This window comes from Gluconacetobacter sp. (assembly GCF_047721585.1).
GTDB lineage: Bacteria > Pseudomonadota > Alphaproteobacteria > Acetobacterales > Acetobacteraceae > Gluconacetobacter > Gluconacetobacter dulcium.
In genome coordinates, this window is record NZ_JBDNXE010000021.1 from 1 (window position 1) to 40,767 (window position 40,767).

Annotated in this window: 41 protein-coding genes and 1 tRNA gene; 12 read left to right on the top strand and 30 right to left on the bottom strand. The window is 66.8% G+C overall.

The window, feature by feature from the left end; translation table 11 throughout:
• Positions 1-359 precede the first annotated feature (359 nt).
• The 3 genes from ABF821_RS06085 (at position 360) to ABF821_RS06095 (ending at position 4,342) form a co-directional block, all read left to right on the top strand.
• Complete coding sequence (locus ABF821_RS06085; RefSeq protein ID WP_415529399.1) at positions 360-2,786, top strand: ABC transporter permease; 2,427 nt, start codon at positions 360-362, stop codon at positions 2,784-2,786.
• A 55-nt stretch (positions 2,787-2,841) separates the two neighbouring features.
• Positions 2,842-3,666, top strand: a complete 825-nt coding sequence (locus ABF821_RS06090) for a phosphoribosyltransferase (protein ID WP_415529400.1) — start codon at positions 2,842-2,844, stop codon at positions 3,664-3,666.
• 139 nt (positions 3,667-3,805) lie between these two features.
• A complete protein-coding gene (locus ABF821_RS06095) occupies positions 3,806-4,342 on the top strand; it encodes an Hsp20/alpha crystallin family protein (RefSeq protein WP_415529401.1) in 537 nt (178 codons plus the stop codon).
• Positions 4,343-4,416: 74 nt separating this feature from the next.
• Here the strand turns inward: ABF821_RS06095 and ABF821_RS06100 are convergent, their stop codons facing one another.
• Positions 4,417-5,526, bottom strand: a complete 1,110-nt coding sequence (locus ABF821_RS06100) for a site-2 protease family protein (protein ID WP_415529402.1) — start codon at positions 5,524-5,526, stop codon at positions 4,417-4,419.
• 155 nt (positions 5,527-5,681) lie between these two features.
• On the opposite strand from ABF821_RS06100, the gene ABF821_RS06105 reads away from it, so the two are divergent.
• On the top strand, positions 5,682-6,176 hold the full coding sequence (locus tag ABF821_RS06105; protein ID WP_415529403.1) for a host attachment protein: 495 nt from the start codon (positions 5,682-5,684) through the stop codon (positions 6,174-6,176).
• A 30-nt stretch (positions 6,177-6,206) separates the two neighbouring features.
• Here ABF821_RS06105 and ABF821_RS06110 read toward each other — a convergent pair whose 3' ends face one another.
• Positions 6,207-7,688 (bottom strand): coniferyl aldehyde dehydrogenase, encoded by a 1,482-nt coding sequence (locus tag ABF821_RS06110; RefSeq protein WP_415529404.1) that lies wholly within the window; start codon positions 7,686-7,688, stop codon positions 6,207-6,209.
• 103 nt (positions 7,689-7,791) lie between these two features.
• On the opposite strand from ABF821_RS06110, the gene ABF821_RS06115 reads away from it, so the two are divergent.
• The gene (locus ABF821_RS06115; protein ID WP_415529405.1) at positions 7,792-8,394 is read left to right on the top strand and encodes a TetR/AcrR family transcriptional regulator; all 603 of its coding nucleotides are present in this window, start codon (positions 7,792-7,794) and stop codon (positions 8,392-8,394) included.
• Between the two features lie 52 nt (positions 8,395-8,446).
• On the top strand, positions 8,447-9,577 hold the full coding sequence (locus ABF821_RS06120) for an aspartyl protease family protein (protein WP_415529406.1): 1,131 nt from the start codon (positions 8,447-8,449) through the stop codon (positions 9,575-9,577).
• 119 nt (positions 9,578-9,696) lie between these two features.
• Here ABF821_RS06120 and fusA read toward each other — a convergent pair whose 3' ends face one another.
• The 4 genes from fusA to ABF821_RS06140 all read right to left on the bottom strand — a co-directional run bounded on the left by fusA (position 9,697) and on the right by ABF821_RS06140 (position 14,683).
• Positions 9,697-11,784, bottom strand: coding sequence for an elongation factor G (gene fusA / locus ABF821_RS06125; protein ID WP_182974126.1), 2,088 nt, complete (start codon positions 11,782-11,784; stop codon positions 9,697-9,699).
• A gap of 200 nt (positions 11,785-11,984) precedes the next feature.
• Positions 11,985-12,287: a 50S ribosomal protein L28 gene (rpmB, locus tag ABF821_RS06130; protein ID WP_182974127.1), complete on the bottom strand. Its 303-nt coding sequence runs from the start codon at positions 12,285-12,287 to the stop codon at positions 11,985-11,987.
• A 151-nt stretch (positions 12,288-12,438) separates the two neighbouring features.
• Positions 12,439-12,720 carry a hypothetical protein gene (locus tag ABF821_RS06135; RefSeq protein WP_182974128.1) on the bottom strand — a complete coding sequence of 94 codons (282 nt, stop codon included), beginning with the start codon at positions 12,718-12,720 and terminating at the stop codon, positions 12,439-12,441.
• Positions 12,721-12,805: 85 nt separating this feature from the next.
• On the bottom strand, positions 12,806-14,683 hold the full coding sequence (locus ABF821_RS06140; RefSeq protein ID WP_415529407.1) for an ABCB family ABC transporter ATP-binding protein/permease: 1,878 nt from the start codon (positions 14,681-14,683) through the stop codon (positions 12,806-12,808).
• 127 nt (positions 14,684-14,810) lie between these two features.
• On the opposite strand from ABF821_RS06140, the gene ABF821_RS06145 reads away from it, so the two are divergent.
• From ABF821_RS06145 to ABF821_RS06160, 4 genes are all read left to right on the top strand, one after another.
• Entirely contained in the window at positions 14,811-15,662 is an 852-nt protein-coding gene (locus ABF821_RS06145; protein ID WP_415529408.1) for an NUDIX domain-containing protein, read from the top strand.
• Positions 15,662-16,099 (top strand): DUF3574 domain-containing protein, encoded by a 438-nt coding sequence (locus ABF821_RS06150; protein WP_415529409.1) that lies wholly within the window; start codon positions 15,662-15,664, stop codon positions 16,097-16,099. The genes ABF821_RS06145 and ABF821_RS06150 overlap by 1 nt, the downstream gene beginning before the upstream one ends.
• Positions 16,100-16,227: 128 nt before the next feature.
• On the top strand, positions 16,228-18,306 hold the full coding sequence (locus ABF821_RS06155) for a S9 family peptidase (RefSeq protein WP_415529410.1): 2,079 nt from the start codon (positions 16,228-16,230) through the stop codon (positions 18,304-18,306).
• A 20-nt stretch (positions 18,307-18,326) separates the two neighbouring features.
• Positions 18,327-19,496: an AI-2E family transporter gene (locus ABF821_RS06160; protein ID WP_415529421.1), complete on the top strand. Its 1,170-nt coding sequence runs from the start codon at positions 18,327-18,329 to the stop codon at positions 19,494-19,496.
• 86 nt (positions 19,497-19,582) lie between these two features.
• On the opposite strand, the gene ABF821_RS06165 is transcribed toward ABF821_RS06160, so the two are convergent.
• The 7 genes from ABF821_RS06165 to ABF821_RS06195 form a co-directional block, all read right to left on the bottom strand.
• Positions 19,583-19,656, bottom strand: a tRNA-Pro gene (locus ABF821_RS06165).
• An 83-nt stretch (positions 19,657-19,739) separates the two neighbouring features.
• Entirely contained in the window at positions 19,740-20,528 is a 789-nt protein-coding gene (locus ABF821_RS06170) for a MerR family transcriptional regulator (protein ID WP_415529411.1), read from the bottom strand.
• Positions 20,525-20,842 carry an integration host factor subunit alpha gene (locus ABF821_RS06175; RefSeq protein ID WP_114729380.1) on the bottom strand — a complete coding sequence of 106 codons (318 nt, stop codon included), beginning with the start codon at positions 20,840-20,842 and terminating at the stop codon, positions 20,525-20,527. The genes ABF821_RS06170 and ABF821_RS06175 overlap by 4 nt, the downstream gene beginning before the upstream one ends.
• A 133-nt stretch (positions 20,843-20,975) precedes the next feature.
• On the bottom strand, positions 20,976-21,944 hold the full coding sequence (locus ABF821_RS06180) for a beta-ketoacyl-ACP synthase III (RefSeq protein WP_182974133.1): 969 nt from the start codon (positions 21,942-21,944) through the stop codon (positions 20,976-20,978).
• A 59-nt stretch (positions 21,945-22,003) separates the two neighbouring features.
• Positions 22,004-23,101 carry a phosphate acyltransferase PlsX gene (gene plsX / locus ABF821_RS06185; RefSeq protein WP_182974134.1) on the bottom strand — a complete coding sequence of 366 codons (1,098 nt, stop codon included), beginning with the start codon at positions 23,099-23,101 and terminating at the stop codon, positions 22,004-22,006.
• Positions 23,102-23,222: 121 nt separating this feature from the next.
• On the bottom strand, positions 23,223-23,426 hold the full coding sequence (gene rpmF / locus ABF821_RS06190; RefSeq protein ID WP_012554867.1) for a 50S ribosomal protein L32: 204 nt from the start codon (positions 23,424-23,426) through the stop codon (positions 23,223-23,225).
• A gap of 139 nt (positions 23,427-23,565) precedes the next feature.
• Positions 23,566-24,117, bottom strand: a complete 552-nt coding sequence (locus ABF821_RS06195) for a YceD family protein (protein WP_183009916.1) — start codon at positions 24,115-24,117, stop codon at positions 23,566-23,568.
• Between the two features lie 149 nt (positions 24,118-24,266).
• Between ABF821_RS06195 and ABF821_RS06200 the strand changes: the two genes are divergently transcribed.
• The gene (locus tag ABF821_RS06200; RefSeq protein ID WP_182974136.1) at positions 24,267-24,830 is read left to right on the top strand and encodes an outer membrane protein assembly factor BamE; all 564 of its coding nucleotides are present in this window, start codon (positions 24,267-24,269) and stop codon (positions 24,828-24,830) included.
• A gap of 69 nt (positions 24,831-24,899) precedes the next feature.
• Here the strand turns inward: ABF821_RS06200 and ABF821_RS06205 are convergent, their stop codons facing one another.
• The 5 genes from ABF821_RS06205 to def all read right to left on the bottom strand — a co-directional run bounded on the left by ABF821_RS06205 (position 24,900) and on the right by def (position 28,864).
• A complete protein-coding gene (locus ABF821_RS06205; protein ID WP_415529412.1) occupies positions 24,900-26,294 on the bottom strand; it encodes an ATP-binding protein in 1,395 nt (464 codons plus the stop codon).
• A 24-nt stretch (positions 26,295-26,318) separates the two neighbouring features.
• Positions 26,319-27,053 (bottom strand): response regulator, encoded by a 735-nt coding sequence (locus ABF821_RS06210; protein WP_182974156.1) that lies wholly within the window; start codon positions 27,051-27,053, stop codon positions 26,319-26,321.
• Positions 27,054-27,138: 85 nt separating this feature from the next.
• Positions 27,139-27,606, bottom strand: a complete 468-nt coding sequence (locus ABF821_RS06215) for a MarR family winged helix-turn-helix transcriptional regulator (protein ID WP_182974157.1) — start codon at positions 27,604-27,606, stop codon at positions 27,139-27,141.
• 68 nt (positions 27,607-27,674) lie between these two features.
• Positions 27,675-28,337, bottom strand: coding sequence for a rpsU-divergently transcribed protein (locus ABF821_RS06220; RefSeq protein WP_415529413.1), 663 nt, complete (start codon positions 28,335-28,337; stop codon positions 27,675-27,677).
• Positions 28,334-28,864, bottom strand: a complete 531-nt coding sequence (def, locus tag ABF821_RS06225; RefSeq protein WP_182974138.1) for a peptide deformylase — start codon at positions 28,862-28,864, stop codon at positions 28,334-28,336. Before def ends, ABF821_RS06220 begins: the two co-directional genes overlap by 4 nt.
• 254 nt (positions 28,865-29,118) lie before the next feature.
• Between def and rpsU the strand changes: the two genes are divergently transcribed.
• Positions 29,119-29,322: a 30S ribosomal protein S21 gene (rpsU, locus tag ABF821_RS06230; RefSeq protein WP_010506446.1), complete on the top strand. Its 204-nt coding sequence runs from the start codon at positions 29,119-29,121 to the stop codon at positions 29,320-29,322.
• Between the two features lie 102 nt (positions 29,323-29,424).
• Here the strand turns inward: rpsU and ABF821_RS06235 are convergent, their stop codons facing one another.
• The 12 genes from ABF821_RS06235 to phoU form a co-directional block, all read right to left on the bottom strand.
• On the bottom strand, positions 29,425-29,802 hold the full coding sequence (locus ABF821_RS06235; protein WP_182974139.1) for a hypothetical protein: 378 nt from the start codon (positions 29,800-29,802) through the stop codon (positions 29,425-29,427).
• 321 nt (positions 29,803-30,123) lie between these two features.
• A complete protein-coding gene (locus tag ABF821_RS06240) occupies positions 30,124-32,241 on the bottom strand; it encodes a prolyl oligopeptidase family serine peptidase (protein ID WP_415529414.1) in 2,118 nt (705 codons plus the stop codon).
• A gap of 75 nt (positions 32,242-32,316) precedes the next feature.
• Entirely contained in the window at positions 32,317-33,429 is a 1,113-nt protein-coding gene (gene leuB, locus ABF821_RS06245) for a 3-isopropylmalate dehydrogenase (protein WP_415529415.1), read from the bottom strand.
• A gap of 52 nt (positions 33,430-33,481) precedes the next feature.
• On the bottom strand, positions 33,482-34,105 hold the full coding sequence (gene leuD, locus ABF821_RS06250) for a 3-isopropylmalate dehydratase small subunit (RefSeq protein WP_415529416.1): 624 nt from the start codon (positions 34,103-34,105) through the stop codon (positions 33,482-33,484).
• A gap of 3 nt (positions 34,106-34,108) precedes the next feature.
• On the bottom strand, positions 34,109-35,512 hold the full coding sequence (leuC, locus tag ABF821_RS06255; RefSeq protein ID WP_415529417.1) for a 3-isopropylmalate dehydratase large subunit: 1,404 nt from the start codon (positions 35,510-35,512) through the stop codon (positions 34,109-34,111).
• A 149-nt stretch (positions 35,513-35,661) separates the two neighbouring features.
• The gene (gene rplS / locus ABF821_RS06260) at positions 35,662-36,042 is read right to left on the bottom strand and encodes a 50S ribosomal protein L19 (RefSeq protein WP_114729415.1); all 381 of its coding nucleotides are present in this window, start codon (positions 36,040-36,042) and stop codon (positions 35,662-35,664) included.
• Positions 36,043-36,071: 29 nt separating this feature from the next.
• Entirely contained in the window at positions 36,072-36,818 is a 747-nt protein-coding gene (trmD, locus tag ABF821_RS06265; protein ID WP_415529418.1) for a tRNA (guanosine(37)-N1)-methyltransferase TrmD, read from the bottom strand.
• A complete protein-coding gene (rimM, locus tag ABF821_RS06270; protein ID WP_415529419.1) occupies positions 36,815-37,378 on the bottom strand; it encodes a ribosome maturation factor RimM in 564 nt (187 codons plus the stop codon). Before rimM ends, trmD begins: the two co-directional genes overlap by 4 nt.
• 37 nt (positions 37,379-37,415) lie before the next feature.
• A complete protein-coding gene (gene rpsP / locus ABF821_RS06275) occupies positions 37,416-37,766 on the bottom strand; it encodes a 30S ribosomal protein S16 (RefSeq protein WP_114729421.1) in 351 nt (116 codons plus the stop codon).
• 68 nt (positions 37,767-37,834) lie between these two features.
• A complete protein-coding gene (gene ffh / locus ABF821_RS06280) occupies positions 37,835-39,220 on the bottom strand; it encodes a signal recognition particle protein (RefSeq protein WP_114729443.1) in 1,386 nt (461 codons plus the stop codon).
• Between the two features lie 164 nt (positions 39,221-39,384).
• On the bottom strand, positions 39,385-39,927 hold the full coding sequence (locus ABF821_RS06285; protein WP_415529420.1) for a Spy/CpxP family protein refolding chaperone: 543 nt from the start codon (positions 39,925-39,927) through the stop codon (positions 39,385-39,387).
• 128 nt (positions 39,928-40,055) lie between these two features.
• Positions 40,056-40,754: a phosphate signaling complex protein PhoU gene (gene phoU / locus ABF821_RS06290; protein WP_182974146.1), complete on the bottom strand. Its 699-nt coding sequence runs from the start codon at positions 40,752-40,754 to the stop codon at positions 40,056-40,058.
• Positions 40,755-40,767: the final 13 nt, after the last annotated feature.

Sequence of the window (40,767 nt, forward strand, 5' to 3'; positions counted from 1 at the left end):
CGGCTAAAGCCCTCACTTAACAACATTTTGATGCAGCCGGGCTTCCGCCTCCCGACCGGGAGGCGGAAGTTTCGATTGGCTGACGACAAGCCTTACTTCATAATCCTGTCTCTTGATCCGGGCGTGCGAAACGCACCTTCCCGAAATCGGGCCGACGATCCCACGCGCCTCTTCCACATCTCGTGGCCCTGTCGCCCCGCAGGCTCGGGCTTGGCGCCCATGGCGGTATCTCCCACTGTCCGGATACGGACACCCCGCACGGATAGAACCCAAAAATTTCGTTTTATTCCAAATAAATGCGTGAAATTTCGTTTCATGTCAGACTGTCTGCCCGGACAGTCTGGTATCGGAGCGACAGCATGATCTCCCCTCTTCTGCGTGGGCTTGCGCGGCATCGGCTCTACACGGCGATCAATCTTGCCAGTCTCTCGCTCGGCATTGCGATCTTCCTGACGATGGCGCTGATCGTGCGCTACGAGGCGGACTATGATGCCGACCTGCCCGAAACCAGCAGCCTCTACCGGCTCGACCAGACCTGGACGCTCCCCGGTCGCGCGCCCGAAGAAATCGCCGGTGCCAGCTTTGTCGCGGTACCGTTTCTGCGTCAGGATTTTCCGGCCATCACCGAAACCCTGCGACTGGTGCCCCAGTCGCAACCGGTACATGCGGGCGCGCGGGTCGAACAGGAGGACACCAGTTTCGTCGATCCCGATTTCTTCTCCTTCTTCAGGCTGCGTGCACTCAACGGCGATCGCCGTTCCGCGTTGGCAGAGCCCGCCAACATCGCCATTCCCGCAAGTCTCGCTCTCAAATATTTCGGAACCATCCATGCGGTCGGCCGCACGATGCGCATCGCACAGGATGCCAGACCGTTTGTCGTCACGCTCGTCTTTGCCGACCCGCCCCGGAATGCGACCTATCATTTCGGAATCATCATGCGGCTTCCGTCAGAGGCCGCGGGCTGGCAGGCCGTCACGCACTGGGGTTCGACATGGGGGCCGCTGTTCGTCCGCATACCCGATGCTGGCGCCCTGCCATCGATTCGCGCGGGGTTGCGCCATTACATGGCGCGCCATCCGGGCGCGAACAGCGTGCAGACCATTCGCGACGATATGGGGGATGGCGGACTGGTGCCGGTCCCCTTCCGCCAGATCCATTTCCGCGATGCCACGATCGGCACGGGTACGATCAGCCGCGCCCTGGTCACGATCCTCGGCGTCGTCGGCCTGGTAGCCCTGGGCACGGCCGGCATCAACCATATCAACCTCACGACCGCCTGCGCGTCCCTGCGGGCGCGCGAAGTCGCGGTCCGCAAAGTCCTGGGCGCGACCCGGGCGTCGCTGGTCCGGCACTTCATGGCGGAAGCGATGATCCTGACGGCGGTCGCGACCTTCTGCGGACTGGCGCTGTGCGAGATGGCGCTCCACGTCATCGGCACGCTCAGCGGCTGGCAACTCACGCTCGATCCCGTCTTCTGCGGAACGCTGTGTCTCGCCGTCGTGCCGGCATTGGGCGCTGGCGCCGGTTTCTATCCGGCCATGATCCTCTCGGCCTACGCACCGGCCCCCGTCCTGGCGGCAAGCCGCATGCCCGCCGGAGGACGCATGGGCGCCCGGCTGCATGCGCTCCTCGTGACACTGCAATTCGGTTTCGCGATCGGGCTCGCCATATGCACGCGGGTCATGACCGATCAGGCGCGTTTCGTCCGCATGATGGCCCGTGGCATCGCGACCGAGGGCCTGATCGTCGTCACCTCCGCCGCCGATGACAGTCTGGTCGATCGCCAGGACGTCTTGCGCCGTGCCCTGGCCACGGTCCCCGGCGTCACGGGTGTCGAGCGCTCCGATATCTATCCGCATTTCGTGACCAACGGCGATACGTTCAGCCTCGATACGACACCGGAAAACGGTGCCACCCTCAACTGGGGTTTCGCCACACCCGGCTATGCCGATCTCTACGGGCTGACAGTGCTGGCCGGCAGATGGTTCGACCCGCAGCGAGGCGAAGATCTGCGCGAAACGCACCGTTTGCAGCCCACCGTCCGCAGCGTCGTCCTCAGCCGCGCGGCGGTAGAGCAACTGGGAATCGGCAGCCCGCAGGCAGCGATCGGCCGACTGGTGCGCGAGGAAGACGCGGCACCGGCCCTGCGTGTAATCGGCGTGATCGACAACCTGCGGCTCAACGGCCCGCACGAACATGTCCATCCCCTGCTGTTCTACGGACTGCGGCCCGGCGATCGGGCCAGAACGGCGGTCGCCATGCATGTGCGCTTCTCCGGCGTCTCCGCCCCGGACATGATCGCGCGCCTCCATGCCGCATGGATCGCCGCCGTGCCCGACGTGCCCTTCGCAGCCGAGACGGTCTCGGACATCCTGGCGCAGGACAGCCGGAGCGACCGCGCGCACGGCCTTCTCTTCGGTATGGGGGCCGGCGTCGCGGTTGGTATCGCCGCGCTCGGCCTCTATGGGCTTTCTCTCTTCACGGTCTCGCGCCGGCGGCACGAAATCGGAATCCGCAAGGTGCTCGGCGCGCATAGCGGAAACATACTGCTCCTGCTGGTGGACCATTTCCTGCGCCCGGTGCTGCTGGCAAACCTGATCGCATGGCCGATCGCCTGGATAGTGATGCGGACATGGCTGAGCAGCTTCGATCAGCGCATCGCCCTGACGCCCTGGCCGTTCGTGACGGCGACGGCCGGCGCGGTCCTGATCGGATACGCGACGGTCGTTGCCCAGACTCTCCAGGCGGCCCGCCAGCCTCCGGCACGTGCCTTGCAAAACGGTTGAGGGCGCGCCGCGACCCATTCTCGCCATTTCGTGAAAGCCGCCCCTGCTGCATGAGGTGATCACGTATCCCACCTCCACTGGCGTGGCGCAGGTCCGCACCCGCAGGACGCACGGGCATCGACCCGTCACCGCCCTGCATGAAGAGGCGGAACCCCTGCGGGAGGGTGCCATGCCAACGGATCACGCCATCCTCTTCAGGAACAGGCAGGAGGCCGGCCAGGCGCTGGGCACGGCTCTTTTATCTCTGGCCTCCGTCCATCCGCTGGTTCTGGCGCTGCCGCGCGGCGGCGTGCCGGTGGCGTTCGAGGTCGCGCGGATGCTCGGTGCGGAAATGGACCTGCTGTTCGTCCGCAAGATCGGCAGCCCCGGTCAGGAGGAATATGGCTTCGGTGCAATCGTGGACGGAGCCGACCCGCAGATCGTGCTGGATGACGCCTATGTGCGGGACGCGGGAATAAGTACCGAAACGATCGGAACCATCGTGGATCGCCAGCGCGCCGAAATCGACCGGCAACGTCGGCTGTATGCGCCGGACCGGCAGCCCGTTCCGGTAACCGGGCGCGTCGTGATCGTGGTCGATGACGGGATCGCGACCGGCGGCACGATGCGGGCGGCCCTTCGCGCCGTGCGGAAAAATCATCCGGCGCGTCTGGTCCTGGCCGTACCCGTGGCCCCAGCCGACAGTATCGCAACGCTGCGTACCGAGTGCGATCGCATCGTCTGCCTGTCACAGCCGCAACCTTTTTTTGCCGTCGGTGCCTGTTACCGGGACTTTCCGCAGGTAGAGGACGCCGACGTGATCCGGCTGCTTGCGCAGGCCCGCGACCTGCGTCCCGGGCACATGACGGGCGGGGCCGGCAGCGATTCCATCCCCCTCTGATTTCCATCAGATCCAATCATGATTTTTTTAAGAAACGCCCCTTGAGCATCCCGCATCCGGGACCAGTTCAGTCATAAGCCCGGCCCCATTGGGGGCCGGGCCACCTGGGAACAGGAAAACCGCGAACAGGAAAACGACCATGGCAAACATCGAAAAAACCAGGGAAAAAACGGAGACGACGACGAATGCCCCTGCGGCGCGTTCACCGTCCAGTTCGACGCTGGATACGCTGCGGTGGGAATTCGATCGCCTCTTCGACGATTTCCGTTCAGCCGTATGGCGGCGTCCCGTTGGCCGCGTGCCGGGCCTCGACCGTCTCTGGCCGCGCGACGACACGTTCGATGTCGTTCCCGCGATCTCCATGGTGGAGAAGGACAACGCCTATGACGTCGTCGCCGAACTTCCGGGAATAGATGAAAAAGACATCGAGATTAAGGTCTCCGGAGGGGTGCTGAGCATTCGTGGCGAGAAATGCGAGCGGCGCGAGGACGAACGGAAGAACTATCATTACTCGGAACGTCGCTTCGGCTCGTTCATGAGATCGCTGCCGATCCCCGACGGGGTCGATGCGACGAAGATTGATGCCACGTTCGATAACGGGCTGCTGACGATCACCCTGCCCAAGACCCCGGAAGCCCAGAAGAGCGAAACGATCATTCCCGTCAAACATGCCTGACAGGACAGGCCATGATGCACGGCCCGGTCTCCCGGCGACGGGGCGGCCGGGCCGGCGCGCTATCGTAAGGCGCGCTATCGTGACAGGGGCAGGGCCGATGGCGGCCGGTTCCTGTCACGCAGCACATGGATCGTCATGACTTCGCCGATATTCGCCCGGGAAATCAGGCCGACGAACCGTCCCTGTCCATCCTTCACGCCAATCGCCGGCACCTGGCTTTCCTCCAGCAGGCGCAATGCGTCGTCCGCCGTCTGGTAGGGGTGCAGGCAGGCAATATCGGGGATCATGATATCCCCGACCGCCGCGTCGGCCTTGCCTTCATGCATCGTCCGCAGGATGGCCGCATGCGTCAGCAGGCCACACAGCTTGCCCTGCCCGTCGACGACCGGAAATTCCTGCTGGGGCGTATGGATCATCCTCAGTGCCGCTTCGTCGATCCGGCTGTCGGGTGACAGGGTTTCCAGATGCGTGGTCATGACATCCGCCACGATCATGCCGTGCGCCAATTGCCGGAACAGCGCCCCCTGCGCTTCGGTCGCGGCCCCCAGATAGACGAACAGCGCGATGAACAGCAGCAGCGGATTGCCCAGCAGCCCGAGAAGTCCGAACAGAAAGGCAATCCCCTGCCCGACCGATGCGGCAAGCTGGGTCGCCCGCGCATGATCCATCCGATAGGTGAGCAAGGCGCGCAGGACCCGCCCGCCATCCATGGGAAAAGCCGGGATCAGATTGAACACGGCCAGGAACAGGTTGATGCTCGACAACCGGGACAGCATGCCGACGCCCTGGCCCTGGAGGTCGGCGGCGGAAAGATGGGGCGCGGTCTGCGTGACGGCATAAAGGATGGCCGCGATGACCAGATTCACCGCCGGCCCCGCGAGCGCGATCACCAGTTCCTGGGTCGGCTGTTCGGGAATGCGCGCCATGCGGGCGACACCGCCGATCGGCAGAAGCGTGATGTCCCGCGTCGCCACGCCGTAATGCCGCGCGGCGATCACATGACCGAATTCATGCAGCACGACGCAGGCGAACACGGCCGTGATCAGCAGAACGCCGTCGATCGCCGCCCGCATGCCGGACCGCATGGCATAAGCCGCGCCGATCCATGCCAGAAAAAGCAGGAAGGTGACGTGCAGGCGGACCGTCGTGCCGCCGAACCTGCCGATCGGGATGGACCAGGTCATGCCGTGCCCTCGATAAACGATCGTCTGCCGCGCGAGCACGCTTAACATCGGTGCGCGGCATAAGTTCGCCTGACACCCGCCGGCCGCGCGGCAGCCTGCGTCCCTGCCCGATCACAGAGTCCGGAGGAGGATTGTTTCCCGACCCGCCCGCCAGCATGTCCGAGGGAAAACGCCCGAGATCCACTTTCCATAAGGATCGGAAAAATGGCAGACCGGAACGGTATCCTGATCGTCGTGGCGGATGGCGAGCATGCGCGGTTCGTACAACCGGCCGAAGACCATGCACTGCACACCGTCGCCTCCTTCGACGCGATATCCGCGCATCAGCGCATCAGCGCACCTCCGACCTGGGAGACGACGCACCGGGTGCAAGCTACCATACCGGCTCGACCGCCCATCATGCGCTCAATCCGCGCCATGACCGCCACCGGCTGGAAAAGGCGTCATTTTCGAAATTCGTTGCCGGACAGATAAACGAACGCAACCATGCCTATGCGCGGCTCCTGGTCATCGCGCCCGCGCACAGCAATGCGGAAATCGTCAGCCACCTCGGGCCGGAGGCCGGACGCAAACTCATCGGAACCATCGGGAAAGATCTGACCGGCCTGCCGGATCATCGCCTGAAGGAGCATATCGAATACGTCATCTGACCCGTCTCCTATTCCCCGCGCTCCGCCGCCTCAGCGGAGAAGGAAACGGATGACGATATCGGTCAGCCGGCTGAAGGGCGGGCGCAGAATCGTCGTGGCGTTGCACCGCCCCTGCCGGTAGATCGCCCGCGCATGCGTCATGGCCAGGAAGCCCGTCCGCCCATGATACGCGCCGATCCCGCTGGCCCCCACACCGCCGAACGGCAGATCCTCCTGCGCATAATGCAGCAATGTCCCGTTGACCGTGACGCCGCCGGACACCGTGCGGTCCAGCACGCGCGCCTGCATCGCCGGCTGGGTGCCGAAATAATACAGGGCCAGCGGCCGAGGGCGGGCGTTGATGAAGGCGATCACCTCGTCCAGGGTGCGATAGGTCAGCACCGGCAGCACGGGGCCGAAGATCTCCTCCTGCATCACCGCCATTTCCGGCGTCACGTCCAGCAGCAGGACGGGCGGCATCACCAGACTGTCCCCGTGACCGTTCCCGAGACCGTCCCCGTGACTGTCCTCCTGCCCGTCCTCGTCGGGGCGCGGCCCGTCGCTCCCCAGCGTGACGATACGCGCGCCCCGTTCGTCGGCGTCGCGCACCAGATGCCGGAGACGCTCGTAATGGTGCCTGTTCAGCACCGCCGTATAATCGGGCGAGGCACCGAACCCGGCGGGATAGAGGTTTTCCATTGCCTTGCCGCAGGCGGCGACAAAGGCTTCCCTGTCTTTTTCCTGCACCAGCACGTAATCCGGCGCGATGCAGGTCTGGCCCGCGTTGATCAACTTGCCGAATGCGATATGCGCCGCCGCCCGCGCCGCCGCAAAGCCGGGTTCGATAACGACCGGCGACTTGCCGCCCAACTCCAGCGTGACCGGCGTCAGGTTATGTCCCGCCGCCACCGCGACCTTGCGCCCCACTGCCGTGCTGCCGGTAAACAGCAGGTGGTCGAACGGCAGGGCGGTGAACAGCGCGCCGACATCCGCATCGCCCGTCACCACCGCCACCTGTTCCGGCGGAAATATGGCTTCCACAATCCGGCCGATCACCGCCGCCGTGGCCGGCGTCATCTCCGATGGCTTGATCATGGCCCGATTGCCGGCGGCAATGGCGGTCGCGAGCGGGAGCAGCGCCAGCGAGAACGGATAGTTCCACGGCGCGACAATACCCACGACACCGACCGGCTGGCGCATGATCCAGGCACGCCCGAACAGGAAATAGGGCGAAACCCGGTGCCGCTCCGGCTTCATCCAGCGCCGCAGCCGCCGGGACATCATGTCGATCGCCCGAACCAGCGGCAACAGTTCCGCAATCGTCGTCTCGCGCGCCGACCTGCGCCCGAAATCCGTGTCCAGGGCGTGAACGATTTCGCCGCGCCGCCGCACGACCGCATCTTTCAGGCGGCGCAGATCCTCCCGGCGCTGTCGCAGGTCCGGTGGACCATCGCGCAGGAATGCCGCACGCTGATGCTCCAGCATCCGCGACAGGGCGGCCTGGCGGGCATCGGACGACGCATTGACGGCCATCGCGGCCTCCATATTTTACGGAAGATCATGTCCTTTCCCCAGATACGCCCGGCCTCCGCCGCACGTCAATCAAATGTTTCTCCTGTCTACATAGGGCTCGCGCATGCGTGAAACCGATGGCCGCCCCTATCACCATGGCGACCTGCACCGGGTATTGGTCGAAACCGCGCTGGCCATGCTGGCCACCGACCAGCACTGGACCTTCACCCTGCGCGAGGTCGCGCGACAGGCCGGCGTCAGCCACGGCGCCCCCTACAAGCATTTCCGCGACAAGGGCGCCCTGTTGAGCCAACTGGCGAAAATCGGCTTCGAACGGCTGGCAGCCGTCATGGAAAACGCCCTCTCGCCGCCCGATCGTCCGTTCCGGACACGCTTTCTGGCGGCGGGCGAAGCCTGCATCGCCTTCGCGCAGGAGCAGCCGGGCCTTTATCGGCTGATGTTCAGCATGGACGCGGACAAGGCAGCGGACCCGGAGGTGCATGACGCGGCCATGACCTCCTTCGGTATCCTGCTGCGTTTTCTGGAGGACGGGCAACGCACCGGCGTGTTTCGCGACTCTCCGCTGACGGCACAGGCAACCGCATGCTGGGCGCAGGTCCATGGCCTGGCCATGCTGATGCTCGACGGGCAACTGACCGAACAGAAAGTCGGCCCCACCCCGATACCGGCGGCGCTGGATATCTTGCTGGCGGGCCTGTCTTCCTGAACAATGGCGCCATCCTGAAAAGATGCACGACCCGCCAGGAAGGCCGTTCCGCATGCACCGCCGTCGCTTCTGCTCATCCCTGGGGGCGACGTTGGCCGTCACCGCCTCCCCCACCCTTGCCTCCGCCGATGACGGACCGCTGGTCGGGCCGATCCAACTGGCCGGCAGCCGGGTGGTCATGCCGGTCAGCATCGGCAACGCAGGCACCTTCCTGTTCGCCATCGACACCGGTGGCGCCTTCAGCCTGATTCGCGAAGATCTGGCACGGCAACTGTCCCTCCCGGACGGCGGCACGCTCAATGTCGGGGTCGGAGGGGTAACCGGCTTCCGCAATACGTTCGTTATCAGCGACGCCTCCTTCGCCGGAATCATACGCCAGCGGAATATCCTGCTGGTCGGCGTCGGGCCGCATGTGCTGGGCGAGCAGATCGCGGGGGCACTGGCCTCCGGCATCCTCGCAACGGTGTTCAGCGAACTGGATTTCGACGCCCTGCAATGGCGGGTCTGGCCGACTGGCCGTCCGAAGCTGGAAGGCTTCACCATGCTGGATTCCGCCATCACCCGCCCGGAAGGCGACCGATGGTCGCCTTTCATGACCGCCTCGGGCGTCGTCAACGGCACGCGCCTGCGCTTTCTGCTCGATACCGGCGGATTGTCGCTGGTACGACTGAACCATCATACAGCCCGCACGCTCGGCCTGTGGTCGGACGACCGCCCGTTCGCGCCAGCGCGAAACGGCGCGCGGATCATCAGGCTGGAGAAGATGGAATTCGCGGGATACACCTTCGAGGGGCTGCTGGCCCTGCTGCTGCCCGACAATCAGGTGGTCGACATTTCCGAAGGCCTGATCGGCCTGCCCCTGCTGCGGTGCTTCAATCTGGCCTGCGATCCGGTGCAACGCGTCCTCTGGACCCGCCGCAACAGTCTGTCGCCTGGCCCCTTCACCTACGCGCTCTCCGGCCTCGCCGTCACCCAGGCGGGGGATGCGGCGCGCGTCACGGGCGTCGGCAAGGGGAGCCCCGGAGAGCAGGCCGGCATCCACCCCGGCGATACCATCCTGAGCCCGCCACCGCAGGCGCTCCAGCAGGCGCTGAACGGCCCGCCGGGCGCGACGATCTCACTGACGATCGGCCGCGACTCCGGACAATCCTCCGCAACGCTCACGCTCCGCGCCTATCTCTGAAAGCCTGACCGACCATACGCGCCGGCGGCGATCCGGCGCGCGCATTCAGGTCAGGCCCCGGAGACAAAAAAAACCGGCCCTTTCGGGCCGGCTTTCCTGTTCGTGCGATCCGGTCGGGATCAGGCCGACTTGGCCACGATCTCGTCCGCCACGTTGCGCGGCACCGGGTCGTAGTGATGGAACTGCATCGTGAAGGACGCACGGCCCTTCGTGATCGAACGCAGGTGCGAAATGTAGCCGAACATTTCCTTCAGCGGCACCAGCGCACGCACCATGACGGTCGAGCCCGAGCTTTCCTGGTTCTGGATCATGCCGCGACGACGGTTCAGGTCGCCCACCACATCGCCGACATGGTCGTTCGGCGTCGTGACTTCCACATCCATGATCGGCTCCAGGATCACCGGGCCGGCGCGCTTCATGCCTTCGCGGAAGCAGGCCTTGGCGGCAATTTCGAACGCCAGCGCCGAGGAGTCGACGTCATGGTACTTGCCGTCCAGCAGCGTGAACTTGAAGTCCACGGTCGGGAAGCCCGCCAGCACGCCCGTCGTGGACTGCATGCGGATGCCCTTTTCGACCGCCGGAATATATTCCTTCGGCACGGTGCCGCCGACGACCTTGTTCTCGAACTGAATCTCCTGGTTCCGCTCCAGCGGCGCGAACTCGATCTTCACTTCGGCGAACTGGCCCGAACCACCCGACTGCTTCTTGTGGGTGTAGGTCTCGACATGCGGCTGGGTGATCGTCTCGCGATAGGCCACCTGCGGCGCGCCGATGTTCGCATCCACGCCATACTCACGACGCAGACGGTCGATGATGATGTCCAGATGCAGCTCGCCCATGCCCGACAGAATGGTCTGGCCGGTTTCCTGGTCGGTCTTCAGACGCAGCGAGGGGTCTTCACCCGCCAGCTTCTGCAACGCCAGGGTCATCTTCTCGACCCCGTCCTTCGTCTTCGGCTCGACCGAGATGTCGATCACCGGCACCGGGAAGCTCATGCGCTCCAGCACCACCGGATCGGCGGCGTCGGCCAGCGTGTCACCCGTCTGCGTGTCCTTCAGGCCCACGAAGGCGGCGATATCGCCGGCATGCACTTCCTTCACTTCCTGGCGCTTGTCGGCATGCATCTGGAAGATACGGCCGATACGCTCCTTGTGGTCCTTCGTGGTGTTCAGGACGCTGTCGCCCGAACGCAGCACGCCACGATAGACGCGCACGAAGGTCAGCGTGCCGTACTTGTCGTTGATGATCTTGAACGCCAGGCCGGCGAACTTGCCATTCGGATCGACCGGGATGATCGGCAGCGCGTTCTCGTCGACGTCCTCGCCCTCGGGCGGCGCGATGCGGATGCCCGCCACGTCGTCCGGCGCCGGCAGGTAGTCGATCACCGCATCCAGCAGCGGCTGCACGCCCTTGTTCTTGAAGGCCGTGCCGCACAGCACGGGGCGGAACTCGCCCGAGATCGCGCCCTTCTTGATGCAGCGCTTCAGGGTGGCGACGTCGACGTCACCCTTCTCGAAATATTCTTCCATCGCCGCGTTGTCGACGGCCAGCGCCGTGTCCAGCAGTTCCTGGCGGGCCTCGGCGGCCTTTTCCTTCAGGTCGTCCGGGATCTCGGCATAGTGGAACTTCGCGCCCAGCTCGCCGCCTTCCCAGATGATCGCGCGCATCTCGACCAGATCGACGACGCCGATGAAGTTTTCCTCGGCCCCGATCGGCAGTTGCAGCGGGATCGCGACGATGTCCAGCTTCTCCTTCAGCGTGTCGAACGCGCGGTAGAAGTCGGCGCCGGTGCGGTCCAGCTTGTTGATGAAGATGATGCGCGGCACGTTGTAGCGATCGGCCAGGCGCCAGTTGGTCTCGGACTGCGGCTGCACGCCGGCCACGCCCTCGATGATGAACACCGCGCCGTCGAGCACGCGCAGCGAGCGGTTCACCTCGATGTTGAAGTCGATGTGGCCCGGGGTGTCGATGATATTGATCCGATGCCCGTCCCACTCGCAGGTGACGGCGGCCGAGGTGATCGTGATGCCGCGCTCACGCTCCTGGTCCATGTAGTCGGTCGTGGTGTTGCCCTCGTGGACCTCACCGATCTTGTGCGACACGCCGGTGTAATACAGGATCCGCTCGGTGGTCGTGGTCTTGCCGGCATCGATATGCGCGGTGATGCCGATATTACGGATCAGTGAAAGATCGGACTTTTCAGACACGGGGGAACCTCCACAAAACAATTCAGGCGCGAACGGAACCTTTCCCCTCGCGCCCGTCGGAGCCGGAAGCCCCCCACCTCGTCACCAGGATCGAGGAAGATGCAGACCGGCTGAATAGACAGATGGCCCTGACATGCGTCAGGCACCTGAAACATGCAAGCCCGGCCCGGTCGAAAACGACCGGACCGGCGCCAATGGCTTCAGGCTGCCGTCGCGGCCTTCTTTTCCTGGGCGCGCAGGATGCGGCGCTTCAGCGCCTGCGCCTCGACCGGCAGCTTGCGGTTCGGCGTCGACAGCAGGAACGCATCCAGGCCACCATTGTGCTCGACCGTGCGAATGCCGTTGGTGCTCAGCCGCAGGCGCACCGCGCTGCCGAGGATATCGGACAGCAGGGAGGTCTCCTGCAGGTTCGGCAGGTAGCGACGGCGGCTCTTGTTGTTGGCGTGGCTGACGTTATTTCCCGTCAGCACGCCCTTGCCCGTGATCTGGCAACGGCGAGACATGGTATCATCCTCGGATAACTGGGGCCGAGGCATAATGCCCGGCAACGATCGTCAAGATTAGGCGCGGCTTATGGCCAAGCTACCGCGCCCCGTCAAGCCGAAAGGCACGATTCGGGGCGTTTTCGCCCGAATCCCCTTCCGGCCCCTCCCCTTACTCGGGGCGCGTGACCTTGTCACGGTCAGGATGCAGGTCGCCCGAGCGCACGCTGTGCATGGCGTTTTCCAGCATCGCCAGCATCGTGCCCTGGTCCATGGTGCGCGACAGCAGGCCCAGTGACCCGCCCAGCAGCGCCGAGGCGATGGCGATGGGCGGCAGGTTCTCGCCCAGCATGTATTCGATGGCCTTGTCGACCACGGCGCCGCAATGGCTCAGTTCCTCGGGGACCGATCCATCCTGGCCCAGCGCGGGTCCCTCGCCTTCCGTCTCCGCCATGTCATCCTCTCCTCGCTGCGCGCGTCTCTCAGACGGCATTCTGTCCCTGCGCCCCATGGACGCGGCGGGCGCACCGTGCCCCCGTTCAGGCCGGAAGACCAGCCCCCACCGCCGCGTGGCCGGCATCCTCTCCACGCTCCTCGGCCTGGGCGGCCCACATGCCGGCATACAGTCCGTCGCGGGCCAGCAGGCTGCGATGGGTGCCGCGCTCCTTGATCACGCCATCCCCCATCACAAGGATTTCATCCGCGTCGATCACGGTGGACAGCCGGTGGGCGATGATCACGGTCGTCCGCTCCGCCGAAACGGTGCGCAGCGCCACCTGGATCTCCTGCTCGGTATGGGTATCCAGCGCGCTGGTCGCCTCGTCGAGGATCAGGATGCGCGGATTCTTCAGGATGGTCCGCGCGATGGCCACGCGCTGCTTCTCGCCGCCCGACAGCTTCAGCCCCCGCTCGCCCACCCGGGTCGCATAGCCGTCGGGCAGGCTGGTGATGAAATCATGGATCTGCGCCAGCCGCGCCGCATGCTCGATCTCGTCCTGCGACGCCCCCAGCCGGCCATAGGCGATATTGTAGCCGATCGTGTCGTTGAACAGCACCGTATCCTGCGGCACCACGCCGATCGCCGCCCGCAGCGCCGCCTGATGGTAATCGCGCACGTCATGCCCGTCGATCACCACCCGCCCCGAGGTCACGTCATAAAAGCGGAACAGCAGCCGGCTGATGGTGGATTTGCCCGCCCCGGTCGGCCCCACGATCGCCACCCGCCCGCCGGCCGGCACGCTGAAGCTGACATCATGCAGGATCTCGCGGTCGGACCGGTAGCCGAAGCGCACATGTTCGAAACGGATCGCCGCCGCCGGCGCCTCGTCCAGCCGCGCCGGCAGGTCGATGGCATCCGGCCGGTCCTTCACGTCCGGCGCTTCCTCCATCAGGCGGAACATCTGCTCCAGATCCACCAGCGAGGTGCGCAGCGACGAATAGATGCTGCCGAGGAAATTGAGCGGCAGATAGAGCTGCATCAGATAGGTGTTGACCAGCACGAACCGCCCCACCGTCAGGCGCCCCTGCCCCACGTCATGCGCCGCCAGCAGCATCACCACCGTCAGCGTCACGGCGATGATCGCCGCCTGCCCGAAATTCAGCCCGTTGAGCGAAAGCTGGGTCTTGACCGCCGCGCGTTCGTAGCGCCGCTGCGTCTCCTCGTACCGCCGGCTCTCATGCTCCTCGTTGCCGAAATACTTCACCGTCTCGTAGTTCAGCAGGCTGTCCAGCGCCTTCCAGCTCGCCTCGCTGTTGATCTCGTTCATCTCGCGGCGGATGCCGATCCGCCAGGAGGTGAAGCTGATCGTGAAGGCGACATAGGCCGCCACCGCCAGCAGCATGATCGCGGCATAGCGCCAGTCGAACAGGCGCCAGATCACGGCGATCACCAGCAGCGCCTCGATCAGCGTCGGCACGATGTTGAACACGCCCACCCGCAGAATGGTCTCGATCGCCTCGGTCCCCCGCGCGATGGCCCGCGTCACGCCGCCCGACTGGCGGTCCAGGTGAAAGCGCAGCGACAGCGCATGCATGTGGCGAAAACTGCGCATCGCCGCCACGCTGCTGATATGAAAGCGCACCGGGGCGAACAGCGCATCGCGCCATTCCCCCATGCCCGCCGACATCAGGCGCAGCGTGCCGTAACCGACGATCAGGGCCATCGGCACCGTCATTTCACGCATCGGGCCGGAAACGCCGCCCCCCTGCCCGCCATGCAGCGCATCGACCACCAGGCTGTACACATACGGCACGGCGATGGTCGCGATCTTGGCGGCGACCAGCAGCAGGCAGGCTCCCACCACCCGCGCGCGGGTGCCCAGATCGTGACGGGGCCAGAGATAGGGCAGCAGGGCGCGCAGGGTCGCATGCACGGGGCGCTCGCGCGCGGGCCGGGCGGAGGATGAGGGCGGTGTCATGCCTCTGGATGTGGCATGCGAGGGCTCATTTGCAAACCGCCAACCCCTGTCCGGCGGCAGGCGCGGCAGGATTGTCACACCTTGCCCCACCCGGTATGCCAAGCCCACGCACAAGGAGCAGACGCGCATGTCAGCGGACGCCGCCCCCTTCATCCGGCATCTCGATTCCTGCAACACCGCACGCCTGCCCGGCGACCGCACCGCCTTCCGCCTTGGAACGTCCCCGGCCGGCTGGCTCGCGCCCGCCCTGGTGCCCGAACTGGAACGGCGCGGCCTGCGCCGGCAGGACTCAGCACTGGTGCTGGACGACCCGACCCGGCTGGAAGCACTCGGCGAAACCCTGGCCGCCGACGGGCTCTACCGCTCCCACCACGAACTGTTCGATGTCGCCCCCACGGCCGACGCGCCGCCCGTCGCGCGCATCGACCGCGGGGCGCTGCCACTGTTCGGGCTGATTGCCCACGGCGTGCATATGAACGGGCTGGTCCGCCGCCCGGACGGCCTGCATCTGTGGATCGGCCGCCGCGCCATGAACAAGCGCCTGGACCCCGGCAAGCTCGACCACCTCGTCGCCGGCGGCATCCCCGCCGGCCACACGCCCCGGCAGGCGCTGGAGAAGGAAGCGGCCGAGGAAGCCGGCATCCCCCCTGCCCTGATCGCCCAGGCCACACCCTCCGGCCGCATCCGCTACGCCATGGAGCGGCCCGAGGGCCTGCGCCGCGACGTGCTGCATTGCTACGACCTCGATCTGCCGCCCGATTTCGTCCCCGTCCCCACTGATGGCGAGGTCGAGTCCTTCTCGCTGATGCCCCTGCAAGAAGCCTGGCGGATCGTGCGGGCGGGCGACGATTTCAAATTCAACGTCAATCTGGTGCTGATCGACCTGTTCCTCCGCCATGGCCTCATCGACCCGGACAGTCCCGACGGCCGGCGCCTGCGCACGGGCCTGTGCGGGCTGGACAATCCGGCCTTCGCCTGATGCACAGGGCAGCGCACGTTCTGGCAGCGGCATGCCTGCTGGCCGCCTGTACCCCGGCCCCGCCTGATCGCGCGACGCCCGCAAGCCTGGCCTGCGAACGATTCGGCGCCCATCGCGGCATCGAGGTCTCGCTGCTGTTCGGCCTGACCCGCCCGGACGGCCGGCCGATCACCGACGCGGAGTGGCAGGCTTTCCTGCGCCGCGCGGTCACCCCGCGCTTCCCCGACGGGCTCAGCGTGTTTCAGGCCGGCGGCCAGTGGCGCGACCGCGCCAGTCAGCAGGTCACCACCGAACCTTCGCGCATCGTCTGGATCGCCACCCAGCCCGACGCCCCGGACCTGACCACCCGGCTGGACGCCATCCGCGCGGAATACCGCCGCGACTTCCAGCAGCAATCCGTCGGGCTGGTCATTCGCACAGGCTGCCAGGCCTTCTGAAAACCGCCCACCAGGCGCGGTCATGTGCGGTCACACCCCGTGTCGCTCCCCCTCTGTCCCTTCCACAGGCGGTCTTGTATGCTCGCGGCTGGTCCCGGCTTCCGGTCGGACAGCGATGGAGAGAGACGATGACCACCGCCCCGGTCGCCCGCAAGGAGCCCCAGACGATCACCCAGCTCGGCCGCACGCGCGTCGACGAATATGGCTGGATGAAGGACGAGAACTGGCAGGCCGTCCTGCGCGACCCATCGGTGCTGCGCGCGGACATCGCCATCCATCTGCGGGCCGAAAACGCCTATACCGCCGCCACCCTGGCGCCGACCGAAGCCTTGCAGGCCACCATCGTCGCCGAGATGCGCGGCCGCATCCGCGAAGACGAAACCTACCCCGTCCTGCCGCACGGTCCCTGGCGCTATTACATGCGCTACAATAGCGGCGCCCAGCACCCCATTTACGCCCGCCATCCGGCCGGCCGACCGGATGACGAGACCATCCTGCTGGATGTCGAGCACGCGGCACAGGGCCACGACTATTTCGCCGTCGCCACCGCGACCCACAGCCCCGACCACCGCCTGTTCGCCCATGCGGAAGACAGCCAGGGCTCGGAAGTCTATCGCGTCATCATCCGCGACATCGCCAGCGGCGCGCCGGTCGGGCCGGCGGTCGAGAATTGCAGCGGCAATTTCACCTTCTCGCCCGACGCGCACTATCTGTTCTGGACCTGGCGCGACGCGCATGGCCGCCCGACGCAGATCTATCGCCGCCGCATCGGCACCGCCGACGATGTGCTGGTCTATCAGGAAGCCGATCCCGGCTTCTTCATCGGGGTCGAGGCCAGCCGCTCCGGAGGCTGGATCGTCATTTCCGCCGCCAATCAGGACACATCGGAATCCTGGCTGATCCCCGGCAGCCGCCCCGAGGCCGCACCCGTCTGCGTCGAGCCACGCCGCAGCGGCGTCCTCTACACGCTCAGCCACTGGGGCGACCGGTTCGCGATTCTCACCAACGCCGACGATGCGGTCGATTTCAAGCTGATGGAAACGCCCGACACGGCCCTGTCACGGGAAAACTGGCGCGACCTGGTACCCCATGAGCCCGGCCGCTACATCACCGAGTGCGTAGCCTTCGCCGGGCATCTGGTCTGGCGCGAACGCCGCGACGCCAACACGGCCCTGGTGATCCGCCCCGCCGACGGGGCAGAGCATGTGCTGTCCTCCGACGAGGAAGCCTACGTGCTGTCCTTCTCGGGCTCCTACGAATACGACACGACCGAACTGCGCTACGTCTACCAGTCCCCGACCACGCCCCGGCAATGGTACGCCTACGACATGCGGACGCGGACCCGCCATCTGCTCAAAAGCCAGGAGGTCCCGTCGGGTCACGACCCCGCGCATTATCGCTGCTGGCGCCTCACCGCCACCGCCCCTGACGGCACCGAGGTGCCGGTCACCGTGCTGGGACGGCACGACACGCCGCGCGACGGCTCCGCCCCATTGCTGCTCTACGGCTACGGGTCCTACGGCCATACGATCGAGCCCACCTTCTCCACCGGCGTTTTCAGTCTGGTCGATCGGGGCTGGTTCTACGCTATCGCCCATGTGCGCGGCGGATCGGAAAAAGGCTGGAACTGGTTCCTCGGCGGGCGCGGACGCAACAAGCCCAACAGCTTTACCGATTTCATCGCCTGCGCCGAACATCTGGCCGCCACCGGCTTCACCCGTGCCGGCAGAATCGTCAGCGACGGTCGCTCGGCCGGCGGCATGGTCATGGGGGCGATCGCCAACATGCGCCCCGACCTGTTCGCGGGCATCGTGGCGGTGGTGCCCTTCGTGGACGAACTCAACACCATGTCCGACACCAGCCTGCCCCTGACGCCGCCCGAATGGCCGGAATGGGGCAACCCGCTGGAAGACCCGGACGCCTACGACCTGATCGCCAGCTACGCCGCCTACGAACAGGTCGGTCCGCGCCCCTATCCCGCCATCCTCGCCATCGGCGGCCTGTCGGACCCGCGCGTGACCTATTGGGAACCGGCGAAATGGGTCGCCCGCCTGCGCGACCACACGTTGTCGGACCGGCCGATCATGCTGCGCATCAACATGGAAGCCGGCCATGGCGGCGCCTCGGGCCGTTTCGACGCCCTGAAGGAAGCCGCACTGATTCAGGCGTTCGCCATCTGGGCGGCGGATGGCACGAACCTGCTGTGACGCCCGAGCAAAGGATCATGATGACGGACAACGGCAGCCCCGCGATCGTCCCCCTTATGGACCGGTCGCCGTTCCGCCAGATGCGCGAACGCCACAAGGTGCAGCGCATCGCGCGCGGCCTGCTGGCCACCTCCTTCGTCCTGCTGGGGCTCTATACGGTGCGGGGGTTCCTGCCGTCGCTGATCTGGGGCGTCATCTTCGCCATCGCGGCCTGGCCGCCCTATATCGCGGTGCGCAACCGCTGGAAGATCCGGCCCGGCAGCGTCATCCTGCCGCTGCTGTTCACCACGGCGATCGCCCTGATCTTCCTGATCCCGATGGGCCTCTTCGCGCTGGAAGCGGGGCGGGAGGCCCAGGGCGTGCTGAGCTGGGCCGACATCGCGCGCCACACGGGCGTGCCGGTGCCGGGCTGGCTCCGCCGCCTGCCCGCCGGCGCCTCGGCCATCACCAACTGGTGGCAGCAGCATCTACAGGACCCCGACGACGTGTCGGAACTGCTGCATTCCTTCAATATCGGCCGCAGCATGCGCATGACGCAGCAGGTCGGGACACAGGTCTTCCATCGCGGCCTGCTGTTCATCTTCACCATCCTCACCCTGTTCTTCCTGCTGAAGGACGGCGACACCATCACCCGGCAATGCCTGGTGGTGTCCCGCCGGGCCTTCGGCAAGCGGGGCGAGACCATCGCCGAACAGATCGTGGCCTCGATCCACGGCACGGTCGCCGGTCTGGTGCTGGTGGGGCTGGGCGAAGGCGCGCTGATGGGCGTCGCCTACCTGATCGCGGGCGCGCAGCACCCGTTCCTGTTCGGCGTCTTCACCGCCGTGGCGGCCATGATCCCGTTCTGCGCCGTCGTGGCGGTCACGCTGGTGGCGCTGGCGCTGCTGGTGAAGGGTACCGTCATCGCCGCCGTGGTGATCTTCTGCCTGGGCATGGCCGTGATCTTCATCGCCGACCATTTCGTGCGGCCCGCACTGATCGGCGGCTCGACCCAGATGCCCTTCCTGTGGGTGCTGGTCAGCATTCTCGGCGGGGTGGAAAGCTGGAGCCTTCTGGGCCTGTTCATCGGGCCGGCCATCATGTCCGTCCTGCACCTGATCTGGCGCAACTGGACCCGCGACCGCCTCCAGGACCCCACGCGCAGCGAGCGCGAGGACATGGACGACCTGCCGGACAGAAGCCTCGGCTGAACCGGCCAACGTCAAACCACCGGAGCCGATTCAATCCGGCCGGTGGTGTTCTCTCTTTTCAAGGGAAATGGTCGCAGACGGGAATATCGGGCAGGCGGGATTCGAACCCACGACCCCCAGTCCCCCAGACTGATGCGCTACCAGGCTGCGCTACTGCCCGACCGTCTGCGACGACACGCCGTGTAGCAGCGTGCGCCATCCTCCGCAACCCATGAGTGCCACCAATCTGGCAGCAAATCCGGTTCAGACCGGAATCAGCCGTCTGAGGGCCTGCAATTCGACCAGAATCCCGCGCAGGCTATCCTTCAGGATCAGGTTCTCACGATGGATTCGCGCGATTTCCGAGGCCGCTGCGGCTGTTTCCTCATGCGGAATCGCAGCAGGCGGCGCAGGCGATTCGGCCTCCACCTCTACCGCCACCACCGTCACGGACTCGATCACGCTTTCCACCACGATTCCACCGTCGCCCGGCCTATCCACCACAGGCTCATCGACCACTGGGGCATCCACCACTGGCGCGTCCATCACAGACTCGGGCATCTCAGGTGCAGATATCTCGGGCACGGATATCCCGGCCGCGACATCACCACCCAGCGTCTCGACCGGAACAGGCGAATCGGGCGCGATCAGCTCGGCTTCCCGCACCACCTCGACCGGGCTCTCGCCGGAAGGTGCCACGGCATCGCCGCCTTCACGCAGCATCCGCTGCACGCCCTTGATGGTATAACCCTGCACATACAGCAGGTCCGAAATCCGCCGCAGCAATTCGATATCGTCGGGGCGATAGTAGCGCCGGCCGCCGCCCCGCTTCAGCGGGCGGACCTGGCTGAACCGGGTCTCCCAGAAGCGCAGCACATGCTGCGGCACATGCAGTTCGTCCGCGACCTCGCTGATGGTGCGGAACGCATGGGGCGCCTTCTTCAGGCGGCCGGCAGCCGCCGCGTCATCAAGCACATGCGGGTCGGCGGCCTCGCCCGGCTCCGGCATGCCGGAATCCGGCCAGTCTTCCTGCCCCGCGTTGAGCGCGTTCATTCACCGTCATCCTCGATGCCCTCGACCTGCCGGCCATTGACCCGCGCCCGCAGAAGCTGGCTGGGCCGGAAGACCAGGACCGATCGCGGCAGGATCGGCACCTCGACGCCCGTCTTGGGGTTGCGCCCGGTGCGGCGCCCCTTCTGACGGACGGAGAACGTCCCGAATCCACTGATTTTAACGGTATTCCCGCCCTCAAGCTCCTTCGCCACGCGCTCGAGAACGTGTTCGAGAAGGTCGGCCGACTCGTTTCGGGAGAGTCCGACCTGACTGTAAATATGCTCTGCCAGACTGGCGCGGGTCACGGTGCTCATGGTGCAAAGCTATGGCATGCGACGAGGACACGTCAATTCAATGCGTTAACCCGCACTCTTTTTTCACGTTCGGTGTCTGGCAAGTCACCGCAAGCCCGCGAAAAACCGTCTCCGGCCGATCGGGCGCCCGCGCTCATATGCGCGCCAGCGCCGAACCCCAGGTCAGCCCGCCACCCAGCGCTTCCATCAGCACCAGGTCTCCCTTGCGGATACGGCCGTCACGCACGGCCTCGTTCATCGCCAGCGGGATCGACGCGGCCGAGGTATTGGCATGCTTGTCCACGGTCACCACCACGCGCTCGGGCGGCAGTTCCAGCTTGCGGGCCACCGCCTCGATAATCCGCAGATTGGCCTGATGCGGCACCAGCCAGGACACATCGGCATAGGTCAGCCCGTTGGCCTGCAGCACCTCGTCCACCGAAGACGAAAGCTTGGCCACAGCATGGCGAAACACGTCGCGCCCCTGCATGCGCAGGAAGCCGGACTGCTCGCGCAGCCCCACGGCTCCATCGACATACAGCAGGTCGCCCGTCGTGCCGTCCGAATGCAGGTGTGTGGAGAGAATGCCGGCGGGCTGCGCGGCATCGCCGGCCGTCAGCAGCACGGCCCCGGCGCCATCGCCGAACAGCACGCAGGTGCCGCGATCCGACCAGTCGAGAATGCGCGAATAGACTTCGCTGCCGATCACGAGCACCGAATCCGTCTGGCCGCTGCGAATCAGCGAGTCGGCCACGGTCAGGGCATAGACGAAGCCCGAACAGGCGGCGGCGATATCGAAGCCGAAGCCGCCCCGCATCCCAAGCTCGGCCTGCACGCGAACGGCGGTGGCCGGAAAGGCCTGGTCCGGCGTGCTGGTGGCGACGATGACCGCGCCCACATCGGCCGCCGCCACGCCGGCATAGTCCAGCGCCCGCGCCGCCGCCGCCGCCGCCATGCTCACGGCGGTGTCGCCAGGCCCGGCGATGTGCCGCTGGCCGATCCCGGTACGGGCTCGGATCCATTCGTCCGAAGTTTCGAGGCGAGCCGCCAGCTCGTCATTGGTCACGATCCGATCCGGCAGGTACCCGCCAAACCCGACCATCAGCGAACGTCTCGCCATCATTCCCATCATTCCAAGCCCGGCTTCGCCCCCGTGGAGACGCACCGCCCCTGCGGAGCGGGTCAGCTTACGGCTGCGACCGCCGGCTGTTCCTTTTCCACGCCCGGACGCATGACGGACAGCGTCTCCAGTCGGGAGATCTGTTCCCTTATGCTTTCATTGAACCGGTGCGATACCATATCCATGGCAACATCCACCGCCGATGCAAAGCCTTCCGCATCGGTCCCGCCATGCGATTTGACCACAACACCATTGAGGCCGACGAATACGGCGCCGTTATAGCGTCGCGGGTCCAGCCACTCGCGCATGCGCTCCAGGCCGGGCCGCACCAGCAGGTAGCCCAGCTTGGCCAGCAGGCCCGACCGGAAGACCTGCCGCAGCAGCACGAACGCCATCTTCAGCGCGCCCTCGCCGGTCTTCAGCGCGACATTGCCGGTAAATCCGTCCGTCACCACCACATCGGTCGTGCCGGCGGTAATATCATGCCCTTCGACAAATCCACGGAACTGCGCGCTCAGGGCGCTGTTGCGCAGAATCTCGGCCGCCTGACGCAGCTTCTCGTCACCCTTCACTTCCTCCGACCCGACATTCAGCAGGCCGATGGTCGGCGCGGGCAAACCCAGCACCGCCTTGGCGAAGGCTTCGCCCATCACCGCGAATTCAACGAGGTTGCGCGCGTCGCAGGCGACATTCGCACCCAGGTCCAGCATCACGACATCGCCCTTCAGCGTCGGGCTGATCGCCGCCATGGCGGGACGGGAGACACCGGGAAGGGTCTTGATGACAATCTTGGCCAGCGCCAGCATCGCGCCGCTGTTGCCGGCCGACACCACGCCCAGGGCCTCGCCCTGCGCCACGGCATCCATCGCCAGCCGCATCGACGAATCGCGCACGCGCAGCGCGGCCGTCGGCTTCATGTCCATGGAAATGGCGCTACCCGCCGGGCGCACCGTGCAGATCGCGGCCGCCTTGGGGTGGCGGGCCAGCGTCTCGGTCAGGCGGCGCTCGTCGCCGATCAGCAGAACCCGTGTGCCGGGGTGCCTGTCGGCAGCAATCGCCAGGCCGGCCACCACAACTTCCGGACCGCCGTCCCCCCCCATGCCGTCAACCGCCAGCGTGAAGGGCTCAGCCCCGGAAAAAGAGGAACCTGTCTCGCTCATGCCTGCCTTCTGCCGGGTGAACACCAAATTCGCAAGGTCGTCACGGAATCGTGTCGCAAGAAAGCATGGCCCGCCACCTGACGGGCCATGTCATCGCGTCCGCGCAGCCATGCGCCGCCGGTCAGGCCCGGACGGCGGTCTTCAGCGTCTTGCCGGCCGCAACGACCTCACGGCCGTCATAATGGCCGCAATGGCTGCAGACATGGTGCGGGCGCTTCAGCTCGCCGCAATTCGCGCATTCGGCATGTGCCTGCACGCTCAGCGCCTCGTGGCTGCGGCGCATGCCGCGACGGGACGGTGAGGTTTTTCTTTTGGGTACAGCCATGGGCCCGGGCCCCTCCGATCTGAGATCTTAACCGGGTCCGGCTGGAGCCCGATCAGTTATCAATAATGAGGGGGCGCCTCTAGCAGGAAGAAAGCCCATTCGCAAGGCATCTTCTCACCACCCCGCCCCCGGCATCCCTCTATGTATCATCCTTCCGCAGGGCCGCCAGCCCCGCAAACGGTGAAGGACGGCCTTCTTCCGCGTCCTCCGCTCCTTCCGGATTCGTCGGCGGCACATCCACATGCCCGATCTCGTCGGGCAGCATGGCCCCCGGCCGACGCGGATAGGGATCGAGCGCCAGCGACAGTTCCTCGGCCGTCAGTTCGCCCAGATCGATCGTATCGTTCTCATACGGGATCTCGTCCACCGCCTCGGGGTCCAGTTCCTCATCCTCGCGAAACCGCTCCGCCGGCACCAGCCGCGCGACGATCTCCGTGGTCAGCACGCTCACGAACGGCTCGGCCGTCAGCACGCATTCCTGCTCCACCTCGGCCGTCATCCAGCCTTCGGCCAGAACCTCGTCCCGCCGGCCCAGCGTCAGGCGATAACGGCAGGAGAGCGCATGGATCGCCGGCAGGCCGAAACGGCGCGCCAGCGCGGCACGCTCGGCCGCGTCGGCCTCGATCTCCATCTCCCGGCCCGCCGCCCCGATTCGTCCAACCGCGAGCCTGCGGGAAAATTCCGTCTTCATCCTGTCCTGCTCCCGCCCGGCGGCGACCCGGCAAATCCGCCCGCCTCATGCTGATAATGTTCCCTGTATGGCGATGAAGAATTGACTTCGCCACCCCAATCGGGCACCGGACGGAAGAGTTTTCCCCGGATCAGGACGCCCCACAGGCCATGCGGTCATCTTCGGACACGACCATCCGCCCCATCGGGCGTCTTCTTCCTTGCGCGATCGTGGGATTCAGCCTGCTGCTGTCCGGCTGCTCGCTCTTCTCGCCCCGCCCCGGACAGCGCGGCTCGCTGATCGAGGCGGACGACTACAAGCAGCTCAAGCCCGGCGTCAGCACCCGCGCCGAAGCGATGGACCTGCTGGGTTCGCCCACCACCCACGCCACGTTCGACGACAACACATGGATCTACATCTCCATGCGCACGGTGCCGGCGCCCATGGATTTCCCGAGCATCCGCTCGCAGAACGTTGTGGTGCTGAATTTCGACGACAAGGGCGTGCTGCAGAACCTGCGCACCCTCGACAAGAGCGACGCGCGGCCCACCAGCATGGCCCCCGGTGCCACGCCAACTCCGGGCACCAAGATCAACATCCTGCAACAGATCCTGGGCAATGTCGGCCGCTACAACCCGCTGAGCAACATGAACAGCACATTCGGCGGCAGCAGCGGCCCGATGAGTTCCAACAGCGGTCCGGGCCATGCCGGCTCGGGTAACACCCTCCCGTAAAAGGGGCTGCCTGCAAAGCGACCCTGCCCGCGCGTCAGGGTCGCTTCCCCACATGCGCGCCTTCTCCCTCTAAGCCGGCAAGACGATCCGGACCTGCAAGCCACCCAGCCGGCTCTGCCGGAGCGCGATGTCGCCGCCATGCGCGCGCACGATGTCACGCGCGATGGTCAGGCCCAGCCCGGTCCCGCCATCCAGCCCGCTCTCGAACGGCCGGAAGACCGCCTCCATCCGGTCGCGCGGAATGCCCGGCCCGTCGTCATCGACGCAGATCACCACCCCCCGCTCGTCCTGGCTGGCGCTCAGGGCCACGCGCGCGCCATGCCGCCGCGCGTTCTGCAACAGATTGTCCATCACGCGGCGAATCGCGCCCGGCCGCAGAACGGCCTCGACCGGCCGAGGCACCGAGATGGACAGCACGGTTCCACCCGCCCGCCGAAAGGCGGATGCCACCTCGTCCAGCATCTGGCCCATATCGACCAGGACCGGCGTCTCCGCCCCCTCCCCTCTGGCGAAGGAGAGGTAGCTTTCGATCATGCCCTCCATTTCCGCCACGTCGCCAACCATGTCGGTCACCTCGGCATGAAACTGCGCGGCGTCGATGGTGCCCTGGGGCGGGATCATCGCCAGCGACAGGCGCAGGCGGGTCAGCGGCGTCCGCAGATCGTGCGAAACGCCCGCCAGCATCGCCGTGCGCTGCGCCACGAACCGGAAAATACGCTCCTGCATGCGGTTGAACGCCACGGCCGCCTTGCGCACCTCCTGCGCGCCCTCGGGGTGGATGGGTCCGGTATCGCGCCCCAGCCCGAACAGTTCGGCCGCCCGCGCCAGACGGCGGATCGCGCGGATCTGGTTGCGCATGAACAGGCTGGCGATCAGGAACAGCAGGAACGTACTACCCACCACCCAGGCCACGAACAGCCAGATAGGCGCCACCGCCAGCCGCTTGCGCGGCGCCCCCACATCGAGCACCCCGTCGGACATCTGGATCCGGATATGCACGGTCTGCGGATCGCCGACCCAGTCGACGAAGAACGGACGGCCGATCGAAGCGTTCAGCGCATCGGCCAGATCTTCGTCCATCGGCCCGAGCACATGGGTCGAGCCCGTGCGCGACAGGCGCTGTCCGGGGTCCCAGTCCATGTCCAGTTGAGTGCGCACCCTGGCCTGATTCATGATCCAGACCCGGTCGCCAGGCGCGTGATACCGCTTCAGCAGGTCCAGCGTCAGGACGATATCCGCCGCCACCGCACCCGACATGCGGCGCGACACGACCTTGAGATAATTGCCGTAGAACAGCTCCAGCGAGATCCCCTGCGTGACCAGCAGCGGGATCAGCACGATCAGCAGCATCCGCCCCAGCAGCGAGCGCGGCAGGACCCGGCGCACGGGCCGATCCATCCGGCGATAGAACCCCGCCATGGCGCGAAGCCGCGTCGGCGCACCCGGTCCGTCACCCTCCGCCATGGCTGGTCCCCTTCCCGCCCGCCGTCACATGCCCGGCTTCAGCACATATCCCTTGCCCCGCACGGTCTGGAGAAAACGCGGCTCGCGCGGGTCCGGCTCGATCCGGCGACGCAGGCGCGTCACTTGCACGTCCACCGCGCGTTCGCCGATTTCCTCCATGTCCAGCAGGCGGGCGATCTCGTCACGGGCCAGGATCTCGTTGGGGCGGCGCGCCAGCGCATTCAGCAGCGCGACTTCCCCGCCGGTCAGGTGTACGCTGCCGTCAGGCCCCGACAGCAGGCCGCGCGCCGGGTCGAACTCCAGCCCACCCAGCCGCACCACCCGCAGATTGTCCGAGGGCGCGGGCGGGGCGAATCGCCGCAGATGTGCCTTCAGCCGCAGCAGCAGTTCGCGCGGCTCGAACGGCTTGCCGAGATAATCGTCCGCGCCCGCCTCCAGCCCGTCGATCCGGTCCTCGGGCTCGCCGCGCGCGGTCAGCAGCAGGATCGGCAGGTCCTGCCCCTCCTGCCGCAGGGCGCGGGTCAGCGCCAGCCCGGTCTCGCCCGGCATGGTCACGTCCAGCACCATCGCGTCGGGCTGCATGAAGCCCAGCACCTGCCGCGCCTCGGCGGCCGAAGACGCCGCGCTGATGCGAAAGCCATGTTCGGTCAGGTAGCGTTGCAGCAGGCGCCGCAGGCGCGGGTCGTCATCCACCACCAGAATATGCGCGCCCACCACCGATCCGTCGCGCACGCCGTTGTCTCGCCCGTCTAGTCCCATCATCGTCCGTCCCGGCTCAGAGGCTGTTTGAAAAGCCCCGCGGGCGGCGGCCTGCGCTCACCATCGGCGTTTTCCAAACGGCCTCTCATGCGCCGCCACGATGCGCCCGTTCCGCCGCCGTGGCCACGTCCTCAAGCACACCGCGCGTCCGGTCGTCCATCAGCCCCAGCACGACGCGCCGGAATCCGTCGATCGCGGCGGCGCCCACATCGCGGTACACCCCCATCAGCTTCTCGCGCTGAAGGTCGAAAAGCTGCCGCTCCACCGCCGCCCCGCTCTCGGTCAGCGACAGCAGGCGCAGCCGTCGGTCCTGCCGCCCCACCTCCTGCACCACATAGCCCCGTGCCTGAAGGTCGGTCAGCGCGCGGCCAAGGCTCTGCTTGGTAATGCCCAGCAGGTCGATCAGCGCACCGACGGCGATACCGGGATGATGGCCCACAAGCTGCAATATCCGGTGGTGGGCACGCCCCAGCCCCAGCGATTCCAGCACCGGATCGACCACCCCGCCGAAATCCCGCCAGGCCAGCATCATCAGTTCCTGCGCCTGCCGCATCTCCTCCTCGCGGAGAAACAGCAGCCCGGCGCCAGCCCCCTGCCACCGGCCCGGCGCTTTCTGTTCGCTCACGCGGCCTGCGCCCGTCCGGGCCGCAGGCGCGCCAGCAGCGCCTGCTTCGCCCGCCCCAGACGCACCACGCCGGCCAGTCGCCGGTCCAGGAAAGCCGCCACCGCCGCGCTGTCCTCTCCCCGCGCCAGCCAGAACAGCAGCACCTGCGCATAGATCGTGCCGAGGCTCATCCGCTTGGTCTGCCGGGTGATCCCGGTCGCATGGTCCCCGGCCGCCTCCCAGATCGCATCCACCGTCCGCGCCATGACCCGTGCCAGCAGCCCCGCATGGCCGGGCGCGAGCAGAACCGCCAGCGCCCGCCGCACCGCGTCCCGATCCGGCGTCACCGCCCCCAGCCGCAACAGGATGACCGCCCTTACCCGCCGTCCCAGACGTGGCTCGTCTAACCCCCGCGCGGCATCGATCATGATCCGGTCGGACAGGTCGAACCACGCCTCGACCAGTTCGGCGGAGCCGCCGGGAAACAGCAGGTCTGCATCCGGGCCGGCGACCTCGCGCAGCACATCCACCCCCCAGCCACGCTCGCCGGCCACGGCCCCCAGCCGGCACACCGCCTCGTCCCGCGCCAGACTGCGTTCCGGCCGCGCCGCCACGCCACAGGCGAGAGCGCACCCGGCCAGCCGGCCCGCGAGCCCCGCGACCGCCCCAATCCCGTTCATGTCCGCACCCCGTAGCGCCCGATTTCCTCGTCGAATCCCATCTGGCCCAGATCCTTCATCCGCATCGGATAAAGAATGCCGTCCAGGTGATCGTATTCATGTTGCAACACATTAGCCAGAAAACCCGTCGCCACGCCTTCCACCGGCGCACCGTCCCGATCAAGGCCCGAATAGGCAACGCGCACATGGCGCGGCACCATGCCCCGCAGGCCGGGAATCGACAGGCACCCCTCGGGCCGCAACACCATCTCGTCACCGACCGGCCGCAGCACGGGGTTGATCAGCACGCTGGCTCCGCGCGGCGGATCATCCTCCCCCGCGCTGCGCTCCGCCGGCACGCGATAGACGAACAGCCGCAGCGAAACATGCACCTGCGGCGCGGCCAGCCCGGCCCCGCGCGCATCCTCCATCGTCTCGATCATGTCGTCGATCAGCCGACCGATCTCCGGCGCGGCGGGGTCCGGTACGTCGTCGGCGCGACGCAACAGCACGGGATGGCCCATCCGGGCGATCTTGAGCAAGGTCACGATAATCTGTCCTTCGTCCTGCCGGCGTGGCCGCCCGAAATCATCCACCCCCGCGCCAGGCGCACGGCGGGCCTGTAAAATAGTCCGCCGAAAGCCGGCAGGAAACGGGCGGAATGATTTGTATTTGGCGCGGAGCCCATGTTATAGCTCCGCGCCATTCGGGAATCGCATGCAGGGCCGGGCCTTGGGCGGTAACCCATCCATGGTTTTCGTGGTTCACCCCAAGGCAGCCACAAACAGGAGTAAGCGACCCAGTGCAGGTTCTCGTTCGCGACAACAATGTCGACCAGGCTCTCAAGGCACTCAAGAAGAAGATGCAGCGTGAAGGCATCTTCCGTGAGATGAAGCTGCGTCGCCACTACGAAAAGCCCTCCGAGCGCAAGGCGCGCGAGGCTGCCGAGGCCGTGCGCCGCGCCCGCAAGATGGAGCGCAAGCGTCTGGAGCGCGAAGGGTTCTGATCCGCCACCTGGCGTCGATCCCATGAAAAAGCCGGCCTCCTTCGGGGGCCGGCTTTTTTCATGCCCGTTTTCCGGTTTCCCGCCCGGCCCCAGATTTATCCGTCACCCAGGGTCGCGTTCCGGGACCGGCGGCCCGATCAATCGCAGCAGCGCCTCCGGAATCGGCTCGTCCAGCACCGAGGCCGCCATGCGGCTCAACACATCTTTCAGCCACGCCTCAAGCACGACCTCCTCACCCGGTCGTCCGTGCGCGGCCGGCGCCCGCTTGCGGTCACGCCCCCCACTGGTCTTTTCCCATTGCAGAAGCTCGACCTGATTGCGCACCCGCAGCCAGAATTCCACATCCTCGATCAGATTCTCTTCCAGGCATCGCGTGATATGGCGCCGCACCGCGCCAAGCGTATCCTCACGATAGGTCCGCACCATGGCCGAAGCCATCGCAAGTACCGTCATGACCGCTTCGCCTGGATCGTCCTGCATCAAGAACCCATCCCGATCGCATTCGCTTGCAACGACAGCGTAACGGAAACGGGCATGCTTCCCCGGCCGCTCCTGGCGTCGGGCGGGTAGCAACGTGTTTGCATGAGGCATAGGCACGCCCTGCCTATTTCCATTACGATGAACAGGTTACCCCATTCACCGCTGGACATAGATCCGGGTGTTATATTCGGCAGGCCACCCGACAGAGGGGCCGCCTCAATGCAAAAAGCGTTGCTACACGCCACCGGCAGGATATCACACGGGATTTTACGATGCCACCCCGAAGGCGACGATCATCCCCGCGTGCCGGAAATCGGATTCTCAGCGGCCCGGATTCATCAGTCGGCTCAGATACACCGCCTCCAGCGCGCGCTCGCGTGCCACTTCCTCGGCATTCACCGTCCCGGAATGCCCACCCTCGGTATCCTCGTAATACAGGAACGGCACCCCCAGCGTCTGCAACCGCGCGGCGAACAGGCGCGCATGCACCGGCCCCACCCGGTCATCGAGCGTCGAGGTGAAGATAAACGGCTCGGGATAGCGCACACCGGGGCGCAGCGCCCGCAACGGCGAGATCCTCTCCAGGAACGCCCGCTGCGCCGGCACGCTCATGCTGCCATATTCCCCGACCCACGAGGCCCCGGCGGCCATGGTCTCGAAATGCTCCATGTCCAGCAGCGGCACGCCGACGATCACCGCTCCCCACAGATCGGGGTGCTGGGTCAGTTCCACCCCCATCAGCAGGCCGCCGTTCGAACGCCCGCGAATCCCCAGATGCGCGGGCACGGTCACCTTCCGGGCGATCAGGTCGCGCGCCACGGCGGCGAAATCGTCGAAGACATGCTGCCGCCCGGTCGTCCGTCCGGCCTCATGCCAGGCCGGCCCGAACTCGCCGCCACCCCGGATATTGGCCACCACATAAACCCCGCCCCGGTCCAGCCACAGCCGCCCCACCACCGGGTCATAGTCAGGCAGCGAGGAAACCTGGAACCCGCCATAGGCGGTAAGCAGCGTCGGATTCCTGCCATCGCGGCGCATATCCGCCCGATGCACGATAAAATAGGGAATGCGCGTCCCGTCGGTCGAAATCGCCCATTCCTGCCCGACTACCAGCCCGGCGGTATCGAACTGGGGCGGCAGTTCCATGATCTTCCGCGCGCTGCCATCGGTGCTGTCGGCCAGCCAGAGCTGCTGGGGCGTCAGGAAGCCCGAAACCGAAAGAAACGCCCGCCCCGAGCGGTGGTCGGCATCCATGACATGGACCGACATCATGTCGGGCAGCGCCAGCCGTACCCCATGCCAGCCGCCGGCCGCATCGGGCCGATAGACCCAACCCTGCCCACGCACCGAGTCGAGCACCGTCATCACCACGCCGGTCCCGGTCACCGCGACCTCGTCGACCGCCTGCCGCGCACCGGGCGCAAACAGCACCTGCACCGGCTTGCGCCCATCCGGATCGACGGCGATGACGCTGCCGGCCGCAACCGCCACGCCGCCCGACACCCAATCCTGATTGGCCGAGAGGATCAGCCGCCCCGCCAGCAGGCCATGCAGATCCATGCGCGCGGGCAGATCGAGCGCCCGCGCCCCCTGCCCGGTGACCAGACTGTACCGATCCTCGAAGAACGTGACCGAACGACGGATCAGCACCAGCCGATGCCCGTCCCCGTCAGACAGCGCCACCGGCGACACCGCCACATCGTCGCGCTGGCCGCGCATCACCTCCACGGCCTGGTCCAGCGCCTGCCCCCGGCGCAGGCGGCGCACCACGAACGGATAGCCCGAACGGGTCATCGCCCCGCCGGCAACACCGGTCGCCCCCTCGCCCCAGTCACGCGCCACCAGCAGCGTGTCGCGATCCTGCCAGGCCACATCCTGCTTGGAACGGGGCAGCAGGAAACCGCCGGGTACGAACCCGCCAGACACGCCCCCGCCAGACAGGGGCGCGAATTCCCGCAGGGTCGTCGCGTCCTCACCCCCTTCCGAAAGCTGGATCAGGCAGGGCGAATCGTCTGGCGCCAGACAGTCGGCCCCCTGAAACACCCAGTCCCGATGCTCCCGCCGGGCCAGATCGTCCACATCCAGCCGCGTGGTCCACGCCGGCTGCCCGGCCAGGAAGCTCTCCGGCGTGGCGTCGCGCCAGATCCCGCGCGGATGCGCCGCATCCTGCCACAGATTGAAGATCGCCCCGCCCAGGAAGGCGGGCACAGGGATACGATGGGCGTCCTGACGGATTCGCAGCACCGAATCATGAAACCCGCGATAGCGCGGATCGGCCTCCAGCGCCGCGAAGGTGCGCTGGTTCTGCTGGTCCACCCACGACAGGGCGGCCGCACCGCGCACCTCCGATAAAGCGTGGGAGGACGGGACGGATGAGGCGACGGCCGGCACGGCAGCCAGCATCGCGACTCCAGCAATAACGATTCGAAACGAACTCATGGCCGAAGCATTCCAGATGCCCAGGCCCATGGAAAGCCCGATCGCCTCCCGATCCGGGAGTCGATCGGGAATGGATCAGCCGTTCAGCTTGTCCAGTTCTCGTACCACGGCCTCGCCCATCACGGACGTGCCGACCTGGGCCATGCCAGGGCTCATGATATCGGCGGTGCGCAGCCCGCTGGCCAGCACGTTGGCCACCGCCTGCTCGATCAGCGCGGCATCCGCCTCCATCGCGCAGGAATAGCGCAGCAGCATCGCGAACGAGAGGATCTGCGCCAGCGGATTGGCGATCCCCTTGCCGGCGATATCGGGCGCGCTGCCATGGATCGGCTCATACAGCGCCGGGCGCTTTCCCTTGGCGTCCATCGCACCCAGCGTGGCCGAAGGCAGCATGCCCAGGCTTCCTGTCAGCATCGACGCCAGGTCGGAGAGCAGGTCGCCGAACAGGTTGCCGGTCACGATCACGTCGAACTGGCGCGGATTGCGCACAAGCTGCATGGCGCAATTGTCGGCCAGCATGTGGGTCAGTTCCACATCCGCATACTCGCGGGCATGCAGCGCGGTCACGACCTCCTTCCACAGCAGGCCGCTTTCCATCACGTTGCATTTCTCGACCGAGCAGACGCGGTTGCCGCGCTGGCGCGCGAGGTCGAACGCCACCCGCGCCACACGCTCGATCTCGGACGTGGTATAGATTTCGGTATTGATGCCGCGCTTCGTGCCGTCCGGCAGCGTCTCGATGCCGCGCGGCGTGCCGAAATAGATGCCCCCCACCGATTCGCGCACGATCATGATATCCAGCCCGGCGACCACTTCGGGCTTCAGCGTGCTGGCCTCGACCAGGGCATCGAACACCTTGGCGGGGCGCAGGTTGGCGAACAGCCCCAGTTCCTGCCGCAGCTTCAGGATCGCGACCTCCGGCCGCAGGTCGAAACCGACCGACGCCCATTTCGGGTCGCCGACCGAGCCGAACAGCACCGCATCCGCCGCGCGGGCGGCCACGATCACCTCGTCACGGATCGGCACGCCATGCACCGCCAGCGACGCACCGCCGACCAGATCCTCGGAAATGTCGAAGACGATCCCGCGCGCCCGGCCCATCCACGCCACGACGCGCGCGACCTCGTTCATCACCTCGGGGCCGATCCCGTCGCCGGGCAGGACAAGGAGCTTCTTGGTAACGGTCATTTCTCGGTTCCTGTGGTGACAAAGAGGCGGAGCGTGCGCGCGGTCGGCCCGTTCAGTCTATGACGATCCGCGTCTGCCAGGGCTGCGCCTGGCCGCGTGCGGCCTCGAACGTGCTGATCGCGCCTTCGTGCTGCAAGGTCTGGCCGATATCGTCCAGCCCCTCCAGCAGCAGATGCTTGCGCAGCGGATCGATCTCGAACGCGATCTCCTGGCCATCGGGGCGCACCACCACCTGGCGCGCCAGATCGACCGTCAGCCGGCCATTCGCACCCAGCCGCGCATCGTCCATCAGCGCATCGCAAATGTCGCGCGGCAGACGGATCGGCAGAATCCCGTTCTTGAAGCAGTTATTGAAGAAGATATCGGCGAAGGACGGCGCGATCACGCAGCGAATGCCGAAATCCAGCAAAGCCCACGGCGCATGCTCGCGCGATGAACCGCACCCCAGATTGTCATGGGTAATCAGGATACCGGCCTTGCGGTAAGGCTCCCGATTCAGCACGAAATCCGGCTTCTCCGACCCATCCGCGTTGTAGCGCATGCCGTCGAACGCATGCACGCCCAGGCCGGAGCGCTTGGTGGTCTTGAGAAACCGCGCCGGGATGATCTTGTCGGTGTCGATATTCGCTTCGGGCAGCGGTGCCGCGATCGCGGTCAGGACGGTGAATTTATCCATGGCTCAGATCAGCTCCCGCACGTCCGTCAGATGTCCCGTCACCGCCGCCGCCGCCGCCATCGCGGGCGAGAGCAGATGGGTGCGCCCGCCCGGCCCCTGCCGCCCCTCGAAATTGCGGTTAGAGGTCGAGGCGCAGCGCTGCCCCGGCGTCAGCCGGTCGGGGTTCATGCCCAGGCACATCGAGCACCCGGCCTCGCGCCATTCGAAACCGGCATCGAGAAAGACCCGGTCCAGCCCCTCGCGCTCCGCCTGCGCCTTCACGATGCCCGACCCGGGCACCACCATGGCCCGCACGCCCGGCGCCACATGCCGCCCCGCGACAATCGAGGCCGCCGAGCGCAGATCCTCGATCCGGCTATTGGTGCAGGAACCGATAAAGACGACATCGACCGGCACGCCGGCAATCTTCTGCCCGGCTTCCAGCCCCATATAGTCCAGCATGCGCTGCAACTGCGCCCGCTTCGCCTCGTCGCTTTCCGCCGCCGGGTCAGGCACGGTGCCGGAGACCGGGATCACCGTCTCGGGGCTGGTGCCCCAGGTCAGGACCGGCGGAATATCCTCGGCCCGCAATTCCACGATCTTGTCGTAATGGGCACCCTCGTCGGCCGCCAGCGTCTTCCAATAGGCCACCGCCTGCTCGAACGCCTCGCCCTGCGGGGCGAAGGGCCGGCCGCGCACGTAGTCGAACGTCGTCTCGTCCGGCGCCACCAGCCCGGCGCGCGCGCCGGCCTCGATCGACATGTTGCAGATCGTCATCCGCCCGGCCATGTCCAGCCCGCGAATGGTCGAACCCGCGAACTCGATCACATAGCCGGTGCCGCCGGCGGTGCCGATGGTGCCGATAATCGCCAGCATCACGTCCTTGGCGGTCACGCCCGCGCCCAGCGTCCCCTCGACCACTACCTTCATGTTCAGGGCCGGCTTCTGCAACAGCGTCTGCGTCGCCATCACATGCTCGACTTCGGACGTGCCGATGCCGAACGCCAGCGCGCCCATGGCACCGTGGGTCGAGGTGTGGCTGTCGCCGCAGACGATGGTCATGCCGGGCAGCGAAATCCCCTGCTCCGGCCCCACCACATGCACGATGCCCTGGCGCTCGGACAGAAGCGGAAAATACGGCACGCCGAATTCGCGCACATTGCGCTCCAGCGTCTCGATCTGGTTGCGGCTTTCCGGCTCCTCGATCGGCAGGGTCCGGTCCGAGGTCGGCACGTTATGGTCCACCACGGCGATGGTGGCATCGGGCCGGCGCAGGCGGCGGCCGCTCATGCGCAGCCCCTCGAACGCCTGCGGGCTCGTCACCTCATGCACGAGGTGCCGGTCGATATAGAGAATGGCCGTGCCGTCCTCGAGCCGTTCCACGACATGACTGTCCCAGATCTTGTCGAACAGCGTGCGTGCGGCCATCGGTCTTCCCCTTCGGAACGGCATGGCGGGGTACGCCCCCGCCGCCCGCGAAACCACGCGGACGGCGAAGGAACGAAACCCGTAGAATCAGAACGATGCGCCGACCCACCGGCCGAGGCCATGGGCGGCGCATCGGTATCAGATGGTGATCAGGCCGTAGCCGTCACCGTCTCGCGGGCGCGCTCGGCGATACGCGCCGACTTGCCGCGACGGCCGCGCAGGTAATACAGCTTCGCACGACGCACGGCACCGCGACGCACGACCTTGATCTCGGCGATCGTGGGCGCATAGAGCGGGAACACACGCTCCACGCCTTCGCCGTTCGAAATCTTGCGCACGGTGAAGTTGCTGTTCAGGCCCTTGTTCGAACGGGCGATCACCACGCCTTCATAGGCCTGGACGCGCTTGCGCTCGCCTTCGACGACGCGGACCGACACGCGGACCGTGTCGCCGGGGCCGAATTCAGGGACCGCGCGCTCGGCGGAGAGGCGGGCAATCTCACCGGCCTCGTACTGCTGGATAATGTTCATGGTCGGGTTCCTCGTTTCAAACAGTCTAATCAGTGCAGCCGGTCGGGATCAGCCGCGGGGCTGACCGGATCGGACGTGTCTTGGCCGGTGCGGCGGCGATACGCGGCCCAGAGATCGGGCCGGCGGACCTGGGTCGCCGTCTCGGATTCAGTCTGCCGCCAGCGTGCGATGGCGGCGTGATGACCGGACAGCAGGATGTCGGGCACATCGCGCCCTTCCCAGCTCGCCGGCTTGGTGTAATGCGGATATTCCAGCAGCCCGTCGGAGAAACTCTCCTCCGCACCGCTGGCATCCGAGCCCATGACGCCGGGGATCAGCCGCACGCAGGAATCCAGCAGCACCAGGGCCGCCATCTCCCCGCCGGAGAGCACATAGTCGCCGATCGAGACCTGCTCGACGGCGCATGCCTCCAGCACCCGCTCGTCCACCCCCTCGTAGCGCCCGCACAGCACCACCACGCCGGGGCCGCCGCTCAGGCGACGAACGTCCTCCTGACGCAGGTGCCGCCCGCGCGGCGTCGGATAGATCACCGGCCGCCCACCGGCCGTCACGTCGCGGATCGCGGCAGCCACCACATCCGGGCGCATGACCATGCCGGCCCCGCCCCCGAAGGGCGTGTCGTCCACCGTACGGTGCCGCCCCAGGCCATAGTCCCGCAGGTCGCGCAGATCGAGCGACCACAGCCCGTCCTCCAGCGCCCGTCCGGCCAGCGACTGGCCGAGCGGACCGGGAAACATGCCGGGAAACAGCGTCAGGACGGTCGCCTGCCAGGTCATGACGCCTCTCCGACGACGGGGGAAACCTCCCCCACCTCCGGCGACAGATCGCCCTGAACCTCGACCTCGTCCGGCAGAACCACTTCGATCCGGCCGGCGGCGATGTCGATCACCGGGAAACAGGCCTGGGTAAAGGGCAGGATCAGGGACGCACGCCCCTCCCCGCCGATCTCCAGGCTGACCCCGGCACCGTAATCATGGACGACCAGCACCGTCCCCAGGGCGTTGCCACCCTGTTCGTGGACGGCCAGGCCGATCAGGTCGGCGAAGTAGAACTCATCCTGATCCGGCTCCGGCAGGCTGGCCCGCGCGATATACAGGCGGCGGTTGACCAGCGCCTGCGCGGCCTCCCGCGAGGCCACGGCCTGCCCCGCCGCGTCGCGCAGTTCGGCAATGCCGTCCCCACGCCAGCGCAGGGTCCAGACCTGCCCCCGGTCGTCGGTCAGCGTTCCATAGGCGGTCAGGTCTTCCGGCACAGTGGCGTAGCTGTGCACGCGCACCAGCCCCCGCACGCCATGCGGCCGCCCCACCACACCCATCAGGATACGATCGCGATCCACCGGTTCAGCCCGCCCGTGTCTCTATCCGTCCGTTGGCTCAGGCCGTGGCGGCGGCAGCGGCGGCGGCAGCGGCGGCACGCTCCTGCGCACGCTTCTTCGGCGCGGACTGCTTCGGCTGCTCGGTGTAGACCGGCTTCGCGATCAGGCCGGCATTGCCCAGGAAGCGCGCGACACGGTCGGTCGGCAGCGCACCCTGCGACAGCCAGTACGTGATGCGCTCGCTGGTCAGACGGATGCGGTCGGCATGGTCGGACGGCAGCATCGGGTTGTAGGCGCCCACCTTCTCGACGAAACGGCCATCGCGCGGCGAACGGCTGTCGGCCACCACGATGTGGTAGTAGGGGCGCTTCTTCGCGCCGGCGCGGGCGAGGCGGATCTTCAGGCTCATTGAGGCAATTCTCCGAAATGAAAACGTGCGGAATGCGGTAGAGGGACGAAACGGTCTGCGCGATCGCGTCAGCCGAACGGACGGCCGCCGGGCGGTTTCGGCCCCTTGGGCATGAGAGCGGACATCCCCTGGCGCATGAGACCTTTCATGCCCAGCTTGTTGATCCGCTTCATCATCGTGGACATGTCATCGAACTGCTTCAGCAGCCGGTTGACGTCCTGAACAGTGCTGCCCGACCCGGCGGCGATGCGCTTCTTGCGCGACGCCTTGATGATGGCGGGCGTCTTGCGCTCCGCCCGGGTCATGGACGAAATGATGGCCTGGTGCCGCTTCAGGACCGAGGTATCCAGGTCCTTGTCGCCCAGCGCCTGCTTGACCTTGCCCATGCCGGGCAGCATGTCGAGAATCCCCGACAGCGAGCCCATCTTCGCGATCTGGCGGATCTGCGCGGCATAGTCGTCCAGGTCGAACTTGCCCTGCATCATCTTGAGGGCGAGTTTCTCGCTCTCTTCATGGTCCAGGGTGTCGGCGGCCTTCTCCACCAGGCCGGCGATGTCGCCCAGCCCCAGGATACGGCCGGCGACGCGCTCGGGATGGAACTCCTCCAGCGCGTCCAGCTTCTCGCCCGACCCGGTCAGCTTGATCGGCGCGCCGGTCACGGCGCGCATCGACAGCGCGGCGCCGCCACGGGCATCGCCGTCCATCCGGGTCATGACCACGCCGGTCACGCCCACGGCCTCGTTGAAGGCACGGGCGGTGTTCACGGCATCCTGGCCGGTCATCGCATCGACGACCAGCAGGGTTTCGGCCGGCGACGTCTCGGCGCGGATCTCCCGCACCTCGTTCATCAGCGCCTCGTCGATCGACAGGCGGCCGGCGGTATCGAGAATAACGACGTCGAAGCCTTCGCGCCGTCCGGTATCCATCGCCCGCCGCGCGATCTCGACCGGCGTCTGGCCGGGCACGATCGGCAGCGAGGGCACGCCGGCGCGCTCGGCAAGCTGCTGCAACTGCAACTGGGCGGCGGGGCGCTGGGTATCCAGGCTCGCCAGCAGCACTTTCTTGCGCTCGCGGGTCGCCAGCCGCAGGGCGATCTTGCCCGAAGTCGTGGTCTTGCCCGAACCCTGAAGACCGACCATCAGGATCGGCACCGGCGGCACCGCGTTCAGGTTCAGCGGAACCGCGCCCGCACCGCCCAGCGCGTCGATCAGCGCGTCATTGACGATCTTGGCGACGGCCTGACCGGGCGAGATGCTGTCCAGCACCTCATGCCCCACCGCGCGCTCACGCACCTTGTTGACGAAATCCTTGACGACCGACAGGGCCACGTCTGCGTCCAGCATCGCCAGGCGCACTTCGCGCATCGCCTCGGCGACATCGGCCTCGGACAGCGCACCGCGCTTGGCGAGGCCGTCGAACACACCGGAAAGCTTACCTGACAGCGCCTCGAACAAAGGACGTTCACCCCAAAAGATATCGCGCCACTGCGCGAACACTCGCGAAGCGGCGGTCCTGATTTCGGGGGAGGCTTACCCCTCTCCCCTCCCCATGTCAACGATTCCGCTCCGGGGCCACCGCCAGCCGGCCGCCCCGGAGGAATCGTCGTGACGCGGGCGCCTTATTCCGCGTCGCCGTCCCCAGGCGCATCCTCGCCCGGCGGCGGCGGGGGCGGCGCCATCAGTGCGTCCAACTGGTCGCGTAGCGCACGGATCTTGTCCTCGCGCGCCTTCGCATCGGCAAGCTGCGCCGGGGTCAGGATGTCATGGATCTTGACCGCCACATCCAGCCGGCGGTCGATATTGGCCCGGTGCAGGGTTTCGATCTGCTGGGTCAGCGATGCCAGCTTCGCCCGATCGACCGGCCCCGGCGCCAGCAGCAGGTCGCGGATCTGCTGATGCAGCGCGCCTTCCTGCTTCCAGTCGTCGCGCTTGCCCTGGCGCGCGGCCTGCATGATCGCGTGGATCTGCTTGTGCTGCGCCGGGGTCAGATTCAGCCCGGCCAGCACCTCCATGCCACCGCGCATGCCCCAGCCGCCATGCATGCGAGGACCAGCCGGGGGCGGGGGCGGCGGCATGTCATGCGCCTGGGCCACATGCACCTGGGCCGCGGCCGCCGACAGGCCCGCCATGACCGTCACCGCCAGGATCGTCTTCTTGAACATCTGTTGCGCCTTTATTTCCGTAACCGGCACGGGGCCTCCCCCGGTCCAACCAGGAAATCTAGCCATGCAAAGCCGGTTCGAAATCAGGCCTTCGTGCTACGAAATGTAAGCACGCCACGGCTGGTGCGCTAGCGGACGGAAGCCCCGCCGCGCGGCCGTTCCGTCGGCAGCATCTCCCCCGTGGCGGCGTAATAGACCCGCTCGGCGATGTTGGTGGCATGATCGCCGATCCGCTCCAGGTTCTTGGCGATGAACAGCAGATGCGTGCAGGACCGGATGGTACGCGGGTCTTCCATCATGTACGTCACCAGTTCGCGGAACATGGCAGTATAAAGCTCGTCCACCGCCGCGTCCGACTGCCAGACCTCGACCGCGCGCGCACTGTCGCGCTGGTCCAGCGCATCAATCGCCCGGCGCAGATTCTCCTGCACCAGCCGGCCCATGCTGCGCAGGGCGCCCGCCGGCACATCGGTCGGCACGGCCTCGACCTTGAGCGCGCGCTTGGCGACGCTGGCGGCGCAGTCGCCGATGCGCTCCAGGTCGCCCGAAATCTTCATCGCCGCCACGATCTCGCGCAGGTCGCCCGCCATCGGCGCCCGCAGCGCCAGCAGGCGGATCGCCAGCGTCTCGATATCGCGCTCAAGCTGGTCCACCTGCGGGTCGAGCGCCTGCGCCGCGCGCCCGGCCTCGGTATCGCCTTCGACGACGGCGGCAACCGCCTGCTCGGTCTGCTGGGTAACCAGCCGCCCCATGGAGACCATCATCCCGCGCAACTGCGCAAGCTGCTGCTCGTAGCTGCGGACGGTGTGCGCCTGTTCCTTCACCATGCTGTCTTTCCCC

What these genes read in the sequence shown, in the direction of transcription:
- ABF821_RS06085 (WP_415529399.1), top strand. Translation starts at nt 360, where the DNA reads ATGATCTCCCCTCTTCTGCGTGGGCTTGCGCGGCATCGGCTCTACACG.
- ABF821_RS06095 (WP_415529401.1), top strand. Translation starts at nt 3,806, where the DNA reads ATGGCAAACATCGAAAAAACCAGGGAAAAAACGGAGACGACGACGAAT.
- ABF821_RS06100 (WP_415529402.1), bottom strand. Translation starts at nt 5,526, where the DNA reads ATGACCTGGTCCATCCCGATCGGCAGGTTCGGCGGCACGACGGTCCGC.
- ABF821_RS06105 (WP_415529403.1), top strand. Translation starts at nt 5,682, where the DNA reads ATGTCCGAGGGAAAACGCCCGAGATCCACTTTCCATAAGGATCGGAAA.
- ABF821_RS06110 (WP_415529404.1), bottom strand. Translation starts at nt 7,688, where the DNA reads ATGGCCGTCAATGCGTCGTCCGATGCCCGCCAGGCCGCCCTGTCGCGG.
- ABF821_RS06115 (WP_415529405.1), top strand. Translation starts at nt 7,792, where the DNA reads ATGCGTGAAACCGATGGCCGCCCCTATCACCATGGCGACCTGCACCGG.
- ABF821_RS06120 (WP_415529406.1), top strand. Translation starts at nt 8,447, where the DNA reads ATGCACCGCCGTCGCTTCTGCTCATCCCTGGGGGCGACGTTGGCCGTC.
- rpmB (WP_182974127.1), bottom strand. Translation starts at nt 12,287, where the DNA reads ATGTCTCGCCGTTGCCAGATCACGGGCAAGGGCGTGCTGACGGGAAAT.
- ABF821_RS06135 (WP_182974128.1), bottom strand. Translation starts at nt 12,720, where the DNA reads ATGGCGGAGACGGAAGGCGAGGGACCCGCGCTGGGCCAGGATGGATCG.
- ABF821_RS06140 (WP_415529407.1), bottom strand. Translation starts at nt 14,683, where the DNA reads ATGACACCGCCCTCATCCTCCGCCCGGCCCGCGCGCGAGCGCCCCGTG.
- ABF821_RS06145 (WP_415529408.1), top strand. Translation starts at nt 14,811, where the DNA reads ATGTCAGCGGACGCCGCCCCCTTCATCCGGCATCTCGATTCCTGCAAC.
- ABF821_RS06150 (WP_415529409.1), top strand. Translation starts at nt 15,662, where the DNA reads ATGCACAGGGCAGCGCACGTTCTGGCAGCGGCATGCCTGCTGGCCGCC.
- ABF821_RS06155 (WP_415529410.1), top strand. Translation starts at nt 16,228, where the DNA reads ATGACCACCGCCCCGGTCGCCCGCAAGGAGCCCCAGACGATCACCCAG.
- ABF821_RS06160 (WP_415529421.1), top strand. Translation starts at nt 18,327, where the DNA reads ATGACGGACAACGGCAGCCCCGCGATCGTCCCCCTTATGGACCGGTCG.
- ABF821_RS06170 (WP_415529411.1), bottom strand. Translation starts at nt 20,528, where the DNA reads ATGAACGCGCTCAACGCGGGGCAGGAAGACTGGCCGGATTCCGGCATG.
- ABF821_RS06175 (WP_114729380.1), bottom strand. Translation starts at nt 20,842, where the DNA reads ATGAGCACCGTGACCCGCGCCAGTCTGGCAGAGCATATTTACAGTCAG.
- ABF821_RS06180 (WP_182974133.1), bottom strand. Translation starts at nt 21,944, where the DNA reads ATGATGGCGAGACGTTCGCTGATGGTCGGGTTTGGCGGGTACCTGCCG.
- plsX (WP_182974134.1), bottom strand. Translation starts at nt 23,101, where the DNA reads ATGAGCGAGACAGGTTCCTCTTTTTCCGGGGCTGAGCCCTTCACGCTG.
- rpmF (WP_012554867.1), bottom strand. Translation starts at nt 23,426, where the DNA reads ATGGCTGTACCCAAAAGAAAAACCTCACCGTCCCGTCGCGGCATGCGC.
- ABF821_RS06195 (WP_183009916.1), bottom strand. Translation starts at nt 24,117, where the DNA reads ATGAAGACGGAATTTTCCCGCAGGCTCGCGGTTGGACGAATCGGGGCG.
- ABF821_RS06200 (WP_182974136.1), top strand. Translation starts at nt 24,267, where the DNA reads ATGCGGTCATCTTCGGACACGACCATCCGCCCCATCGGGCGTCTTCTT.
- ABF821_RS06205 (WP_415529412.1), bottom strand. Translation starts at nt 26,294, where the DNA reads ATGGCGGAGGGTGACGGACCGGGTGCGCCGACGCGGCTTCGCGCCATG.
- ABF821_RS06210 (WP_182974156.1), bottom strand. Translation starts at nt 27,053, where the DNA reads ATGGGACTAGACGGGCGAGACAACGGCGTGCGCGACGGATCGGTGGTG.
- ABF821_RS06215 (WP_182974157.1), bottom strand. Translation starts at nt 27,606, where the DNA reads ATGCGGCAGGCGCAGGAACTGATGATGCTGGCCTGGCGGGATTTCGGC.
- ABF821_RS06220 (WP_415529413.1), bottom strand. Translation starts at nt 28,337, where the DNA reads ATGAACGGGATTGGGGCGGTCGCGGGGCTCGCGGGCCGGCTGGCCGGG.
- ABF821_RS06235 (WP_182974139.1), bottom strand. Translation starts at nt 29,802, where the DNA reads ATGCAGGACGATCCAGGCGAAGCGGTCATGACGGTACTTGCGATGGCT.
- ABF821_RS06240 (WP_415529414.1), bottom strand. Translation starts at nt 32,241, where the DNA reads ATGAGTTCGTTTCGAATCGTTATTGCTGGAGTCGCGATGCTGGCTGCC.
- leuB (WP_415529415.1), bottom strand. Translation starts at nt 33,429, where the DNA reads ATGACCGTTACCAAGAAGCTCCTTGTCCTGCCCGGCGACGGGATCGGC.
- leuD (WP_415529416.1), bottom strand. Translation starts at nt 34,105, where the DNA reads ATGGATAAATTCACCGTCCTGACCGCGATCGCGGCACCGCTGCCCGAA.
- leuC (WP_415529417.1), bottom strand. Translation starts at nt 35,512, where the DNA reads ATGGCCGCACGCACGCTGTTCGACAAGATCTGGGACAGTCATGTCGTG.
- rplS (WP_114729415.1), bottom strand. Translation starts at nt 36,042, where the DNA reads ATGAACATTATCCAGCAGTACGAGGCCGGTGAGATTGCCCGCCTCTCC.
- trmD (WP_415529418.1), bottom strand. Translation starts at nt 36,818, where the DNA reads ATGACCTGGCAGGCGACCGTCCTGACGCTGTTTCCCGGCATGTTTCCC.
- rpsP (WP_114729421.1), bottom strand. Translation starts at nt 37,766, where the DNA reads ATGAGCCTGAAGATCCGCCTCGCCCGCGCCGGCGCGAAGAAGCGCCCC.
- ABF821_RS06285 (WP_415529420.1), bottom strand. Translation starts at nt 39,927, where the DNA reads ATGTTCAAGAAGACGATCCTGGCGGTGACGGTCATGGCGGGCCTGTCG.
- phoU (WP_182974146.1), bottom strand. Translation starts at nt 40,754, where the DNA reads ATGGTGAAGGAACAGGCGCACACCGTCCGCAGCTACGAGCAGCAGCTT.